This is a genomic window from Agrobacterium sp. LY4, assembly GCF_001526585.1.
GTDB classification, from domain to species: Bacteria; Pseudomonadota; Alphaproteobacteria; order Rhizobiales; family Rhizobiaceae; genus Agrobacterium; species Agrobacterium leguminum.
The window spans coordinates 1-56,027 of record NZ_ASYA01000015.1 but is presented as its reverse complement, the minus strand read 5'-3'; the positions used below and the strand labels follow the sequence as shown (position 1 = coordinate 56,027).

Sequence of the window (56,027 nt, the reverse complement as noted above, 5' to 3'; positions counted from 1 at the left end):
GCCCTGCCATTCGCTGGCACCGCCGCTTTCCCCGGCAATAGCCCGGATTTTAGGCAGAAGCGCCTCGGCCAGCGGCCCGATATAAAGCAGCGTCGCAAAAGCGACCTGACCGGCCAGCACCGCCGGTTTCGCGGTCAGTTCCGCCACCTCGCCTTGCAGCAGAAGCTCTTCGGCATGCACCAGCTTACCCCCGTGGCGAATGCGCCAGCGGTCGCGGAAAAGACCATGAGCCATCGCCTCGCCCATGGCCTGGCGGCCGAGCAGCACGGCTTCGACGGCGATGAATTCGGAAGATTGGTCGAGATCGGCTTCCAGCCGGCGGGTCAGCGAGGCCCGGTCGAAAAGGATGGTTTCCTGCGGCAGCCAGTGCAATCTGGCGCCCGGCCCGGCGGAAACCCGGGCGGTAACGGTGGCGGTTCCGGAAGATGCCTTGTAGACCTTCTCGCAGGCCTGCGTGGTCACCACCAGCGAGGTGCCGGCGCCGGCCACCGCCTGCCATTCGAGTTCGTCTCCGCCGGTCAGGCCGCCGGAGGAATTGATGAGAATGGCTTCGGCTTCGTTCGAAAAGGTTTCCGGCAGGCGGATTTTGGCGCAGCCTTCCTGGAACAGTTCCTCCAGCCGGCTGCGCCCTTCAACCGCTTTGGTTACAATGCGTCCTCTGCCACGGGCGCGCTGCTGCCGGACAGGTTGAGCGTCTTGGCGACCGGAAGGGCCGATGGCTTGCTGTTGTTGCTGCACGCGGTCTCCGAAGCGGTTGCGGAAGCGGATGAGGCCTTTGCGCCGCAATCCTTCTTGACGACGGCATCCACGACCAGCTGCCCTTCCGTATTGCGGAAGAAATCCCACATTCTTTCCGCCGCATCAACCGTGCGCGTCACTTCGCCTGTGGGCATCTTGCGCTCCACGGCCGGTTCCGCCTTCGGCGTCTGTTCGCCGCCCGGCTTGCGGGTGACGACGGCGCTCGCGGCCAGCACTTCCGCCTTCATGGTGGCGCGCGGCCAAGCGTGGTCCCAGTCGTTGATGACATAGGACTGAATGCGTGCGCCCGCCTTGCAGACATCATAGGAATTGACCGTGAAACTTTCGCCCACCTTGCTTTTGGCGGCGCCCTTGCAGCCGTCCATCTCGGCCCAGCGCTTCAGCGCCGTCTCGCCGCCATATTGCCAGTAGGATTTGCCGCCGCCCTGATAGGGGTTGGCGGGATCCTTCAGCCCGGCAAAGGCGATGATCGACATCGGCCGCGCCGGCGTGCAGCTTGCCGCATCCGGTGCCCATTTGCCCTCGGTCTCCAACGGATAACCCGCGCGCAGCGAGGCGACGAAACCGGCAGCGGTGAAATCCGCGCTGCCATTGCAGATGAATTGCGACAGCATGCGCCCGCCGCCGGAATAACCGGAACCGTAAAAACGCTCCTCATCGACGCAGAACTTGCCCTTCACCATGGTGATGGCATCGCGAATGAAGCCGACCTCGTCCAGCCCGCCCGGACGCTTGGTGACGCCGGGAACATTCCAGGCATGGGTGCCGGGCAATTCGCCATTCAGGCTGCCGGCCAGCGCCACGACCACCAGACCGTCACGTTCCGCCAGCTTGTCCCAGCCGCTGCGGTTCAGCTGGCCATGCGGATTGCTGTTGGAGCCATGGAAATCGAACACGACAGGCAGCGGCTTTTTTCCGTCATAGGCGGAGGGAACAAAATAGACGCCGTCGCGTTTTTCACCGTTGGAGAGAATGGAAAAATCATGCCTGCCCGGTTCCATGCCGGGTCCGGGTAACTGACCGCAGGTCGATGCCGACGCTGCGACACCGGCGCTCGCGCACATCGCAAGACCCAGAAACAGGGTGCGGGCGGAGCGGAACAGCCGGGCGGCCCGGCCAATGGCAAAGTCTTGATTCATTGACACGCCTTTATTGGGCACGGTTTCCCCGACGATACGTCGGACGTGCGTGGAATGTAAGGGATCAACTGTCGCGGCGTGCGAATAGACTTTTCCTGTGTCTCGCATGCAGCATTTTCGCTGCCAATATCACAGGCAATTATTCAATGAAATGCTAAAATTACGCATGAAAGCCATGTCGAGACGCATAGGCTTTCAAAATATTAATCGGCCGTTTGCACGCCGTGATCGGCGCACAAAGGTTTTAGTCTCGATCTATACTGTCAGGTGACGCCGCGCTTCCGGCGTATCCAGCGTTTCGGCCAGCCCCTGATGCACGATTTCGCCGCGGTCCATGATGTAAACGTAATCGGCAAGCTCGCGGCAGAAATCCAGATATTGCTCGACCAGCAGGATCGCCATGCCGGTAGAATCGCGTAGATATTTGATCGCCCGGCCGATATCCTTGATGATCGACGGCTGAATGCCCTCGGTGGGCTCGTCGAGAACGAGGATCTTCGGCCGCGTCACCAAAGCCCGGCCGATGGCAAGCTGCTGCTGCTGGCCGCCGGAGAGATCGCCGCCGCGCCTTCCCAGCATGGATTGCAGCACCGGAAACAGGCTGAAAATATCGTCCGGGATGAAGCGTTCCTTACGCGGCAGCGGCGCATAGCCGCTTTCGAGATTCTCCTGCACGCTGAGCAGCGGAAAAATCTCCCGCCCCTGCGGCACGTAACCGACACCGCGCTTGGCCCGGTGGTAAGGCGCCAGCCCATCCAGCGCCGCCCCTTCAAAGCTGATCGTCCCGGCACTGATGGCGTGCTGGCCGGTAACGGCCCGCAGCAGCGAGCTTTTGCCCACCCCGTTGCGGCCGAGGACACAGGTGATCTTGCCCATCTCCGCCGTCAGCGAAACGCCACGCAGGGCCTGCGCCGCGCCGTAATGGAGGTTGATGTTGTCGACGTTCAGCATGGTGAGACTCCATTGACGCATTGGCGGGAGGCGTTACCCCCCTCTGCCCTGCCGGGCATCTCCCCCTCAAGGGGGGAGATCAGATGCCGCACCCGCCCGTTCCATGGGCAGAGTTTTCGCCGCTTGCCGATCTCCCCCCTTGAGGGGGAGATGCCCGGCAGGGCAGAGGGGGGTAACGCCGCAAACACCACCATCACCGCCCCAGATAATTCTCAATCACCTTAGGATCGTTCGACACGAAATCGATCGATCCCTCCGCCAGCACCGAGCCTTCGGCAAGGCACGTCACCTTCACCCCCAGCTCGCGGATAAAACCCATGTCGTGCTCCACCACCACAACCGAACGGGTTTTGGCGATTTCCTTCAAAAGCACGGCGGTTTCGGCGGTTTCCGCATCCGTCATGCCCGCCACCGGCTCGTCCACCAGCAAGAGCTTCGGCTCCTGCGCCAGCAGCATGCCGATTTCCAGCCATTGTTTCTGGCCGTGCGAGAGGTTGGCGGCGAGATCGCCGCGGCGGTGGCCGAGGCGCACGGTGGCGAGGATTTCCTCGATGCGGGCCTTGTCTTCCTCCGTCAGCCGGTAAAACAGCGTCGCGAAAACGCCGCGCTTGCGGTTGAGCGCCAGTTCCAGATTGTCCCAGACGGTATGGCTTTCGAACACCGTCGGTTTCTGGAACTTCCGCCCTATGCCGAGCTGGGCAATATCCGCCTCGTCCTTCTTGGTGAGGTCGATGCTGTCTTCAAACAGCACCGTGCCCGTATCCGGCCTTGTCTTGCCGGTGATGATGTCCATCATCGTCGTCTTGCCAGCACCGTTCGGGCCGATAATGGCGCGAAGCTCACCCGGTTCCACCACGAAGGAGAGGGAATTGAGCGCCCTGAAACCATCGAAGGACACCGAGACGCCGTCGAGATAAAGCAGGCTTTTCGTTCTGTTTTCGGAAATCGTGTTCATATCCGCCTCACTCCGCCGCCTGTTGCGCCACTGTCGAGCCGCTGTCATTGCCCGGCTGGACGTCGCCTGCCGCGAGCGTGACCCGCTTTTCGCGCCGCCGGGCCAGATAGTGTTGCAGCGTGCCGACAATGCCCTTGGGGAAGAACAGCGTCACCGCGATGAACAGCCCACCCAGCGCAAACAGCCAGAATTCCGGGAAAGCGCCAGTGAAATAGCTCTTGCCGCCATTGACCAGGACAGCGCCGATAATCGGCCCGATCAGCGTGCCGCGCCCGCCCACCGCCGTCCACACCACCACTTCGATGGAGTTGGCGGGAGAGAATTCACCGGGATTGATGATGCCCACCTGCGGCACGAACAGCGCACCGGCAATACCCGCCATCATGGCCGAAACGACGAAGGTGAAAAGCTTGATGTTTTCCACCCGGAAACCGAGGAAGCGCACCCGGCTTTCGGCATCGCGCACGCCCACCAGCACCTTGCCGAATTTGGAATTGACGATGCCGGAGGCGATCAGCAGTGAAAGCGCCAGCATCACCGCCGTCATGGCAAACAGCACGGCGCGCGTACCATCCGCCTGTACGGAAAAGCCGAGAATATCCTTGAAATCGGTCAGCCCATTATTGCCGCCGAAACCCATGTCGTTGCGGAAGAAGGCGAGCAGCAGCGCATAGGTCATGGCCTGGGTGATGATGGAGAGATAAACACCGTTGACACGCGAGCGGAAGGCGAACCAGCCGAACACGAAGGCGAGCAGCCCCGGCACGACAAGCACCATCAGCGCCGCAAACCAGAACATGTCAAAACCCTGCCAGAACCACGGCAGTTCCTTCCAGTTGAGGAACACCATGAAGTCAGGCAGCACCGGATGACCATAAACCCCGCGCGTGCCGATCTGTCGCATCAGATACATGCCCATGGCATAACCGCCGAGCGCGAAGAAGGCGGCGTGGCCGAGCGAGAGAATGCCGCAATAACCCCAGACGAGATCGAGCGCCAGTGCGAGCAGCGCATAGGCCAGATATTTGCCCAGCATCGACATGATATAGGTCGGAATGCGGAATGCGCTATCGGCCGGCAAAAGCAGGTTGGAGGCCGGCACCAGCACGGCGATGGCCAGAATGATGCCGATGGCGATGGAGATGCGGCGGTCGAGCGCGCGCAGGAGGAAGCCGGTAATCATGCTTCGATCGCCCTTCCCTTGAGTGCGAAGAGACCGCGCGGCCGCTTCTGGATGAACAGGATGATGAGAACGAGCACGAGGATCTTGCCGAGCACGGCGCCGACCGTCGGCTCAAGGAACTTGTTGAGCACGCCGAGAGACAGGGCGCCGACCAGCGTTCCCCAGAGATTGCCGACGCCGCCGAACACCACCACCATGAAACTGTCGATGATGTAGCTCTGGCCGAGATTGGGCGAGACATTGTCGATCTGCGACAGCGCCACGCCGGCGAGACCGGCAACGCCCGAACCGAGCGCGAAGGTGAAGGCATCCACCCACGGCGTGCGGATGCCCATGGAAGAGGCCATGCGGCGGTTCTGGGTCACGGCGCGCATCTGCAGCCCGAAGGCCGAGCGCTTCAGGAGAACCAGCAGCGCGAAGAACACCGAAAGCGAGAAACAGACGATCCACACCCGGTTCCAGGTGAAATTGAGATAACCGACGCTGAAGGAGCCGGACATCCAGCTCGGGCTGCCGACTTCCCGGTTGGTGGGGCCGAAGATGGAGCGCACGCCCTGTTGCAGGATGAGCGAGATGCCCCAGGTAGCGAGAAGCGTTTCCAGCGGCCGCCCGTAAAGAAAGCGGATGACACCGCGCTCCATCACGAGGCCGACAAAGGCCGTCACCAGAAAGGCGGCGGGCAGAGCGATGGCGAGCGACCAGTCGAACAGGCCGGGGAAATGCGTGCGGATCACCTCCTGCACCATGAAGGTGGAATAGGCGCCGATCATCACCATCTCGCCATGCGCCATGTTGATGATGCCCATCACGCCGAAGGTGATGGCAAGGCCGATGGCGGCGAGCAAAAGCACGGAACCGAGCGACAGGCCGTACCAGATATTCTGCGCATAGTCCCAGAAGGCAAGGGAGCTTTCGATGCTCGATATGGCGCTGTCGATATCCGGCTTCAGGCTCTGATCCACCGACGAGGAAGCCGCCATCAGAATGCCGATGGCATCGCGCCCGCCGAGGCTCTTGATGGTGGCGATTGCCTCTTTCTTCTGTTCGAGCGACCGTTCGGAGGAGAGCAGCGAGACAGCCCGCGCCTCCTCCATCCGGGTCCGCACCTCAGTATCGGCCTCCTTGGCGATGGCCGCTTCCAGCAATTCGAGATTTTCCGCGCTCGGCGCTTTCAGAACGGCGTCCGCCGCGGAAAGCCGCACGGATTTTTCCGGGCTCAGCAGGGTCAGGCCACCGAGTGCGGCGCGGATGACGCGGCGCAGATTATTGTTGACCTTGATCTTGCTGACAGCCGCCTTCGGCGCTTCACCCGCACTTTCGCCCGTCAGCGGGTCGATCAGCGTAAAATTGGAACCTGCCGGTTTCGTCATGAAAACCAGATTGTCGGCCTTGCGCACGTAAAGATCGCCCGCCGCAAAAGCCTCGAGCGCCGGCACGACACGCGCATCGCCCGTGGCGGCGATCTGCCCGATCAGCACTTCGGCCTGCTTGAAATCCGCCGTGCCGAGCTGGTCGACCAGCGCCTTCGGCTCGCTTTGCGCGAAGGATTGGGCTGCGATCCCCAGGGTGAGCCAGAGGAAGATGGCTCCGAGAAAAGATCGGATCGTCATGTCGGGTTCCTTGGGCGTTTTACGACAGGGCGTTTGTGGGTAACGCCACTTGAGTATGCCGCTCACCCCCCTCTGCCCTGCCGGGCATCTCCCCCACAAGGAGGGAGATCGGCAAGGTGCGCTCGCATCGCTCTATCTCGACCGAAGAGAAATGCGGGGCCTAGCCACGAGTCGATCTCCCCACCTGTGGGGGAGATGCCCGGCAGGGCAGAGGGGGGCACGCTTGTTCAGTTTTCAACTATTGAAGCACCGCCCCCAACGAAGAGGGAGCGGCACCATCCCCCGGGGCTAATCAGCTACCCTTGCCGCCGCACTTCCCACTGGCCACATTGAAATTGCCGCAAGACATCGGCTTCCTCCAGTCCGAGATCAGATCCTTCGAGTCCGGCAGATAATCCGACCACTCGTCACCCACCACCTGCGGCGTCTGCTGCACGATCTCAAACTGGCCATCGGCCTGGATTTCGCCGATCAGCACCGGCTTGGTAATGTGGTGGTTCGGCATGACGGTGGAGTAACCGCCCGAAAGGTTCGGCACGGAAACGCCGATAATCGAGTCGAGAACCTTGTCCGTATCCGTCGTGCCGGCGGATTCGACGGCCTTTACCCAGGCGTTGAAGCCGATATAGGCGGCTTCCATCGGGTCGTTGGTCACGCGCTTGTCGTTCTTGGTGAAGGCATGCCAGGTCTTGATGAATTCGGCATTGACCGGCGCATCGACGGACTGGAAGTAGTTCCAGGCGGCAAGGTGGCCGACCAGCGGTGCGGTATCGAGACCGGCAAGTTCTTCTTCGCCGACCGAGAAGGCGACGACGGGAATGTCTTCAGCCTTGATGCCCTGGTTCGCCAGTTCCTTGTAGAAAGGCACGTTGGCGTCGCCGTTGATGGTAGAGACCACGGCGGTCTTCTTGCCGGCCGAGCCGAACTTCTTGATGTCGGACACGATGGTCTGCCAGTCGGAATGACCGAACGGCGTGTAGTTGATCATGATGTCCTCTTCCTTGACGCCCTTCGACATCAGGTAGGCCTTCAGGATCTTGTTGGTGGTCTGCGGATAGACATAGTCCGTGCCAGCCAGAACCCAGCGCTCGACGCCTTCGGTATTGGCGAGGTAGTCTACGGCCGGAATGGCCTGCTGGTTCGGCGCCGCACCCGTGTAGAAGATGTTGCGCGAGGATTCTTCACCCTCGTACTGAACCGGGTAGAACAGGATGGAATTCAGTTCCTCGAAGACCGGCAGAACCGACTTGCGCGAGGAGGACGTCCAGCAGCCGAAAACGGCGGCGACCTTGTCCTGCGAAATCAACTGGCGGGCCTTTTCGGCAAAGAGCGGCCAGTCGGAAGCCGGATCGACCACCACGGCTTCGAGTTTCTTGCCGAGCACGCCACCCTTCTTGTTCTGCTCGTCGATGAGCATCAGCATGGCGTCCTTCAGCGTCGTTTCTGAAATCGCCATTGTACCGGACAGCGAATGCAGCACGCCAACCTTGATGGTGTCGTCAGCGGCAAAAGCGCCGTGGAAGGCGGTGGTGGACAGGATCGCGCCAAGCAGCGCGGCACTAAGCGTCTTGCGGAATGTCATCGGAAGAACCCCTCTCCTTGTTTGGCCTCTCGTGGAGGCTCAGCGGCATCTGCGGCCGCTGCTGGAGGGACTATCGATCTCGTGAGAGCGAAACCGTATACGTCAATTGACGTAGGCGGGGTGGCGAAAGATGCATGAGGGGGAATAAGCTGAACCTGAAGGCGCTTGTCTGTGAAGCAGGAGGCCTCAGCTTGTTTCTTCTCCCCGCCGGGGAGAAGTCCGCGGCAGCGGGATGAGGGGGCGAGCGCCGCGATATACGGAGGGGTTGCCCCCTCATCCGACCCTTCGGGCCACCTTCTCCCCGGCGGGGAGAAGAAATGCGCGGCACGGTCTCACATCAGGAATGCGGCCATCAGGAATGCGGCTTGTCGTTCCGCTCTTCGTCGCGGATCGCATCGTCGTGATACCACGAACCGAAATCGATATGCGGCTCCTGCGCCTGACGCTCGAGGTCGCTGAGGCTGCTGTTGCGGAACTTCGAAAGACCCGCGCGCCCGCCGACCGGGAATTGATAGATCGTTGCCGTCTCGCGATGAATGCCAGTTGCCATTTCGATCATCTCACTTTGTTTGCATCGAAGCACTTTATGTCTGGAGCTAACCCGCAAAGGCCAGATTCGCTCCGTTTGATTAAAAAAAAATCACCTTGCGAAAAATATAGGCATTAATCGTCTCATCTACAAGAAAAACCATTCCGAAAGCGCCGGTTTTTGGGGCAAATGCCAATCCCTCGCGCGCAACCGAAATCATTGCACCGCAGCAGGGCATTCCGCCGGGAGACGCCGGCTATCTATCAGGATTCAATGATGAAACATGAGGGGTGAATTTGCCTACCGCAATGCAGCAGAACCAGCCACGCGCGATATGCAGGCTCCTGCGCGACCGGGGGCCTGAAAGATTTTTCGAAAAAATCGCCTGATATTGCCAATCTGGCACGCGGCATGCATCTAAGGGGTCAGCCCTTGAACGCGAATGCACTTCGGTGGCCAAAGCCACGGGAGGCCTCAAGGCTTCGCATTGTTACCTATGAGAGGTTCGTAATGACTAAGTTCAAACTCGAGTACATCTGGCTGGACGGATACAAGCCGGTCCCCAACCTGCGCGGCAAGACCCAGATCAAGGAATTCGACGAATTCCCCACACTCGAGCAGCTGCCGCTTTGGGGCTTTGATGGCTCGTCCACGCAGCAGGCCGAAGGCCACTCGTCGGATTGCGTGCTGAAGCCCGTCGCGATCTATCCCGACCCGGCCCGCTCCAACGGTGCACTCGTCATGTGCGAAGTCATGATGCCCGATGGCGTCACCCCGCATGCTTCGAACAGCCGCGCAACCATCCTCGACGACGAGGACGCATGGTTCGGCTTCGAACAGGAATATTTCTTCTACCAGGACGGCCGCCCGCTCGGCTTCCCGGAACAGGGTTACCCGGCTCCGCAGGGTCCTTATTACACCGGCGTCGGCTTCAAGAATGTCGGTTCGGTTGCCCGCGAAATCGTTGAAGAGCACCTCGACCTCTGCCTCGAAGCCGGCATCAACCACGAAGGCATCAACGCCGAAGTCGCCAAGGGCCAGTGGGAATTCCAGGTATTCGGCAAGGGCTCCAAGCGCGCCGCCGACCAGATCTGGATCGCCCGTTACCTGCTCCTTCGTCTTTGCGAACAGTACGGCATCGACGTCGAATTCCATTGCAAGCCGCTCGGCGATACCGACTGGAACGGTTCGGGCATGCATTGCAACTTCTCCACCAAGTTCATGCGCGAAGTTGGCGGCAAGGAATATTTCGAAGCCCTCATGGCCGCTTTCGCCAAGAACTGGAAAGAGCACATCGACGTTTACGGTCCGGACAACCACCTGCGCCTGACCGGCAAGCACGAAACCGCTCCGTGGAACAAGTTCTCCTACGGCGTTGCCGACCGTGGCGCCTCGATCCGCGTTCCGCATTCCTTCGTCAACAACGGTTACAAGGGTTACCTCGAAGACCGTCGTCCGAACTCGCAGGGCTGCCCTTACCAGATCGCTTCCGTCGTTCTGAAGACGATCGCAGAAGTGCCGCTCGCAAAGTCGGCTGCTGCCTGATAAGCCAAGACATGGCGTCGCCCGCAACCGGGCGACGCCATTTTTCTGTCCACCGAACGGCCGGGCCGGTCAGGCGACCTTTCGCCGAGCGCCGCACACGGCATAGTCTTCCCATACGCAAGCTCAAACAAGCGGCGTGGCTTTGACCAACAGCCTCGGACTTTCCGGAAACCGCACCGTCGTTTTCGGTCCGACGCTCTAAAGCAAGAAGGTGAGCGATGGGCATTCTCCAGAAATTCTCTCTCGAAAACCGCACGGCCATCATCACCGGCAGCGGCCGCGGCCTCGGTTTTGAAATTGCCAGCGCCTTTGCCGAAGCGGGCGCGCATGTGTGGCTGACCGGCCGCAATGCCGAAACGCTGGAACAGGCGGTCGACACGTTGCGCAAGGCTGGCGGCAAGGCCGATTACGCTGCCTTCGATATTGCCGATACCGCAGCCGGCAGCGCCCTCGTCCGCCGTATCATGGACGAGTTCGGCCACCTCGATATCCTCGTCAACAATGTCGGCGCGCGCGACCGCCGCCCGCTTGCCGAATTCAGCGACGAGGACGTGCTGGAATTGATCCGCACCGATCTTACCTCCTCCATCTCGCTGTCGCGGGATGCGGCGGAGGCCATGAACGCCAATGGTTACGGCCGCATCATCACCATCACCTCCATTCTCGGCCACATCGTCCGGCCGGGGGACGCGATCTATCCCGTCGCCAAACAGGGGCTGACCGGGCTGATGCGCGCCATTGCCGTGGAATATGGCGCGCGCGGCATTACCAGCAACGCCATCGCACCCGGCATGTTCGCCACCGAAACCAATGCCGCCCTTGCCGAAAATCCTGAGATGGTGGCCTTCGCCAAGCTGCGGGTGCCGCTGGAGCGCTGGGGCCGGCCGGATGAAATCGCCGGTGCTGCCCTGTTTCTGGCCAGCGACGCGGCCTCCTTCGTCAACGGCCATGTGCTGACGGTGGATGGCGGCATGTCGGTGCGGCTGTGAGAGGCCCGTTGCGAAAAGGCGCTAGATAGGCATGGCCGCACGGCAACGCATCATCCCCGTCAGGCGCGAATATAACCGCTGGGTCGCCAACCAGACACTGGAAGATTATGCGCTGCGCTTCACCGCCAAGAGCGCCCGGCAATTTTCCTCCAACCGCATTTCCCACACCGCCATCGGCGCGATTTCCTTTCTGGCGCTGGAAGCCATCGGCGGCGCCATCACGCTCTCCTACGGCACCACCAACGCCTTTTACGCCATCCTCGTCGCCGCCATCGCCATGCTCGCCGTCGGCCTACCGATCAGCCGTTATGCCATCCGCCACGGCGTCGATATCGATCTTCTGACGCGCGGCGCAAGCTTCGGTTATATCGGCTCCACCATCACCTCGCTGATCTATGCCGCCTTCACCTTCATGCTCTTCGCCATCGAGGCGTCGATCATGTCCGGCGCGCTGGAACTGGCGCTCGGCATTCCCCTGTGGATCGGCTATATCATCTCCGCCGTCATGGTCATTCCGCTCGTCACCCATGGCGTGCGGCTCATCAGCCGTTTCCAGATCGTCACCCAGCCCTTCTGGATCGTGCTGAACATTTTGCCCTTCGTCTTCATCGCTTTGATGGACTGGGAGAAATACGATCTTTGGCGTGCCTTTGCCGGTATTCACCACGCCTCCGGCCCGCCGGGAACGGTCGCGGATTTCAATCTGGTGGAATTCGGTGCGGCCTCCGCCGTCATTCTGGCGCTGATGTCGCAGATCGGCGAACAGGTGGACTTCCTGCGCTTCCTGCCGGCCGAGGGGCAAAGCCGCCTGCGCCACCGCATTGCGGTTTTCCTGGCGGGCTCGGGCTGGGTCGTCGTCGGCGTGCCGAAGCTGCTCGCCGGCTCCTTCCTCGTGGTGCTCACCTTCAGTTCCGGCGTCTCGGTGGATCGCGCCGCCGATCCGGCGCAGATGTATCTCACCGCCTTCGGTTACATGATCCCCAACGAGACGGCCGCCATGCTTTTGATGGTCGCCTTCGTGGTCGTCTCGCAGCTGAAGATCAACGTCATGAATGCCTATGCGGGTTCGCTCGCCTGGTCGAACTTCTTCTCGCGCCTCACCCACAGCCACCCCGGCCGCGTCGTCTGGCTGGTCTTCAACGTGGCGATCGCGCTGCTTCTGATGGAGCTCGGCATTTACCGGCTGCTGGAAGAAACGCTCGGCATCTTCTCCATCATCGCCATGGCCTGGCTCTGCACCATTTCCGCCGATCTCTTCATCAACAAGCCGCTCGGCCTTGCCCCGCCCGGCATCGAATTCAAGCGCGCCCATCTTTACGACATCAACCCCGTCGGCGTCGGCTCCATGGCGCTTTCGGCCACCATCGCGCTGATGGCGCATTTCGGCGCCTTCGGCCCGCTCGCCGCATCGCTCGCGCCCTATCTGACGCTGATCGTCGCCTTCATCGCCTCGCCGCTGATTGCCTGGGGCACGAAGGGCAAATTTTATCTCGCCCGCAAACCGCGCCAGAAGTGGCGTGAGGAGAGCAGCATCACCTGCTCCATCTGCGAACACCCTTTCGAGCCGGAAGACATGGCCTGGTGCCCGGCCTATGCCGCGCCGATCTGTTCGCTCTGCTGCTCGCTGGACAGCCGCTGCCATGACATGTGCAAGCCGAAAGCCAAGCTGAACTATCAGGTCGCCACCGTCGCGAAATCCTTCCTGCCGGATCAGCTGGTGGCCAAACTCGCCACCCGGCTCGGACGCTACGGCATGGCGGCGGCGATTGCCGTCACCGCCATCGGCGGCATATTGGCGATGATCGCCCATCAGGTCGGCACCGCCTCGCCGGAAACGGCCGATGTGGTGAACCGCACCATCCTCATCGTGTTTTTTGTCTTCGCCGTCATTGCCGGCATCGTCTGCTGGTTCCTCGTGCTTGCCCATGACAGCCGGGTTGTGGCGGAAGAGGAATCCTCGCGCCAGAACACATTGCTGCTCAAGGAAATCGCCGCCCACAAGAAGACCGACGCCGCCCTTCAGGACGCCAAGGAAACGGCCGAGGCCGCCAACCGCGCCAAGAGCCGTTATGTCGTCGGCCTCAGCCATGAATTGCGCACGCCGCTCAACGCCGTTCTGGGTTATGCCCAGATTCTCGAGCGCGACGACACCATCCCCCCGCCACGGCAATCGGCAATCAAGGTCATCCGCCGCTCGGCCGATCACCTGTCCGGCCTGATCGATGGGCTTCTCGATATTTCCAAGATCGAGGCCGGGCGGCTTCAGGTCTATTCCAACGAGATCAATATTCAGGATTTCCTCGACCAGATCGTCGACATGTTTCGCCCGCAGGCGCAGGCCAAGGGGCTGGAGTTCCGCCATGACCGGTCGCGGGCCCTGCCGCAATATGTCCGCACCGATGAAAAGCGGCTGCGCCAGATCCTCGTCAACCTCATCTCCAACGCCATCAAATTCACCGATGAGGGCGCCGTTACCTTCGATGTCGGTTATCGCAGCCAGGTGGCAAGCTTCACCGTTTCCGATACCGGCCGCGGCATTGCCGAAAAAGACCTCGCCCGCATCTACGAACCCTTCCAGCGCGGCGAGGCAGACAGCGTGCGCCCCATGCCGGGCCTCGGCCTCGGCCTGACCATCACAAGGCTCCTCACCAATACGCTCGGCGGCGAAATTTCCGTTTCCAGCGCAAAGGATGAAGGTTCCACCTTCCGCGTGCGCCTCATGCTCTCTGCCGTGCACCGGCCAAGCACGGCGCCGGCGGCGGAAAAGACCATCCGCTCCTATTCCGGCCCGCGCCGCACCATCGTCGTGGTCGATGACAACGAGGATCATCGCGAATTGATGCGGCAGGTGCTGGTGCCGCTCGATTTCGTGGTGCTGACGGCGCAAAGCGGGCCGGAATGCCTGACGCTGATCGAAGGCGTGAAGCCCGACCTCTTCCTCATCGATATTTCCATGCCCGGCATGACCGGCTGGCAGCTTGTGACGAAACTGCGTGAAGCCGGCCAGACCGCCCCGCTCATCATGCTCTCGGCCAATATCGGCGACGGGACAGTGGCGGGCGCGGGAGAAGACAACCACAACGACGCCATCGCCAAGCCTGTCGATATCCGCCAGCTTTGCGACAGGCTTGCCGTGCATCTCGGCCTGAAATGGATCTACGAGGCGGATATGCCGCCCCCGCCATCGCCGCCGCCCGTGGCGCAGATCGTCCATCCCGGCGCAATTCACATTCAGGATTTGCAGCGGCTCGGCGAAATAGGCTACATACGCGGCATCGAGGCGAAACTCGCCGATCTTGCCCGCAACACGGAAAACCTGCCCTTCACGCAGGAGCTCGGCACCTATGTGCAGGCCTTCGATCTAGCCGGTTACGCGCATTTTCTCAAACGGTTTGCGGATAGTGACACGGGAGACGGCAAGGCATGAGCGGTCAGGCGGCAGCAGCCCCGAGAGACATCGTATTGCTGGTGGATGACAGCCCGGAAGCACTCGGGTTCCTCACCGATGCGCTGGAACAATCCGGCTTTTCCGCCCTCATCGCCACCTCCGGCCAGGCCGCGCTCAACATTGCCGAACGCATCACGCCCGATATCATCCTGCTCGACGCCGTCATGCCGGCCATGGACGGTTTCGAGACCTGCCGCCGCCTGAAGGCCAATGCGGCGGTGGCGCAGGTGCCCGTCATCTTCATGACCGGGCTGACCGAGACCGAACATGTGGTGCGGGCGCTCGAATCCGGCGGCGTCGATTATCTGACCAAGCCGATCAACATCGACGAGCTGCGCGCCCGCATCCGCGTCCATCTCTCCAATGCCCGCTCGGCACAGAGCGCCCGCGTCGCGCTCGACGCCGCCGGCCGCCACCTGCTCGCCGTGCGCGCCAATGGTGCCATCCACTGGTCGACACCGCAGGCGACGCGGCTCGTCAACGCCGCCACCGGCCGCGACGACGGCATGGAAATCGTCACCAGCCATATTGGCCGCTGGCTCGCAGAACGGGCGGCGGCGGAAACCGGCCGCGACGTGCCGCTGACGATCACCGAGGCCGGGCGGCCTGCCCTACAGCTGTCCTTCCTCGGCGCCATGGGGCCGGATGAATTCCTCTTCCGCCTCACCGCCGCCAATGAGAAATCCGGCGACCACCTGCTGCGCGAGCATTTTTCCCTCACCGCGCGGGAATCGGAAGTGCTGCTGTGGATCGCCAGGGGCAAGTCCAATCGCGATATTGGCGATATCCTCGGCCTTTCCGCGAGAACCGTGAACAAGCATCTGGAGCAGATCTATGTGAAGCTCGGGGTGGAAAACCGGGCATCGGCGGCTGTGAAGGCAGCACATATATTGCATCAGGGGTGACGACAGGGCTGAGTGTGGTAAGGTTCGGCCAGTATATATTTTCCGCTTGAGTGCAGCGTCCGCTCATTGGTCGAGCGGCGGCCCCTTGTTTCTTCTCCCCGAGGGGGAGAAGTCCGCGGCAGCGGGATGAGGGGGCAAGCTCTCCGAAATCCGGCAACGTTACCCCCTCATCCGACCCTTCGGGCCACCTTCTCCCCCTCGGGGAGAAGAAACAAGTGGCAACCCCCACCCAAAAATCACCGTCCGAACCATCTGAACCCTGTCACAGGATAGAAATCCAATGGACCGTTTCATCATCCTTTCAGGCTGCTCCGGCGGCGGAAAATCCACGCTTCTCGCCGAGCTTGCCCGGCGCGGTTTCGCCACCGTGGAAGAGCCCGGCCGCCGCATCGTCATCGAAGAAACCCGCAAGGGCGGCACGGCCCTTCCGTGGATCGACATCGAAGCCTTCGCCCGCCGCGCCATCGCCATGGCGCTGGAAGACCGGCAAAAGGCCCCGCCGGAAGGCCCGGTCTTCTTCGATCGCGGCCTGATCGACGCCGCCTCGGCGCTTCGCCATGTAAGCGGCGATGCCTTCATCGAGACGCTGGTGGCTGCACACCGCTATAATCGTCTGGTCTTCCTCACCCCGCCATGGCCGGAAATCTACAGGGGCGACAGCGAGCGCAGGCATGGCTTCGATGCGGCGATCGAGGAATATGAGCGTTTGCTCCGCGACTATGACGAGCTTGGCTACGATATTTCCGTGCTTCCGAAATCCGGCATAGGGGAACGTGCGGACTTTATTCTGACCCGGATCGACTGAGGCGCTATCGCAAGAGAATGGGCGTCAGCGGTTTTCGAGCAATTGCGAGACGGTGACAAACTCAAACCCGCGTTGACGCAGACCGTCGATGATCAAGGGCAAAGCCTGCCTGGATATCTCGCGGCTTCGATACATGACGTGCATGATGATAATGGAGCCGTTTCCGGTCTGCTCGATGACGTGCCTGGCGAAGGCGGCTGCATCCTCGGCGACATCGGGAAAGGATTCCGGCTCGACATCCCACATGATGGTTTTCCGGTCATGCCGGGAAAGATACCAGGGCAAGGTGAGCAGCTTCTTGCCATAGGGCGGGCGGAACATGATCTCGCCTTCATAACCCGCAGCCCGAATGGCCGCATCGGTGCGCTCGATCTCTTGCCCGATCCGCGCCGGCCCCATCAGCATCATGTTGGAATGCGTGTAACTATGGTTGCCGACCTGATGCCCGTCGCTGACGATCATGCGCGCCTGCGGCAGATTTTCTTCGGTCTCCTGACCGGTCAAAAAGAAAGTCGCTTTTACCCCGCGCTCCCTCAGAAGAGTCAAAACATCAGGCGTGAAACGCACCGACGGCCCGTCGTCGAAAGTCAGCGCCACCATCGGCCTCGCTGTTTCAACCCTTGCGATGATGCCGCCGAATAATTGCGTCGTCCGGGATTTGCTGAAGAAATGCAGGCCGACGAGCGCCGTCGCCAGCACGGCGAAAACAAGGAAGAGCGACACGGCTCGTTTTGTCGTCATTGCCATCCCTCATTGCAGTTCCCGAGAGGATTAGTTTCCTGCCTTGTTGTCCCTAGTATGGCCGAGACCGCAAACAAAAAGCCCGGCATCGCTGCCGGGCTTCGATAGGGTATCGCAGAAGGGCTTAGCTGCCCTGCTGGATGTAGGTGAACTTGCCGTCCGGACCCTTCTTCCATTCGTACATGACGTAGCCGGGAAGCTTCGGGTCGCCCTTCTCGTCGAAGGAGATCTCGCCGAGCGCGGTCGGGAAGGTGCCGGACTTCAGGGCCTCGGCAACCTTTTCCGGCTCCACGGAACCGGCGGCCTTCGCCGCACCGGCAATCGCCTGCATCGCGGCATAGGAGTAGAGCGTGTAGGCTTCCGGGTTGAAGCCGGCGGCCTTGAACTTCTCTACCAGTTCCTTGTTTTCCGGGCGCAGCGTCGGATCGGGGCCGAAGGTGTTGAGCGTGCCTTCGACGGCGTCGCCGGCGATGGAAGCAAGTTCGTTCGAGACGATACCGTCGCCCGAAACGAGCTTGGCCTTCAGGCCCTGATCGGCCGCCTGACGGATGATGAGGCCGGCTTCGGTGTGCAGGCCGCCCCAGTAGATGATGGAAACGCCGGCTTCCTTCATCTTGGAGATCAGCGCGGAGAAGTCCTTGTCGCCGACGTTGACGCCTTCATACATGACTTCCGTCACGCCAGCGGCATTGGCAGCCTTCTTGGTTTCATCGGCAAGGCCCTGACCGTAAGGCGTCTTGTCGTGAATGATGGCGACCTTGGCGTCCTTGAAATGATCGGCCAGGTACTTGCCGGCAATGCCGCCCTGCTGGTCGTCACGGCCGCAGGTACGGAACGTGTTCCACAGGCCGCGCTCGGTGAAGACCGGGTTGGTTGCGGCGGGTGTGATTTCGAGAATGCCGTTTTCGGCGTAAACTTCAGAAGCCGGAATGGAAACGCCGGAGTTGAAGTGACCGACAACGAATTTCACGCCGTCAGCGACGAATTTGTTGGCAACCGAAATACCCTGCTTGGGGTCGGATACGTCGTCGCCCAGCACGATCTTGATCTGCTCGCCATTGATGCCGCCGGCGGCATTGATGTCTTTCGCGGCCTGTTCGGCACCCTTCTGGATCTGAGCGCCGAAAGCAGCGTTCGGGCCGGTCAGCGGTGCGCCGACAGCGATCACGACATCGGCCCAGGCCGAACCGCCAAACGCGACCATGGCGGTCAGCGCAACAGCGGAAAGAAGAGACTTCTTCATTACTTTACTCCCAGTTCCTTTGGATGGGTTGATTGCAAGGACCTGTTCAGTACCCACCTTCACTGAACAGGAAACTGTTCCACTCTGACGAGCATTGTGCAGCCGGAAAAATCCGCCTGTCAATCTTTCTTCTTGTAGGAAAATGCCGATGTCCGGTCGTAAAGCCAATAGTAGTTATTGACCATCTGGCTCGTCCGGCGCGTGCGGAAACCGACGCTGGAAAAAACCAGAAGAAGAACGACGTCAAACACGTAATAGAAGCCGTTGATGAACGGCCCGTTGAACAGCGCGTGATGCAGAAACCGCATCACCACACCCAGAGCGAGCGTATAGATAACCACCCGCGTATAACCGCCCCAGCCATCGGCCACGGACTTGCCCGTGCGCCATGCCGTCCAGAAACCCAGAAGAACAACCAGCGCGCGCAGAACATACCGCACGCCGTTATCCGTTTCGAAAAAAAGGCCCTGCATCTCTTTCCCCATCAGTGCCGGGCTGAAACGCCCTGACCCTGCCTTGTCTGTCGTCCCGTCGTTTTCCCGCCGGGCATTTTATTGTTTGCACCCCGCCATGGATCCTTAAGGTTTTGCCGAAAGGACGACAGGCCGCCGTTTGCAGTCTTGCGCCGCAAAATTTCCGGCGCAAGTAAAATCTTTCAGTGCCGTCCGCCTTCGAGATAGGCGGCGCGCACCTGCGGATCGGCGAGCAGTTCCCTGCCCGAACCGCTCATCGTCACCTTGCCGTTGACCATCACATAGGCGCGGTCGGAAAGCTTGAGCGCGGCAAAGGCGTTCTGCTCCACGAGGAAGACGGTCAGCCCCTCTTCCTGGTTGAGTTTCTTGATCGCCTCGAAAATGCCCTTGACGATCAAGGGTGCAAGACCGAGCGACGGCTCGTCCAGCAGCAGGAGCTTCGGCCGTGCCATCAGCGCGCGACCGATGGAGAGCATCTGCTGCTCGCCGCCGGAAAGCGTGCCGCCGCGCTGGCTCTGGCGCTCCTTCAGGCGCGGGAACATCACGAAGATCTTCTCGACGTCTTCCTTGAAATATTTCAGGTTATCGAGATTGGCGCCCATCTGCAGGTTTTCCAGCACCGTCATGCGCGGGAAAATTCGGCGGCCTTCGGGCGACTGGGCAATGCGCTTGCGGGCGATCAGATGGGTCGGCAGATGGGTAATATCCTCGCCGTCGAAGATCACCTGGCCGGCACGCGCCTGCGGGCTGCCGCAGATGGTCATCATCAGCGTCGACTTGCCGGCGCCGTTGGCGCCGATCAGGCTGACGATCTCACCCTTTTTGACCTCGACATCGACACCGGCCAGAGCCCGGATATTGCCGTAATAGGTTTCGACACCCTGGACTTTCAGAAGCGGTTCACCGGACATCAGGCCGCTCCTCCGTCGAGTTCTTCCGCAATCACGTCTTCCACTTCATCATCCTCGACACCCAGATAGGCGGCGATGACCTTCGGGTCGTTCTTCACATGGTCCGGCGTGCCGTCGGAAATTTTCTGGCCATATTCCAGAACCACCACATGGTCGGAAATCTGCATCACCACGGACATGTCGTGCTCGATGAGGAGCAGCGACGTGCCCTCGTCGCGAATGCCGCGCAGAAGCGCGTTGAGCGCCAGCGATTCCTTCGGGTTGAGGCCGGCGGCCGGCTCGTCGAGGCACAAAAGCTCCGGCCCCGTGCACATGGCGCGGGCGATTTCCAGACGGCGCTGCGCACCATAGGGCAAATCGCCGGCCGGATCGTCGGCGCGGTCGATCAGATCGGCCTTTTCAAGCCAGTATTTGGCCTTTTCGATAGAGGCATCCACCGCCCGCCGGTAAGCGGGCAGGCCGAGAAGACCGAGGATCGTGTAACCCGAGGCCTTCATCAGCGCATTGTGCTGCGCCACCAGCAGGTTTTCCAGAACCGTCAACCCCGAAAACAGGCGGATGTTCTGGAAGGTGCGCGCCACCTTCGCCTTCTTGGTGATTTCGAAATCCGGCAGGCGCTCGAGAAGATGCGCCTCGCCGCTTTGCTGGCGCATGGTGATCATGCCCATGGTCGGCTTGTAAAAGCCGGTGATGCAGTTGAAGACCGTGGTCTTGCCAGCACCGTTGGGGCCGATCAACGCCGTGATCTCGCCGCGCTTCGCCTCGAAGGAGAAGTCGTTGATGGCCATCAGGCCGCCGAAGCGCATCGAAAGATGTTCGACCTTGAGGATCGTATCGCCAGTCGTATTGGGTGTCATTGTTGCCGTTCCGGAAGCCATCAACCGTGACCTTCCTTGGTAAAGCTGCCGGAGACGGCCTTGCGTTCCTTAAGGAAGGCCGTGGGTTCACGCGAGCCGACGAAGCCGCGCGGCTTGAACAGCATGACGATGACCATGCCGAGACCGAAGAGCAGCATGCGGTAGAGTTCCGGTGTGAAATCAGGCCCGAAGACATGCTTCAGGAACTCCATTTCACGTAGCGCCTCGGTGCCGCCGACCATGACCAGCGCCGCAATGGCGATACCCGTGAGCGAACCCATGCCACCGAGCACGACGATGGCGAGAATGACGGCGGATTCCACAAACGTAAAGCTTTCCGGCGATACGAAACCCTGGCGGGCGGCAAAGAACGAACCGGCAAATCCGCCGAGCATGGCCCCCGTCGCAAAGGCACTGAGCTTGGTGATGACGGTGTCGATACCGAGCGAACGGCAAGCGATTTCGTCCTCGCGTAATGCCTCCCAAGCCCGACCGATCGGCATGCGGCGCAGCCTAATTGTAACATAGGCCGTCAGCATGCAAAGCAGCAGGATCACGTAGAACAGGAAGATTTTGTAGTAGGCGGAAGACGGCGGAAGACTGAAGGCCTTGATGAAGTAATTGGATGCGCGGGCATCGAAAGACCAGATGCCGAAGACAGATGCCTTGGCGATGCTTGAGATGCCGAAAGTGCCCTTGGTCACTTCCGTCCAGTTCACAATAACAAGACGGATGATTTCACCGAAGGCAAGCGTCACGATCGCCAGATAGTCGCCGCGAAGACGAAGCACCGGGAAACCGAGGATGATGCCCCAGAAGCCCGCGAGAATGCCGGCGACCGGCAGGAGCACCCAGAAAGACAGGCCGAAATAGCTGGAGAGCAGCGCATAGGAATAGGCGCCCACCGCATAAAAGGCCACGTAACCGAGATCGAGCAGGCCGGCAAGGCCGACAACAATGTTGAGGCCCCAGGCCAGCATCACATAGATCAGGATCTGAACGCCGAAATTATCGACCATTTTCAGCGAACCCTGAAAGCCGAACAATTGCACGGCGATAACCGGATAAAGCAGAAGAAGAATGAGCGCCAGCTTCAGAAAGTGCTTATGAAAAAAGCCTTTCTCTTCGGAAATCTCCAGCACGCCGCTTTTGGCCTTGGCAAGCTTGCGACGATCGAGCGACGGCTTGATGAAACCAACCACGAGGAAGCGGCCAACGGCGGCAACGGCGACGAAAATTGCGAGAAGGCCCCAACGGGTGCCCCAGATCAGCTGGTTGTTGATATCTTGATAGGTGACGATGCCGACATAAAGAACGAACATGCCGAACGAGATGAGGCCCGCAATCAGGCCCTCCTTCACAGCCGTCGCCATCAAGCTCGGGCCGGAAGAGGTGTTTTCGGAAACGATGTTTGCCATGATGTCACACCTTCTCGACTTCCGGGCGACCGAGAATACCGGTCGGCTTGAAGATCAGCACGAATGCCAGGATGCCGAACGCCGCGACGTCCTTATAAGCAATGGAGAAATAGGCGGACCAGAGGGACTCGATGAGACCGATGAGCAAGCCACCCAGCACAGCGCCCGGCAGCGAGCCGATGCCACCCAGAACGGCGGCGGTGAAGGCCTTGACCCCCGGAATGAAGCCATCGTTGAACGTGGTAACGCCATAGTACATCAAGTACATCGTACCTGCGACGGAAGCGAGCGCCGCACCCATGATGAAGGTGATGGAGATCGTCTTGTCGACATCGACGCCGAGCAGTGCCGCCATCTTGCGGTCCTGTTCGGTGGCGCGCTGCGCCCGGCCGAGCGGGGTCTTGTTGACGATATACCAGAAGGCGAAGAGCAGCACCGAGGTGACGACCATAATGATGAGCTGCTTCAGCGAAACGGTGATGGTGCCGAAATGGTAGCTTTCCGTCACCAGCGACGGGATCGGCTTGTTGCGCGGACCCTGGGTGACCTGAATGAAGTTGGACAGCACTATCGACATGCCGATGGCCGTGATCAGCGGTGCAAGACGGAAGGAGCCTCTGAGCGGGCGATAGGCGACGCGTTCGATCACCCAGTTCCACAGGCCGGTCATCAGCATGGCGACGACCATCATCAGAAGCAGAAGAAGCGCCACCGGAATGCCGGCGACAAAGGATGTCACGATCAGGAAAACGATCAGCGCGGCGAAGCCGCCGAGCATGAAAATATCGCCATGGGCGAAGTTGATCATGCCGATGATGCCGTAAACCATCGTATAGCCGATAGCGATGAGGCCGTAGATCGATCCAAGAGTCAGCCCGTTGATGAGCTGCTGGATAAAATACTCCATGTCTTTCCCCCGGGCACGACCTCGAATGGGCCACGCCTCGTTATGTTAATTATAGGGGCGCCCTTGCAGGCAGACCCCCACCCTCAAAATGCATATCGTGTTCGTTAAAAATGTGAAGTCAAAAACGGGCTATCCTGCACAAAATTTGGAATTTCCACATGGACTGCCGCTTTCCCGGTCAAAAGAGCCATGATTTTGGCAGGAAGTGCTGAAAAAATGACGGCCGGATGCTTATTTCAGCATTGTCCGACGCCATTATTTGACGGGCAGCGGGCAAAGGAGTAGCGAAGATCGGAACGGCGATATCCCGCAGACGGGTCAATTGGCAAAGAGATGATCGACATATTGACGAAAGCGGCGCTGGACGCCGGGCAGGCCATCATGGCGGTCCACCGTGCCGGCCCGCATGTGTCGTATAAGGACGACTGTTCGCCGGTGACCGAGGCCGACCAGCGCGCCGAGGCGATCATTCTTGCGGCGCTGGCCGCCCATTTTCCCGATATCCCCGTGGTTGCCGAAGAGGCGGTATCGAGCGGCATCCTGCCGGAAACCGGCGCGGAATTCTTCCTCGTCGACCCGCTGGATGGCACCAAGGAATTCATTTCGGGCAAGGACGATTTCACCGTCAACATCGCGCTCATCCGCAACGGCGTTCCGGTGGCCGGCGTGGTTTACGCCCCCTGCCGCGGGCAGGCATGGACGGGCAAGGACAACGCCGCCGAAAAGCTCGCCATTTCCGGCGAAGGCGCCATCCTGTCGCGCCACCCCATCCGCGCGCGCCAGCGCGGCGCTTCCCCCGTGGCGCTGATCAGCCGCTCGCATTGCACGGCGAAAACGGAAGCCTTCGTGGCCGAACACGGGCTGAAGGACTGCATTTCCGTCGGCTCCTCGCTGAAATTCTGCATGCTGGCCGAGGGCGCCGCCGATATTTACCCCCGCTTCAGCCGCACCATGATGTGGGACACGGCCGCCGGCGACGCCGTGCTGCGCGCTGCGGGCGGCAGGACGCTCGATTGCGAGGGCAGGCCGCTTGCATATGCGGTGAGGGGTGATGGCGAGGACGCGCTGGCCAATCCGGATTTCATTGCCGAAGGGGCGATGGCGGTGGAACACGCGGGGTAACGGCCGCTCGGCGCTTGCTGCGGCCATTGGTGAGCTTCGGCGTATGCCGCTTCACCCCCCTCTGCCCTGCCGGGCATCTCCCCCTCAAGGGGGGAGATCGATCTGTGGCGAGGTCTCACCCATCTCAACGTTTGCGAATGAAGTGGCGGTAGCGCTTCCTGCCGATCTCCCCCCTTGAGGGGGAGATGTCCGGCAGGACAGAGGGGGGTAAACCGCATACACCAAGGCCCCAAAAAATAATCCATCCCCGCTCATCCCCACCCTACGCCCCCGCCCCACAATGCCCCGCAACGAAACACCGCAGCGCGGAAGGCACATCATGACGGAACAGACGGCGAGACTTCGGCTTCCCTATATCCTCCCCTCGCAGGCACAGAAACACGTCACCCATAACGAAGCCCTGCAAAGGCTGGATGCGATCGTGCAACTGGTCATCAAGGCCATCATCACCACACCGCCCGATAACGCTGAGGAAGGGGATTGTTTCCTCCTCTCCGCCGATGCCGCGGGTGACTGGGCCGGCAAGGGCGGCAGGCTCGCTTTCCGGCAGGATGGCGCCTGGCTCTTGATCGCGCCGCAGCCGGGCTGGACGGCGTGGTTTGCGGCCGAGAGCAGATATCGCATCCTGCGCGACGGCAACTGGCGCGACATGCCGCTGCCGGCCGCCGGTCGGCTGGAAAGGCTGGGCATCGGCACGGAGGCCGACGCCACCAATCGGCTGGCGCTCACCTCCCCCGCCAGCCTCTTCACCCACACCGAAGAAGGTGGCAGCCACCGCATGACGATCAACAAGGCGGGCAAGGGCGATACCGCCTCGCTGCTGTTCCAGTCCGGCTGGAGCGGCCGGGCGGAAATGGGCCTTGCCGGCACTGACGGGTTTTCGATCAAGACCAGCAAGGATGGCGCCTCATGGCACACCGCACTTCTGTGCAGCGGCGATGGCCGGGTCTCGATGCCGAACCGCCCGCTCGCCGTTGCCGGCCTGCCGGCGGGCACGACGAAACCCGCCAATGGCGCGGCGGCAGGTTTTTCCGTGCTCTCCATCGCCGAGGGCGGCTTTGCGCTCGGCGATGCGGTGAGCGGCGGCGGACGTGAACTCGTGGTTCCGGCAAAGGGCCCTTATCTGGCGGCCCTGACGCTCGCCGTGGTCTCCTCTTCCGGCCATCGGGTGACGCTTTTCATCAATGGCGCGGCGGCCAGCTTCGGTATCGCCGGCAATGCATCGACATCAGGCACATCGCAGTCGGCAACCTCCATCCTTTCCCTCGATGCCGGCGACCGCCTGCGGCTGCAGCATGAGGGAACGGCGGAATTTACCCAGGGCAGCGGGAAAACGTGCCTTTCGCTTGCGGCACTCTGACGGAAACAACCGATGAGAGAGAAAAATTGCGATTTTTGGAAAAATTTTTTCCCGGCAAAATAAGGCGACTCGAACAAATCAGGCGAAACCGTTCAAATTCTTAATAAATTGTCACGAGCTGCTTAGGCAATTTTTAAAGGTACCGGGATAGAGTTCCCGTCATATGGTCTTGAGTTTGTATAGAGTGTCCAATGACCGAAATGATACGCCCACGAGTTAAATATGTCATCGGCCCCGATGGCAGCCCTCTGACGATCGCGGATCTTCCGCCTGCCAATACCCGTCGCTGGGTCATTCGCAGAAAGGCGGAGGTGGTTGCAGCGGTACGCGGTGGACTGTTGAGCCTCGAGGAAGCCTGCGAGCGTTATACGCTCACCGTCGAAGAATTCCTGTCCTGGCAGTCCTCGATTGCCGATCATGGCCTTGCCGGCCTGCGCACCACGCGCATTCAGCAATATCGCCACTAAAACAGTGCGCCGGCGCGACAACGCGCCCAGACCGAGTTTCCAGAACGCCCCGCCGGATTATCGACGGGGTTTTCGGTTTGATTTCGGATCCTCCCTGAGAACTGCCCCACAAAACCGGCGATTGTCGCCGGTTTGTGTCCGCTGCGTTCGCTATCCCGCTGTTTCAATTCGGATGCAAGCCGTTACAGTGGCGACAACCAGCAGCAATGCGGAAGGCGCTCATCATGGACATCAAGACAACCGAAACCGGATCGCACGGCGAATATTCGGCGACCATCGACGGCCACAAGGCGGAGATGACCTATTCGCGCACCTCCCCTTCCCTCATCATCATCGATCATACCGGCGTGCCCGATGCGCTGCGCGGCAAAGGCGTCGGCCAGGCGCTCGCCGCCCATGCGATCGATGAAGCCCGCAAGGGCGGCTGGAAAATCATTCCGCTCTGCCCGTTCTTCAAGGCCCAGACATTACGCCATGCCGAATGGGCGGATGTAATTCAGGGGTAAGGGCGCTTTATCTTCTGTCTGAGGGCAGAATAATCGCAAGCGTCGCGGCATGTTTCTTCTCCCCGCCGGGGAGAAGAAACATGCAACCGTTCCAAATCGTAAAACAGGTCAATCCGGTTTTTCACGCCACCTTCAATGGCGGCGTCCCGGCATGCATGCTCCGGCGGACTTCTTCACGGAATTCGAGCGTATCCTTTGCGCCGTGCACAGCCACGGCGTGTTGCACGGCCGCTTCCATAAGCTCCTCCGGAGAATCGGCGGAGATGGCGACGGTGCATCTGCTGTCACTGGGGAATTCGCGGCAATCGATATATTGGCGGGCCATTTTTTCCTCCCTGCAAGTGCCGCCCGCACCCGCACGGGGCGCGTGCGCGTAAAAGCCTCCGGCTCACGGTCGGAACCCCCGTAAAATACGCCTTTCCCCACCTCCGGACAATCGAAATCAGGCCTGACCATCCCGGCGGGAAACACCGGCGACGCGGCAAAACAAAAGGCCGCCCTTAAGGAGCGGCCTTTCGAAAAATGCATGGCGTCCCGTCATTGAAAGCCGCCTCCTGATCCACCGGCAGCCGTCAATGAGGACGATCTTCGTAATTTCCTGCGCCTATAGATCAGGCGCGGGCGCGGATGGCTCCGTCGCGGTTTTCCAGTGCGGCGGCCTTTTCATATTCGGCCTGCACTTCTTCCAGCGAAGCTTCGGCCGCTTCCTGCTGGGCCTTCAGCTCACGGATCGAGACCTGAAGATTATCCGCCCGCTGGCGCGCGGCCTTGGCGAAGGTCGGATAGGCGAAATGCGTCGGATCGGTAATGCCCGACTTGCTTTCTTCCAGAGATATCTGATGCACCAGTTCCTTTGCCATCCGCTCGAACTCGGACATCATCTGCTGCAGCTGGTTAAGCTGCCGGCGTTTTTCATTGACCTGAAATTCCTTCAGGCGAACCAGGCTGTCACGCGACTTCATACGCAATACTCCATGGATAGCGAGACCCGGATCAAAAAGGCACTATGCCACCCTGATCGGCCCGTTTAACCCGCCCGTTTTTCCGTAAGGGTTACCCCCTGTCCCGGAATGATTCCCAAAAGTTACCCGACGTTAATAAAAAACCGCCGTCGTTAACCTTTCGTTTACGGGCATCGTTAATGATAACGACGATCATTTAAGGGTCGGTAAATGCCAGGTCCAAAAAAATGGACCCGACGATGTAAGAGTCGATTGAATCACTTAACGGGATTTCCTCACGTTAAGCTTCAATTTTGGCGATGGTGGATTCACGTGCAAAAACAGCGAAATGCCTACTTTGCTTAATAAATTCGATACACCTTGCCAAAGGCAATTAGAATTTGTTAACCATTTGGTGGCAGCCTGCAAATCAGGCAACGTCTGGATCCGCATCGCGCGAGGCAATGATTTACCGGTTCGCGGGCGGCAAAGGGGATAATTATGCGGGTTCTACTTATTGAAGACGACAGCGCGACAGCGCAGAGCATTGAACTGATGCTCAAGTCGGAGAGCTTTAACGTCTACACGACCGACCTCGGTGAGGAAGGCGTGGACCTCGGCAAGCTCTATGATTACGACATTATTCTTCTCGACCTCAACCTGCCCGACATGTCGGGTTACGAGGTTCTGAGAACGCTTCGCCTCTCCAAGGTCAAGACGCCGATCCTCATCCTGTCCGGCATGGCCGGCATTGAGGACAAGGTTCGCGGCCTCGGCTTCGGCGCAGACGATTACATGACGAAGCCGTTCCACAAGGACGAGCTTGTTGCCCGCATTCACGCCATCGTTCGCCGTTCCAAGGGCCATGCACAGTCGGTCATCGCCACCGGCGAGCTTATCGTCAATCTCGATGCCAAGACGGTTGAAGTGGGCGGCCAGCGCGTTCACCTGACCGGCAAGGAATATCAGATGCTCGAGCTGCTTTCGCTGCGCAAGGGCACGACGCTGACCAAGGAAATGTTCCTGAACCACCTCTATGGCGGCATGGACGAGCCGGAACTGAAGATCATCGACGTCTTCATCTGCAAGCTGCGCAAGAAGCTCGCAAACGCCGCCGGCGGCGCAAACTACATCGAAACCGTCTGGGGCCGCGGCTATGTTCTGCGCGAGCCGGATGGCGCGACGGAATTCCTCGAAACCGCCTGATCCATTCCGGAACAGGACAGTTTTTAAAAGACCCGCTGGAAACGGCGGGTTTTTTGTTGCGATTTCAAGGTCGCAGGTAACGGTGTCATTGGCATATCACGACACACGATCATATTCCGGCGCATGGATACTCCCTCATTCCTGTGCTTGTCACAGGAATCCAGCCGATGCGCGTCTGCGCAGCGAGAGACTCTTTTCAGCCCAAGGACTTGGGCTGGCTAGATTCCTGTGACAAGCACAGGAATGAGGGAAGAAGAGCTTGGCTACGCGCCGCAAAAGGATGATGGCACATGAACCACCCTATCCCTACCCTCAAGACCGAACGCCTGACGCTGCGCCCGCTGATGATCGCAGACTTTCCCGCCTATCGGGACTTCATGGCGTCGCCACGCTCCGTCGGTGTCGGCGGACCCTACGATCTCTGGAAAACATGGGGCGTGTTCTGCCACGATCAGGCCAACTGGTACTTTTTCGGCCATGGCGCGCTGATGATCGAGCTTGGCGAAACGGGGCAATGTGTCGGCCAGGTCGGCATCAATCACGGTCCGCTGTTTCCGGAAAAGGAACTGGGCTGGCTGCTTTACGAAGGCCACGAAGGGCGCGGCTATGCGGCGGAAGCCGCCTCGGCGCTGCGCGACTGGGCCTTCAAGACCCTCAACCTGCCAACGCTTGTCAGCTACGTCTCACCGCAGAACCGCAAATCCGCGGCCGTCGCCGAACGAATCGGCGGCAGGCTCGACCCGGCGGCACCCCGTTCCGATCCCGAAGATCTCGTTTATCGGCACCATCCGGCAAACGCCGTTTGAAAAAGGGACGCCTCAGGACCATCCGGCCACGAGGCGTACGGAAAACCCGACCTAGCGCATTTCCGCTTTCAGAAAGCTGAGGATCGCCTCCGCGATCTGCGCATGGATGGCCGCGCGGTCCCTGCCGCCGCCATCCCGGCAGACGAAACCTTCGCCCGGTGAAAACTCCTCCACGATCTTTTCGCCGTTCGGCCTGCAAATCTGCATGAAGCTGAAATGGCTGGCATCCGGTATGTCTCGATAAACGGTCGTCGCCTTTGGCAGATGCCGGGCGATATAGTCGGAATCGGCCTTGATGGCGGCGATCTCCGGTGTTTCCACACCCGCGGCCAGAACCAGAACCGGGACGCCGACGGCTTGCAGCGTCTCCGGCAGGAAACCGGCGGCCGGCCCGAGATCCAGCGCGATGGCGGCGCGGATGCGGGTATCCTTCAAATCCATCGAAAGACGCGGATCGGCCCTACCGTCACCGACAACCCCGACTTTGGCGAGCAGCCGCGGAGCCTTGCATTGCGGCGGGCGCTTCTCCCCGCTGCAATCCTTCAGGGCAAGATCGGCGCTGTATCGCGCGCCAACCAGCTCCATTGCGGTCCAGCCGCCGAGGGAATGGCCGATTACGGCGATGCGCGTCGCGTCGATCCTGCCGGCGAATCGGTCATCGCCGAGCAATGCGGTCAGCGTTCTGCTGATGTCGCGCGGCCGTTCCCACAATGGAACGATCTCGGTCGCATTTTCTTCGGTGAACGATTCGCCGCCGTGATCCGGGGCGGCCACGACATAACCTTCCCGAACAAGCTCGCCGGCAATCCAGTTCAGATTGCGCCAGCTTCCGCCGAAACCGTGCGACAGCAATATGAGAGGACGGGAACCGTCAAGAAGGGAAGCGCCCGGTTGAACCTCAAGGCCGTAAAAGGCGGCATTTTCGCCGACGATCTCGCTTTTGCCCGACGGCGCGGCCGGGTACCACAATGAAACGGCTAGCGTTCTCGAACCCGCCTCATCCGGCAATTCGATCTGTTTAAAACCGATGCCGCTTTCCGCCGCTGCGGACTGGACAGTGGAAAAAATGACGATGGCCGCCAGAAGAAGATAGCGCATGGGATGCTCCGGAGTTGATGTGGACCAACTCCTGGTTCAATCCGCCGCCCGCCGAGACCTCAAACAGGTTTCAGGTCGTCCTGAAACGCGATCGGAGACAGCAACACCGGGTGCTTGAGAACGCCGCGCCGCACTCTTACTGGAAATGCCTAGATGTCCGCGATCCGCTCGAAAAGCCGGACGGGGCTGTCGCGGAACGTCGTATCGCGAAATGGCCGGAAGCCGAATCGGGCGGCGATCGCCAGCGACGGGCTGTTCAGCGGATTGATCATGCAGACGGTTCGCTGCGAAATGCCGCTATCGTCGAACCAACGGATGGCCGCCTCCACCGCCTCGGTCGCGACACCCTTGCCCGCCAGCGCCCCGTCGATTTTCCACATCGCCTCGGGCACGCCGTCGAAATCCTCACCGTTGCCACGGCGCATATGGGCAAAGCCCACCTCGCCCACGATGCGCCCCGTGGCAAGCTCTTCCACCACAAAGGGGCCGAAGCCGAACGCGGACCAATGGCCCAGAAAACGCAAAAGCCGGGCGAAGGCGAGTTCCGGGTCCAGCGGCGCAATCGATACGACCCCTTCGATCTGCGGAACATCCGCGCCCCAGAAGGCGCGATAAAGCGCTTCATCCGCGATGGCATGCGGCCGCAGGACAAGGCGAGCGGTTGTCAGACGTGTCATGAACATGCTCCCCAAACGAAAAAGGCCGGCGCGTCGGCAGACGCGGTCCCGGCCCTTTCACAAATTCAGATCGGCGATTGAACGGTCACTCGGCAACCGTCTTGGCGGTAAACACGATGCGGTCGTCATGCACCTTGTATTCCACCGCCATATTGGCCTCCTCGGCCAGAAGCAGCGTGTAATAGGGCTGAACGGAATGGGCGTCGACCGCCTCTTCCAGCCTGCCCTCGTAAATTTCCACGAACTTGGCCGGCACGCGCATCATCCGGCCCTTGACGGTGATTTCGAACCTGGCGTCGCCGTCGGGGCTTTCCAGCAGCACATCCACATTGCCGCCGCGCGGAATGGCGCCATAAGCCACGAGGAAGAGATTGAGCAGAAGTTTGACACGATTCTTCGCAACGATGGCGCGCGGGCCGTTCCAGCTCACCTCCGCCTTCTTTTCGGCGGCGGCGAAATCCTGGGCGGCTTTTTCGGCCTCACCGGTGTCGATGGACGCGCCGGCGGAGCCGGAAGCACCGAAGGCAAGGCGGGCGAACTTCAGCCGCACGGATGCGTTAAGGGCTGACGTGCGGATGAGATCGAGCGCATCGTCATCCGTACCGCCCTCATCCAGAAGTTCGAGGCCGTTATTGATGGCGCCGACAGGAGAAATCACATCATGGCACACACGGCTGCACAGAAGAGCCGCCAGATCGGGACCGGACAGCGTGATATTGAGTTTGCTGGTCATAAAATTCTCTCCTGCGCAAGGGAGGCGCGGACGGTGTGGAAATTGTTAAGCCATAATGACACCATATTTGGTAAACCGATTGTTAATAGGATGGTTTCAAAATGCCAAATGCCTTAACAGGCCACACTGGAGCCCCGTGTATCCGCAAGGATGCGCGAAACATGCTGTAGAACTTTGACTCTGCGCATCGGCCCTTTCGAAAACCGATTCGGATTTTCGAACCGATGCGCTAACGAAACAGACGGACGGACATGACGATGCGCCTTACGAAAACCCGCACCATTGCACGCCTCGGACTGGGAAAAATTGTCGCGCTCCTTGCGAGCCTCCTGATATGGGTCGCACCGGCCGCGGCCCAGAACAGCGATCAATATTCTTTCCAGGAAGTCGTGGATGCAGGCCACGGATTCTTCGGTGAAACCACCGGCGGCCTTGCCAAGGTGGTGGAGCGCGCCTTCCAGCAATACGGTCTTCCAAACGGTTACATTCTAGGCCAGGAAGGCTCCGGCGCCTTCGTCGCGGGCCTCACCTATGGCGAAGGCACGCTTTACACCAAGAATGCCGGCCAGCACCCCGTCTTCTGGCAGGGCCCCTCCCTCGGCCTCGATTATGGCGGCCAGGGCACCCGCGCCATGATGCTGGTCTACAACCTGCCCTCCGTCGATGCGCTTTACCGCCGTTACGGTGGTGTGAGCGGCTCCGCCTTCATCGTCGCCGGCGTCGGCATGACCTATCTGAAGAGCAGCGACGTGACCCTTGCCCCCATCCGCACCGGTATCGGCGCGCGCCTTGGCATCAATGTCGGTTACCTGAAGCTCACCCAGCAGCCGACCTGGAACCCCTTCTGATTATGCGAGGTGCCACGTCTTTCTTCTCCCCGCCGGGGAGAAGGTGGCCCAAAGGGTCGGATGAGGGGGCACCGTTGCCGTATCTCACCACCCTTGCCCCCTCATCCCGCTGCCGCGGACTTCTCCCCCTCGGGGAGAAGAAACAAGTGGCGCCGGCACCGCCTGTGCAATTGCCGGGAGCCCCCTCCCCACGGTTGCAATAATAGCGTAACGTGCTTTCGCGCCCCTCTTTCCGAATGCGCGCGTATCTGAGTTTCGGAGACTGTCCCGCGTGATCGAATATGCCATTCTCTTCGGATTGGGTTTTCTCACCGCAACCCTGCTGGCCCTGTTGATCGCACCCGCGATCCACCGCCGCATCGTCGCCTATACGGAAAACCGCATACGCGCGACAATGCCCATCAGCCCGCAGGAAGTGCGCGCCCAGAAGGACATGGCGCGTGCGCTCTACGCCGCCGAAAACGCCAAAGTCCGCCAGGAACTGGATACGGAACGGGAAAAGAACACCTCGCTGCGTCTCGCCAACGAGGCCGCCTCCAGCGATGCCTATCGGCTGGGCGAGCAGAACCGCAGCTTCTCCCTGAAAATCGAGGAGCTGACGCTGGAAATCGGCGAATTGCGCGCGGCCCTCGATGCCGCCGAAGAACACGCCGGCGCCGTACAGGCGAACCTCGCACAACAGGAGCAGGCCGCCAACGAGCGCGCCGGCCAGATGTCCGATCTCACCGCGCGCCTCACCAATCTGACGCGCGAGCTGGATGATTCGAAAATCCTCGCCGCCACCCGCGATCTGGAAGCCGAGCAGGCCAAGCAGAGCGCCACGCGTTTCCGCAAGGAAGGCGAGACCGCGACCCGCGAATTGCAGGATGTGGCGGCCCGCAACAAGGAAGCGATGACGGCGGTTGCGCGCGAAAGCCGCAAGGTCACCCGGCTCGAGGAACAGGTCGCGACCGTCATGGCGAAAAACGCCGATCTCGACACGATGCTGACGCTGCGCAACCAGGAAGTCGCCCGCCTTAAGGAACAGCTTGCCGCAACCGGCGGCCGCGCCAACGACATGATCATCCGCCTGCCGAACCCGGCCGTGCCGGTCGAGAAAACGGTTGGCCCATCGCAACCGGTGCCCCCTGCTCCAGCCGCCGCGCTTGAAACCGCACCCGCCGCCGAAGAAGAGGCGGCACCGGCGGTGGCACCGGAGGAAACAGCCCCCCCGGTATTGACGGAGCCAGCGGCGTCGCAAGGTCTGGAGCAGGAAATCGAGGATATCCGCAATCAGGGCACCGCGCTCACCGAACGCCTGCTGAACGTGCGCGGCACCGGCAATGACGAACCCATCCGCCGCGAAATCGCAAGGATCGCCGCCGAGATGATCGCGCTCACCGCCGCGCAGGAGGGCGAAAAATCGCCCATTCCGGCGCTGCTCGCCAAGGCCTCCGGCTCATCGGGGCGGGAGAGCCTTGCGAAGCGGGCGAAAGTGGTGATGGAGAAGCGGGAACATTAGGTCCTCGGTGGGTGTGGTTGTACCCCGCGTTGAGTGTGCGGCTTACCCCCCTCTGCCCTGCCAGGCATCTCCCCCTCAAGGGGGGAGATCAGCTGGAAGCTAACGCTCGTTCATTCGCAACGTTAGAGATGGGCTGAAGAGTGCCGCATATCGATCTCCCCCCTTGAGGGGGAGATGTCCGGCAGGACAGAGGGGGGTAAGCCACATATGCCGAAGCGATAAAGTGGCACTGATCTAAACCCGCCCCATAACCCCCGCCATCTGATAAAGCGCCAGCCCCGAAGCCGTCCCCGCGTTCAAACTGTCGAGCTGCGGCGATTGCGCAATCCGTGCGGTATGAAACCGCGAGAGCACCGATTGCGGCAGCCCCTCGCCTTCCGTGCCGATCACCAGCGCCATGCGCTCGGACCGGGGAATATCGCGAATCTCGGTTTCGCCACCCGGCGAAAGGCTCCAGATAGCAAAACCGGCCTCGGAAAGCCACTCCAGCATCTCCACCGCCCCGCCGCCGCGATGCCAGGGAACCGAAAGCACCGAGCCGACGGAAACGCGCAGCGCCTTGCGATAAAGCGGATCGCATGAGGTCTCGTCCAGCAACACCGCATCGGCATAAAACGCCGCCGCATTGCGGAACATCGCCCCCAGATTATCGTGATTGGAAATGCCGCAGCCCACAAGCACCAGCGACGAGGCGGGAAGTGCCGCCGTCATCTCTTCCAGTCCCCGATCCTGAACCCGCCGCCCAAGCGCCAGAATGCCGCGATGCAGGTGGAACCCGACGATGCCATCCAGCACCGGCGCTTCCGCCACATAAACCGGCACATCCGGCGGGAAATCGGCAAGGATATCCGCGACGCCGGAAAGCCGGTTTCTGAGGATGAGGATGCTCTCGGCCGCAAAGGCGCCGCCCGCTTTATGCGCGGCGGCCAGCATGCGCAGCACCACCGTTCCTTCGGCAATGAAACGGCCCTGACGCCCAGTCAGGTCACGCTCGCGAATATCGCGAAAGGCGGCGATGCGCGGATCGGCCGGGTCCTCGACCGGTATCAGCGCCCGCCCATCCAGCAGCTTATTGGCCTCACTGGCCATCGACCGTCACATCGGCGAGGAACCGGCCGGCCGCGACGTTGAAGACCAGCGCCTTGCGGGTGCCGTTGGCGAGCCGCCCGTAAAACAGCATGTCGCCGCCGGAATAGCTGACATTGTCGATCGTGAAGCCCTGCGGCAGGCTGGCGGTGACGGCAAGCGGCCCGTTGCCGGTTGGAACGGCGAGGTTCGGCGCTTCGCTCTGCGTCTGAACGGCCTTCGACGGCCCCATCGCCTTGTAGACAACCGCACCGAAGACGGCCATAAGGCTGATAAACATCACGGAGCCCGACACGATCTGCAAACGGATCATCTTGCGGCGAACTTTTTCCATGGCCGGATCAAGCGGCTTGTCTTCCTGTTCGTCTTGCTCGATCTGCGTCATCGGGTTCCCTGAAATGCTGATGGATCGGAAAAATAAGAATGAACGACCCCTTTAAACAAGGCGGAGACGCAAGGAAAGTCCTGATTGCCGGGGAAAACGCCGAAGGTCGCCTCGATTCCTGGCTGGCAGGCGAAGTGGGCGGCGACTTCTCCCGCAGCCGGCTGAAAGCGCTGATCGAGCAGGGCGCGGTCTCCATCAACGGCCAGCCGGTGACGGAGCCGAAAAAGAAGGTGCATCCGAAGGATCGCATCGAAATCGTCATGCCCGAGCCGGAAGACCCGGAACCCAAGGGCGAGGACATTCCGCTCGACGTGGAATATGAGGATGAAGACCTGATCGTGCTCATCAAGCCCGCCGGTCTCGTCGTGCATCCGGGCGCCGGCAACTGGACCGGCACGCTGGTCAACGCCCTCATCCACCATTGCGGCGACAGCCTCTCCGGCATTGGCGGCGTCAGGCGACCGGGCATCGTGCACCGGTTGGACAAGGAAACCTCCGGCGTCATGGTCGTGGCGAAGAACGACAATGCCCACCGCCATCTCGCCGCGCAATTTGCCGACCATGGCCGCACCGGGCCGCTGGAGCGCGCCTACAAGGCCGTTGTCTGGGGCCGCCCGCGCACCCTGCGCGGCACCATCGACGCAGCACTCGGCCGCAGCGCCGACCGCACCAAACGCGCCGTCAAGCACGAGGATTCGGACGATGCCCGCGAGGCAATCACCCATTACGAGGTGATGGAACGTTACCATGAGCGGCCGGACGCCACCTGCCTCGCCTCCATGGTGGAATGCCGCCTGGAAACCGGCCGCACCCACCAGATCCGCGTTCACATGGCCCATATCGGCCATCCGCTGATCGGCGATCCCGAATATGGCGCGGCCTTCCGCACCAAGGCGAACCTTCTCGAAGAACCGGCAAAGAGCACCGTCCGCGGCTTTCCGCGCCAGGCCCTGCATGCCTATCTGCTCGCTTTCGAACATCCGCGCACGGGCGAGGTGATGGAATTCGAAACCGACCTGCCGGATGACATGGAAGCGCTGACCGCCGCATTGCGTGGCTGAAAACCTGCATGGCGCGGTCAAAAAAACTGCGCCATGCATTTCGCCGGAAGCCCCGGATAATAAAAAAAGATTAGCGGATAGCGATATTCCGCAGTCGGTCCTTTTTATAGACCGCCCCAATTTCGCTTCAATCGTCACACCTCCTCGGCCCCGCAAAGCCTGAAATCGCCGCTATCGAACCGTGGCGATTGCAAGCCTGCCAAATAAAGCCGCAGGGACGCCATTCGTTCGATCCGCCCCCCGAACGGAACCGGCATGATGACGGGATCTATCGCATGAATATCGAAGACCGCCGGTTTATCTTTCAGGAGTTGCGCAGCGTCGAAGGCTATATCGACCCGCCCGATGCGCTCGTCTTCAAGGCGCTGTTGCAGGCCCAGACGAAAAGCGGCCTCCATGGCGGCATGGCGGAAATCGGCGTTTATTACGGCCGCTCCTATTTCCTGCTGCGTAAATTCGCCGGGAGGCAGGAAAAGGTGCTGGGCGTCGATCTCTTCGATCTCGATCCGCCCGAAGATGGCAGCCTCGACCAATATGAACGCCTGATGGAAAACGGCCGCCGGCTGGGTTTCGCCATGGATGAAGACCTGATCATCAGGGGCGACAGCACGCAGCTGGCGCCCGCCGAGATTACCTCCCGCATCGGCCCCGCCCGCTTCTTCAGCATCGATGGCGGCCACAACCTGCACCACGTGCTGGCCGATGCGAAACTGGCGATGGAGGTGATCGCGCCGCATGGCGTCATCGTCTTCGACGACACTTTCAATCCTGCCTGGCCGGAAGTGACGGTGGGCGTCGCCGATTTCCTGCGCACCCATGGCCACAGCCTCGTCTGCTTCGGCATGACGAAATACAAAACCTATGTCTGCCGCCGGGAATTTCACGCGACCTATGCGGGCGCGATTGCCGCCGATCCGGATCTGCAGGCGCTTGCCCATGTGGAGACGCAGTTCCTCGGCTCGAAGGTGGTGCGCCTGCACAATCCCATGCGCCGGCGGGTGATGTATGAGCTGATGGTCCGCTCCGGCCTTGGCGGTTTTTCGGAACGAATCTACCGTTCGAAAGTTAAACAGGTCAAAGAAGGTGTCACTGGAACATAACGCATGTGTGAACGCAGCGTTCGCTTGAAACGCGGCGGGCGCGTACATATCTGTCACATGGGTTCGTGCGGGGTCGGTAACGACCCGCAGCTTACGGTGTGCCTCCGGCGGGTCAGTCGCCGATCAAAGAGGGTGCCGTTCCAGACCATAGATAAGGGGGTGCTTTATGGCCCGCAATAGTTTGCCTACGATTACAGCCGGCGAAGCCGGTCTCAATAGATATCTCGACGAAATCCGTAAATTTCCGATGCTGGAGCCGCAGGAAGAATACATGCTTGGCAAGCGTTATGCCGAGCATGGCGACCGCGACGCCGCGCATAAACTCGTCACCAGCCACCTGCGTCTCGTCGCCAAGATCGCCATGGGTTACCGCGGTTACGGCCTGCCCATCGGCGAAGTCGTCTCCGAAGGCAATGTCGGCCTGATGCAGGCGGTGAAGAAGTTCGATCCGGAGCGCGGTTTCCGCCTGGCCACCTATGCCATGTGGTGGATCAAGGCCTCGATCCAGGAATATATCCTGCGCTCGTGGTCTTTGGTGAAGATGGGCACGACCGCCAACCAGAAGCGCCTGTTCTTCAACCTGCGCCGGCTGAAAGGCCGCATCCAGGCAATCGACGATGGCGATCTGAAGCCGGAGCATGTCAAGGAAATCGCGACGAAGCTTCAGGTGTCGGAAGAAGAAGTCATCTCGATGAACCGCCGCCTGCATGGCGACGCCTCGCTGAATGCGCCGATCAAGGCGTCCGAAGGCGAGTCCGGCCAATGGCAGGACTGGCTGGTGGATGACCATGACAGCCAGGAAGACGTGCTGATCGAACAGGACGAGCTGGAAACCCGCCGCCGCATGCTCGCGAAAGCCATGGGCGTGCTGAACGACCGCGAGCGCCGCATCTTCGAAGCCCGCCGGCTTGCCGAAGACCCGGTGACGCTGGAGGAACTTTCCTCCGAGTTCGACATCAGCCGCGAACGCGTGCGCCAGATCGAGGTTCGCGCCTTCGAGAAGGTGCAGGAAGCGGTGCAGAAGGAGGCCCTTGAAGCCGCCCGTGCGCTGCGTGTGGTGGATGCGTAAGGCGACACGCGCCTGACGCCAATGCGTTGACCATGAATCATCCTCGGCCTTCGGCCGGGGATTTTTTGTTTGTAAAAGGCGGGCGATGGCAAATGGTCTGTCTCTGAGACCCATGATTGTGCTGGAGGAGAAGCGGTAGGGAAAATATCCGCATTTCGGAGTATGCCGCTTACCCCCCTCTGCCCTGCCGGGCATCTCCCCCACAAAGAGGGAGATCGGCAAGACGAGCTGCGTTGCGTTATCTCCGACCGTCAAGAAAAGCGAAACCTCGCCGCGAGTCGATCTCCCCACCTGTGGGGGAGATGCCCGGCAGGGCAGAGGGGGGTGAGCCGCACCCACCCACATCACCAAAACCCATCACCCGACAAAGCAAAGACAACGCCGCAGCCATTCCACAAGCACGTCGCCCTTTGCCATATAACAAAAAGGGCGGCCTGAGCCGCCCTTAAACCATCACTGCCCGGTCGCCGGCGTTGCCGCCGCCCATTCGCTGAGCGCCTTGTCGAAGGCGGCGATGCCGTCATTGCCCTTTTGCAGGGTCAGCAGCGCACGCCGGCCGTTGCGGTAGGAAACCGGGATATCGATCCAGTTGCGGCTCTTCAGAAGCTCCAGATTGGTCTTCATCGCATCCGGGAAGTCGTTGAGCGCGATCATGTGGAAATCGTCGGTGATCTTGGCCGGAACCGCGATCAGCGCGTTGCCGCGATCCTGCTCGGTGCTCTTCATCGCGATGCGCTGGACGCTGTCGATAGCGCCGCCTTCGAAGCCGGGCGAAACCGAGAAGACGATCTCGATCAGATGGCTGGCCGGCAGCGACGGATCGGTATTGCGCTTGAAGGTGATAAGCGCGCTGAGGCCACGGCCGGGAACGGTGATCTGGCCCTGCACGGTCGGAGAGGGTTTGCCCTCACCGTCGTTTTCCTGCTGCAGCGACCAGGAAACGCTGCCCTGAATGGCGGTCGGCACCGTCTGGCCCAGCACTTCCTCATAAAGGAACATGCGGTCGCCGGCAGCGGCCGCAGGCTGCTGCGCCGGCGGCGTGCCGGCAGGTGTTCCGGCGGGCGCACCGGCATTGTTGGCCGGAGCCTCGCCCGCAGGCGGCGGCGCGACATTCTGCTCATAGACCGACTGGCCTTCGGCGGTGACCGGCTGGCCGTTCGCACCGGCGGCAGGTCCCTCGTCACGCTCGGTGCCGTCGGCCAGAAGCCGCTGGGTGAACTTGGTGCCGGTGACGGAGCCGTCATCGCCATGGGTCGGGGTCTGATGGTTGGTCGGGGTTGTCGGCTGCTGCCCCGTCGCAGGCGGCTGCTGGGTCGCCGGCGGTGTCGAAGTCTGCGCCTCACCCGTGCCGTTCGAAGCCGTCTGGCTGGTGCCGCCGTTCTGTGCGGAACTGACCAGCCCGCCGACCATATCGTTCAGCGCATCGCGGTTCATCCACACGGCATAACCGCCGCCGGCAAGCAGCGCCACGCCGACAAGGGCCAGCACCAGCGACGCATAATTGCGGCGCGGCTTCTTCTTGACCATATAGGCGGGCGTTGCGGCGGCAGCGCCCACGCCATTCGTTTCGCCCGAAGCCTGACGGGTGGAGGACGATGCGCCGTCATAACCGATCAGCTCGTCCAGATCGTCCCAGGGCGTGCGTTCCTTGTTGTCCTTTGCCACTGCTGCCTGATCGCCGAAGAGATCGTTATCCGCGCGCGGCAGCGCCGGCGCGTCCTTGGCGGGAATGGCAATATCCGCATCCTGGAAATAGGACGAGAAATCCTCGACCACGGCCGCCTTTTTCGGAGCCTGCTCTTGCGGCTGGCGATGGTCGTCAAAATCGTGCCGGCCACCAAACGCCGGAGCATGCTCCACGGCGGCGGGGCCGAAATGGTCGTCCGCCTCGCGCCGCTCATCCTTTTCGTAAGGGGCGGGCTCGAAACTTACTTCCGGCTCCTGGTAATGCTGCGCGGCATAACCGGCAACGAGCGGACGTTCGTCGGTCTCGTTGCGAACCTCTTCATATTCCTCGGCGGCGGGACGCACATCGTCGTCCTGCGCTTCGTCGAGCTTGCGCCAGTCATCCTCATCCACCGGCTGCGCCCAATGGGAGGGAACGGAATCATCGGCAGCGCCAAGCGCCGTTTCAGGCTCCGGCTGGTGAGCCGGCTCTTCATCCGCCCGTGTGAAATAGGTGCCGACGGCTTCGTCGGAAGCGTGCGCCGGGGCGGGAGCGGCATGAACCGTTTCCGGCGCATCATAAAGCTCTTCCGGCTCGCGGTCGCCGTGATGCTGCTCCTCATCGGCAGCGGTGTCAGCGTGTCGGGGCTCTTCCTCTTCGGCCGCGTCTTCGTAAGCCGGCTCCGATTGCGCGGGTTCAGCGGATGCGGGCTCTTCGTAGGCCGGCTCGTGCCGCGCCTCTTCCCGGTCGGCATCCTCTGCCGGCTCGGCGGCGCGGGCCTCGTCTTCGTCGGCAGCATCCTGCTGGTAATAGGATGCCGCCGTCTCTTCCGCAGCGGGAGAGACAGCGTCATCTTCCTCCAGCGCCGGAAGCGCCTCGGCATATTCGCTGTCCACCTCGGCTATGGCGGCGTCCAGCTTGGCGATCTGCCGGCGCAACAATTCTTCCGGCGGACGTGGCTTCATATTCTCGAGTTGGCGCACAACCGCACTGCGCGCCTTGTCGTAAACCTTCGCCCGGTTTTCGGGAGTATTGTTCGCCAAGCCATCCACGGCCTTGCGAATGACTGCTACAAAATCCGCCATAAGCACTTTCTCGTCGTGACCGGCGACGTACCGGCCCGATATGGTTTATGAATCTAGATCGCCGAGGACATTAATCCTCAAACGGATCAGTCACAAGTATGGTGTCGTCACGCTCCGGACTTGTCGACAGAAGTGCGACAGGCGCCCCGATCAATTCCTCGACCTGACGGACATATTTGATTGCCTGAGCAGGCAAATCCGCCCATTTTCGGGCACCGACGGTAGATTCCTTCCAGCCTTCCAGCGTGACGTAGATCGGCTCGACGCGCGCCTGCGCGCCCTGGCTGGCCGGAAGATGGTCGATTTCCTGCCCGTCCAGCTTGTAACCGACGCAGATTTTCAGCTCGTCGAGACCGTCAAGCACGTCAAGCTTGGTGAGCGCGATGCCGGTAATACCATTGGTGGCGACCGACTGGCGCACCAGTGCGGCGTCGAACCAGCCGCAGCGGCGCTTGCGGCCGGTGACGGTGCCGAATTCATGGCCCTTTTCGCCGAGGAACTGACCGATCTCATCGTTCAGCTCGGTCGGGAACGGACCTTCGCCGACGCGGGTGGTGTAAGCCTTGGTGATGCCGAGAATATAACCCAGCGAACCCGGACCCATGCCCGAACCGGCGGCGGCCTGGCCGGCAACCGTGTTGGAAGAGGTCACATAGGGGTATGTGCCGTGGTCGATATCGAGCAGCGAGCCCTGCGCGCCTTCGAACAGGATGCGCGCACCGGCGCGGCGCTTCTTGTCGAGCAGCAGCCAGACGGTTTCGCTGAACGGCAGGATGCGCTCGGCAATCGAGCCCAGCTCTTCCATGATCGTCTCGTGCGAGACTTCGGTTGCACCGAAACCGCGGCGAAGCGCATTGTGATGCGTCAGGATGCGATCGACCTTGGCGGAAAGCGCCTCCATGTCGGCGAGATCCATGACGCGGATGGCGCGGCGGCCAACCTTGTCCTCATAGGCCGGGCCGATGCCGCGGCGGGTGGTGCCGATCTTCGTGCCGCTGTTCGAGGCCGCGTCTTCGCGCATGCCGTCCAGCTCGCGGTGCAGCGAAAGAATGAGGGTGGCATTGTCGGCGATACGCAGGTTTTCCGGGGTAACCTTCACGCCCTGCGCTTCCAGACGGCCGATTTCGGCGATCAGCGCATGCGGATCGACCACGACGCCATTGCCGATGACGGCGAGCTTGCCGGGACGCACGACGCCGGACGGCAGAAGCGAAAGCTTGTAGCTGATGCCATCGATGACAAGCGTATGGCCGGCATTGTGGCCGCCCTGATACCGCACGACGACATCTGCCCGCTCGGACAGCCAGTCGACAATCTTGCCTTTGCCTTCGTCGCCCCACTGCGAGCCGACCACCACAACATTCGTCATTTCTTGCTTTCCTGCTCATGGCGCTTGCGCGCCCGATAACCCGATGGGAAACCCAAACCCGCGAATGTATACTGTGTTGTTTTACGGAAAGCGACCCTGTTTCTTATGGAGAATTTTGCTTTTTCCGTGACAAGGCGCGGATTTCCCGCATTATCTCGCCCCGTGGGGGCCAGGCGCGGGCGCAAGACCGCCATTCACCCCTTAGCCGTTTTCCCGCCCCGTGAAGAAGCGAAACATCAGCGTGCCCTCCAAAGCCTATATCGCCCTCATCATCGCCACGCTCTGCTGGGGCGGCAACACCGTTGCCGGCAAGCTGGCCGTTGGCCACATCAGCCCCATGGCCTTCACCTTCCTGCGCTGGGTCTTCGCCGTCGCCATCATCTTCGCCATTTCCGTGCCGCAGCTCATCAAGGACTGGCCGGTGGTGAAAAAACGCCTGCCCTATTTCCTCGTGCTTGGCAGCGTCGGTTATACCGCCTTCAACGTGTTTCTCTACACGGCTCTGCAACACACCTCGGCCATCAACGCCGCCGTCATCCAGGCCGGCATTCCCATGGTCATCTTCGTGCTGAATTTCATGCTGTTCCGCACCCGCGTGCTGTTCGGCCAGATCGCCGGCTTCTGCCTCACCATCGCCGGCGTGGCGCTTCTCGCCTCGCATGGCGATCCGGTCTCGCTGCTGCAACTGGAAATGAATGTCGGCGACGCGATCATGCTGCTCGCCGTGCTGGTCTATGCCATCTACACCGTCATCCTGCGCTGGAAACCCGCCGTCGACTGGCGCACGCTGATGGCCATCCCCGCCTTCTTTGCCCTCGTTACCTCGGTGCCGCTGATCTTCTGGGAAATCTCACGCGAGAGCGTCGTCTGGCCGGATCAGAAGGGCTGGGTGCTGGTGGTCTATGCCGCCATTTTTGCCTCTCTCGTCGCGCAGATCCTGTACATCAAGGGCGTTGAACAGATCGGCGCCAACCGCGCCGGCCTCTTCATCAACCTCGTACCCGTCTTCGGCACCCTGCTATCGGTTATCGTGCTCAGCGAGACGCTGCACACCTATCAGATCGTCGCTCTTATCATGGCGCTGGCGGGCATTGCCGTCGCGGAACGAAAAAAATCGCCGGCTTCCTGAACCAACAGGGTCAGGAAAACCGGCGCAGTCTGGCAGGCATGAAAGAATGGAGCATCGGACCGAAAATCTTTCCGATGCTCGAACGAAAGGTCAGAGCGCGGTTTCGCGCTCGGCCGGAGAAAAGACGGCGTTGCCAAGGACGATCTCGCCCTTGTCGGTGGTGACGATCAGCACTTTTTCGAGCGATCCGTCATTGTTCAGCGAAAAGGCAAGGCGCAGCGCGCTGGAGGACCAGCCGGCGCCGGCAAGGGCCGTGCGCTTGATGGCGGCGCAGTCACCGCAATCGCCAAGGCTCAACGGCGGCGTTGCCGGAACATCGGTTGCAAAACCGGAGAAATAATCGTCGAGCGCGCCCATGGTGGCGTTCACATCGCGGTTGACGCGCAGCAGTTCCTCGCGGCGCTCACCGGTCAGCGGCGCGGCGATGGTGGAGACGCATTGGCCGGCGGAAAGAACGCAGCCGTCGAAACCGCCCGGTGCCGAAACACCGATCTGCGTCACCGCAGACTTCTCGACGGCGGCAAAACCGCGGGCAAAACCGGCAGCGCCAGCCGCGTCGGCATGATTGGACATGGAAGCAACGGCAATTCCGCAGATGGCGGCAGCAATAATCTTCTTCAGCATTTCATACCCCGTTTTGCGATCCGCCGGCTTGTGCCGGTCTCGATTTCTGTTTTGTGGAGCGCCTCTTGAAGGGCCGCTCCCCGTCTGTGATCCCACAATGGCACAGCACTGTTTTCAGCCGCTTTAAGCCGATTGCTACAATTTTATCGGTTTTCATTTTTGTACAGCGGACGCTTTTTTTCGAATATGCGCCGATACCGTCACCGCGAATTCCGCGGCAACGTTGGGAAGCGATATAGGGGCCGCATCGCTGCGGGGGGTATCAAAGGGTATTGCAGGGTTTGCAGACGATGCGGCCCCGGCTTGAAACATATGACCCGTCCGCCAAACCGGTTCCTGTTTGGAGGATGGGCATATGCCGGCCGCCTCAACCGTGACATCGGGAAACTCCCCGGTTTCGGCCGCCTGCCCCGCCCACCTTGCGCCGCGCGCACGCCTGATGACCGGGATGGGCAAAGTATAGCCGGGCCGGCGGGACCGTGGACGTGCGGGGATGAACGCTTCTTGAAAGAAGGCGCCGGGGAGGCGGCCTCGCCCCATCCCGGCCACAGGAATTTTCAGCGGGTTAACGGCCGGCCGATCGGCGGCATTTGAATTAACCTTGTCTTAAAACCCGACGTTAATGGTTAGCAATTTAAGAATAGCGGAACGAAAGGGTTCCGTTATGCGTGGCGTATTTGCCGTTGTTTTTCTGATGCTCGTTCTGGCCGGCTGCGCCACCGCACCGTCGCAGGTGACCAATGCCTGTGCGATTTTCGAGCAGCGGAACGGCATCTTCAACAACTGGCGGCGCGATGCGAAAGCGGCTGAGCGCGAATTCGGCGTGCCCGTGCCTGTCATGATGGCGACGATCTATACCGAATCCGCCTTCCGCCCCTATGCGCGGCCGCCGCGCACCAAGCTTCTCGGTTTCATTCCCTGGACACGCCAGTCGAGCGCGTATGGTTATGCACAGGCGCTGGACGGCACATGGAGCGTTTACCAGCGTGAAACCGGCCGCTGGTCGGCAAGCCGCACCGATTTCACCGATGCCATCCACTTCGTCGGCTGGTATCATGCCAAGAGCCGGCGCGAAAACGGCATTTCGCTGAACGACCCCTATAATCTCTACCTCGCCTATTACTCCGGCCATGCCGGTTATGCGAAGGGCAGCTGGCGCAACAATTCCGCGGTCCAGAAGGCCGCCCGCCGCTCCGCCAACATGGCGCTGCGTTACGAGGCGCAGTTGCAGCAATGCGGATATCGCTGAGGCGGCGGCACAGGCGAATGCCGGCTTAAAAGCCGGCATGGCGCAGACATCCAGTTAAGCATTATAAGCCGCCAGAAAACCCCTGACCGCATCGATCTCGCCGGAGCGGATTTCATGTCCGCCCGGATGCCACACGGTTTCCACCGTACCGCCCTGTGCCTTGAGGCTCTGTTCCAGCGCCTTCGTCAGCGGCACCGGGCAGATCGGATCGCGCTCGCCGGCCGTGATCAGCACCCGGCGCGAGGCCTTGGCAGGAGAAGTCTTCGGCTCGAACGGGATGAGCGGATGCATCAGCACCGCCGCATCGAAAAGCCCGGGTTCTTCGATCAGCACATTGGCGAGAATATTCGCGCCGTTGGAAAAGCCGAGGCCGACGATCGGACCGGCCTGATAATGCTCCCGGTTCGCCCTGATGAAGTCCGCCATCTTGACGGTCGCCCGTTGAAGGTCGGCCATGTCGTAGACGCCCTCTCCCGTGCGCCGGAAAAACCGCGCCGCGCCATGTTCGGAGACATCGCCAACGGGTGAGAGAATGGTCGCCTCAGGCAGCAGGCGCGAGCCGAAATCGAAGAACTGGTTTTCATCGCCGCCGGTGCCGTGCAGCAAAACGAAAAGCGGTGCACCGGCAACGCCGGCGCGGGATTTGTGGAAATAGCTGTCCCTGGTCATGGGAGGATCCTTTCTGAAAGGAAGAGGTTCAACGGCTTCCGCGCGGCTTCTCAGCCAGGCGCGGAAATCTCACGTGGAGCAAGGGGCTTCCGCTGGTTTCTTCTCCCCGAGGGGGAGAAGGTCGCGGCAGCGGGATGAGGGGGCAAGGGTAGAGATATGCGGCAACGTTGCCCCCTCATCCGACCCTTCGGGCCACCTTCTCCCCGATGGGGAGAAGAAACGGGACGCCACGTCCTGCCAAACTCAATGGCCAAGCCCCGGACGGTCAAACCGCCTTCTCGTCCCCCAGCGGCTCCAGATGCTCTTCCAGCACGGAGCGCAGATGCGCGTGCTGGGTCGGCAGCTTCAGCGCCTCACCGAGATGGGCGGTGTCCTCGTCGCGGTCGAAACCGGGCTCGTTGGTCGCCACTTCGAACAGCACGCCGCCCGGCGTGCGGAAATAGATCGCCCAGAAATAATCGCGATCGATCACCGGTGTCACCTGATAGCCGGTATCCATCAGCGCCTTGCGCACCTCCAGCTGCTTTTCGCGGTTTTCGACCGCAAAGGCGATGTGGTGCACGGACCCCGCACCCAGCCGCGCGCCAGAAATATTCGGCATGGTTTCGATGTCGATGAAATCGGCACCGTTGCCGCCGGGAATACCGAGGCGCAGAACGCCATCCTGACGATCCACTTCCTGATAGCCCATGAATTTCAAAAGCTCGGCGGTCGCACCTTCATCGCGAAGTCGCAGCGACGCACCCTGAAAACCATGGATCGCCTGATCCGCGCCGACGCCGTTGCCGATCCACTGCGCACGGTTGTCATCCCTGACCTCGACCAGCGCAAAGCCGTCGCCATCGGGACCTGCGAAATGCAGGCGCTTGTTACCGAAGGCTTCATCGGCCTTCAGGCCATCCACGCCGGCCTTGGAAAGGCGGTCCTGCCAGTAGCCGAGCGATCCTTCCGGAACGGAAAACAGCGTCGTGCCTACCTCACCGGTGCCGGGACGACCGCGGGCGATATGCGGGAACGGAAAATAGGTCATGACGGAGCCAGGCGTGCCGACTTCATCGCCATAATAGAGATGATAGACGTCAGGCGCGTCGAAATTGACCGTCTTTTTAACCCGGCGCAGGCCGAGCGTATCGGTGAAAAAACTGTTGTTCTGGCGCGCGCTCGCCGCCATGGACGTGACGTGGTGCAGGCCCTTGATCTGGTTGAGCATGATAAACCCCTTTTGCCTGGCGGGCCTCACGGTTGGGGCCTGCCCTGTTCATGGCGTAAAGATGGGGTAACAGCGCTCTCAGGCATAGAGAGGACAACGGGAACGGATTGTTCCCGAATGATGAACGATAAAACCGACTGTTCAACGAGCCCGATAGGGCAGCTCAATGATCGTCGGCGACGCCCAGGGTCCAGTAGCCGACAGCGCGCAGCGATGCTTTCGGGAAAGAAATCTCGTCGGTAAGGAAGGATTTTGCCGCCCTCGCCTCGGATTTTTCGCAGGCGACAAAGACATGCAGGCCGTCATGATCCGCGCTCCAGCCATGGTCGCGCAGCGCCTTTTCGATGAGGCCGGATGTGCCGGCGGGCTTGCCGCGGCGATAAAGCCATGTCCACTCGACATTTGCCGCGCAGACGATCTCCTGCCGCTCGGCTTCATCGTCGATTTCCGCATAGACGCTGAGCTTTTTGCCGGCCGGCATTTCGGCCGCCATGCGCAGCATCACCGGCAGCGCCGTCTCGTCACCGGCAAAGACATAACGCTCGGCTTCCGGGCAAACACCGCTCGGGCCGATGATGCCGAGAACATCGCCGGGCTTCGCCGTCGCGCCGAAGGTTGCGCCCGGCATGTGGTCGCCCTCATGCATGACGAAATCGATATCGACTTCACCGCGCGCGATATCGCCGGAACGGATGGTGTAGACACGCCGTGTGAGAAGATCGTCGCCCGCCGGCCAGACGATGGCCCCGGTGGGCGCAAGATAAGGCCAGACCGGCGCGCGGGCCTGATCCGGCACCAGAAGCAGGCGCACATGCATGCCGCCGGTCAGCAGCCTTTCGATGCCGCTTTCGACGGAAACCACCAGCCGGCGCATATGCGGCGTCAGATTATAGGCGCGGGCGACCTTGCCGACGAAGAGATTGGGCAGCTCACGCTGTTGCGCGCCATGGCCGCTCCAGCGGAAATCCAGCCCCGTCTCGCCGGAGAATTCGACGATATGCTCGGCCACCATGGCCTTTACCGACATCAATATATGTTCGGAAATGCAGCTCACCCTTGCGGCGAAACGGCCGCCCTCGGCGCTGAAGCTGCCATGGCCGTATTCCGTCCTGAACCGCACTGTCGCGCCTTCGCGTTCCATCTCCATATGCTCGGAAAAATGATCCTCGAAAGCATCGACGATCGACAGCGGATCGGGCAGCGAGACGGAGGTTTCGGCAGACAGGAGAGACACGGGCATAATCCTTCACTTTGCAGTCCGGTTATCTTTAATCCCGACAACCGCGAAGCGTAAAGGTATTTTATGAGTGTCTAGAGAAGGTTTTTGTCGCTTCCCACCGTTTCCGGCAATTGCCAGTCGATCGGCTGGCGGCCATGGGAGGCGAGAAAGGCGTTTGCCTTGGAAAAATGGCCATTGCCGAAAAAGCCGTTATGGGCCGAAAGCGGGGACGGATGCGGCGAGCGCAGCACGAGATGCTTGCGCTGGTCCACGAAGGCCGCCTTTTTCTGGGCATAGGAACCCCAAAGCAGGAAGACGACATGGTCGCATTCGTCGTTGACGGCGCGAATGACGGCGTCGGTGAATTTTTCCCAGCCCTGCCCCTGATGCGAGGCGGCGCGGGATTCTTCCACCGTCAGCACGCTGTTGAGCAGAAGCACGCCCTGTTTCGCCCAGCTTTCCAGAAAGCCGTGACCCACCGGGCGAATGCCGAGATCGCTCTGCAATTCCTTGTAGATATTGACGAGCGAAGGCGGAATGCGCACGCCGGGCTGGACGGAAAAGCACAGCCCATGCGCCTGACCGAGCCCGTGATAAGGGTCCTGGCCTAGAATGACGACCTTGACCTCATCGAGAGGCGTGAGATCCAGCGCCCGGAAATAATCCGCACCCCTGGGGAAAATGCGCTTGCCGGCGGTCTTTTCGGCAAGCAGGAACTCCTTCAGCTTGAGCATATAGGGGCTGGCGAATTCGCCGGAAAGAACGCGTTTCCAGCTATCCTCGAGTTTGACGCCTGCCTCTGCCATGCCCGCCTCTCCCATAATCGCGCTTATTTGAACCGGTTGCCGCGTTGCAGCACTTCGATCTTGTAACCATCCGGATCGCAGATGAAAAAGTATTTCGCGAAAGGCTGGCCCTTATAATCGGCTTCGATGATTTTTCCGGGGGAAAGGCCGATCTCGGTGAAGCGCTGGTGCTCGCCATCCACATCGGCCACACTGACCGCAAGGTGACCATAGCCGTCGCCCAGCGCATAGGGCACTTCGCGACCCCGGTTAACGGTCAGTTCCAGCTCGAAATCGCCCTCGGCATTGCTGAGATAGATCAGCGTGAAGTTTTCGAACTCGGCGCGTTCCGCAACCTCAAGCCCGAAAGCCTGTTTGTAAAATTCCACCGAACGCTTTTCGTCCAGCACCCGGACCATCGAGTGGATCAGCTTGGCCATGGTGTTTTCCTTCTTCTTCTCAACCTTTGACGGCCCGGTTATGCTCCGGGCATCGCGGCCCAAGGGGATAAAGACTGCGTGCTTCGCTTTCAACCCTAAAGGCGCTTTTAGACCGACGGGCCAAACGCCGATCACGATAAATGTGATGGAGAAAACCTCTGCTTCGCCCCGTGCGGTAAGGCTCTGCGACAACGACCTGCGGCAACAGGGATGACAGATTCAATGCCGCCGCTCTATCATGAGTAGAGAACTCATGATACCGGCTTATGCATGCGCCTTCTTTATCTCTGTCTTGGCTGGCTTATGGTCGCGACCGGCATTGTCGGCGCGTTTCTTCCCGTTTTGCCCACCACGCCGTTCCTGCTTCTGGCGCTCTGGTGTTTTTCCCGCTCCTCGCCAAGACTCGAGGCATGGCTGCTGGCCCACCCCAGATTCGGCCCTTCGCTGCGGCGATGGCGCGAACGCGGCGCAATCGCCCGCAACGCCAAGGTCGCAGCACTTTCTGCCATGTCTGTCAGTTACGCCGCTTTCTGGTTTCTGAGCGAGCCGCCGCCGCTGCGGGCCGCCATCGTCGCCGCCGTCATGCTCGGCTCCGCGCTCTTCATCGCCACCCGGCCGGAAAGCTGAGGCGAAGGACGGTCCTTAACGGTGGCGCGACTGCGGCAGCACGTAAGGAATATGCCGCGCCGGCAGCCGGCCGACGACACCGCCAATGCCATAGACCCTTGCAATCGTCTCGTCGCTGATCGTTTCCAGCGAGGGGCCGCTCGCCGTCACCCGGCCGCCATGCATGACGATAAGTTGATCGGCAAATTCCGCCGCAAGGTTGAGGTCGTGCAGGATGGCAAGCACCAGCCCGCCGCCGCCTGCAAAGTCGCGCGCCGTTTCCAGCACCGCGATCTGGTGGCCGATATCGAGACTCGCGGTGGGCTCGTCGAGGAAGAGCGCCCGCGCCTCGCCATTTTCCATCGGGTTCGGCACCTGCGCCAGCGCCCGGGCAAACTGCACCCGCTGCTGCTCACCGCCGGAGAGCATGTTGTAGGACCGCTGCTCGAAACCGCGCAGCCCGGCCTTGGCGAGCGCGCGGCGTGCCTGCTCTTCCGGCGCGCGAGACCCCTGTGCGACAGCCCCCATCCGCACGATTTCGAGCGCGGTGAAGGGGAAAGCAAGCTGGGTGCTCTGCGGCAGCACGGCCCTGAGACGGGCGAGCTGGACCGGCGTGAAGGCCGGCAGGTCGATGTCGTTATAGGTCACCGAACCGCCCTCGGCGCGCATTTCGCCCGAGAGAACCTTCATCAGCGTGGATTTGCCCGCACCGTTGGGGCCGATGATGACATTGACCTTGCCGGGCTTCAGATCGACGCTGACCGCATCGAGAAGCCGGCGGCCGGAGCGGATGAGAGTGAGGTTTTCGGCCCGGATCATGACATGTTCCGCATGGAAAAACCGCCGCGTCCCAATAGCAGGAACAGGAAGACCGGCGCGCCGATGAGCGCCGTGACGACGCCGATGGGCAGTTCCGCCGGTGACGCGACGGTGCGGGCGAAACTATCGGCCAGAAGCAGAAGTGCTGCCCCGCCAAGTGCGGAGGCCGGCAGCAGGAAGCGGTGCGACGGGCCGATGGCGAGCCGCAGAAGATGCGGCACGACGATGCCGACGAAACCGATCGAGCCGGCCGCCGCCACGCTTGCCCCGCAGGCGGCGGCAACGGCCAGAATGACGATCCGCTTCAGCCGCTGCACCGGAATGCCCATGTGAAAGGCGGCGGCATCGCCCAGAATGAGCGCATCCAGCCCGCGCGCGACGAAGGGAATGATGGCCAGCACGATGACGATGAAGGGCAAGGTGGCGAGCACCTTGGCGGGCGTGGCCCCGCCGAGCGAACCGAGCGACCAGAAGGTAATGTCGCGCAGCGCCCGGTCATCGGCCATGAAAATCATCAGCCCCGTCAAAGCACCGCTGATCGCCGCCACCGCGATGCCGGCCAGAATGAGCGTGGTGGTGGAGGTGGCGCCATCCTTCGTCGCGATCAGGTAAAGTACCCAGGTGTTCAGCAACCCGCCGAAAAACGCCATCAGCGGCAGAAAATGCGGGCCGAAAAACACGGCGACGGTGGCAAGCGCGCCTTCCCCGAGAGAAATGGCCGCGACCGCGAAGAGCGCTGCACCCGAGGTGACGCCGACAATGCCGGGATCGGCCAGCGGATTGCGAAACAGGCCCTGCATCATCGCCCCCGAAACGGCAAGCCCCGCGCCGATCAATATGCCAAGCGCCGTGCGAGGCAGACGAACCGCCTCGAGAATGACCCTGTCGCGCGCATCGAGCTGATCCGCGCCGCCGGTGAAATAAGCCCAGAGTTCGGACATGCCGACGCCCGTGGGTCCGCTGACCAGCGACACGCCACAGGCAAACAGCAGGATGCCGACGAGCACGGCGAGGGTGACGACCCCCTGACGGGATCTGTCGCCCGCAACCCTGCCTTCAGCGGAACTCAAGGCTGCAAGGCTCACGGCTTCACCACCTCAGGATAGAGCTTGGCTGCCAGCTCGCGGCCCGCAGCGGGCGTGCGCGGGCCAAAACCGATGAGATAAAGCCCATCCATGCTGATGAGCGCCTTGCTGGCAGCGGCAGGCGTGGACTGGAAGGCCGGCAGCGCGAAAGTCTCATCCGCCTTGGCGGCGTGGTCGCCGCGCGCCATGGTCAGCACCACGTCGGGTGCCGCGGCAATGACCGCCTCATCCGTCAGCGGCTTGTAACCCGTGATCTCCTGAGCCGCATTGATGCCACCTGCCATTTCGATGATCGCGGCGGCTTCTGTATCCTTGCCCGCCGCCATGATGCGGCCACCGGCGGTGGAAAGCACGAAGAGAACCCGCTTCCTGCCCTTTTCCGGCACGGCGGCGACATCTTTGGCGAGCGCATCGAGCCCGGCCTTGGTCTCGGCAGCCAGCGCCTTCGCCTTGTCAGAAAGACCGACTGCCGCGCCGACATCCTCGATCTTTTTGGGGATGGCGTCGCCGCTCGGCGGCGTATCGACGGTGACGAACGGCACCGCACTTGCCTTCAGGATGGCGATGACATCCGCCGGGCCGGACCCGTCTTCGGAGAGGATGAGATCGGGCTTTTGCGACAGGATGCCTTCCGACGAGAGCGCCCGCATGTAACCGATATCCGGCTTGGCAAATGCATCGGCCGGATAGCTGCTGGTGCTGTCACGCGCAACGACGCGGTCTCCTGCGCCCAGCGCATAAAGGATTTCGGTGACCGTGCCGCCCACCGCGACGATGCGTTTCGCTTCCGGATTGCCCTTGTCCGAAGCCATGGCGGCAGGTGCGGCAAAGGCGATTGCGGCGGGCACGAGAGCGGCGAAAACGAAGGAACGAAGGCGGGAATTCAACATGGCGCTATCCTGAAACACGACCCGGCGCGGCTTTCCCTGCGCCAATTAATCTTGAGTTCTTTACACATGTTTATGGGCGGCGCAATCGATAAGTGGAGTAAATTTGTTCGCTTTGTCGTGAACCCCTTTCCAACCTCCCCGCGGCTGGATATCCTGACTCAAACTGGAAACTTAAAGGGAGAATTTCATGTTTATCGCAATGAACCGTTTTCGTGTCGTGCCGGGTTATGAAGAAACCTTCGAATCCATCTGGCGCGAGCGCAAATCGCATCTGAGCGAATTGCCGGGCTACATCGAATTTCACATGCTGAAAGGCCCGAAGGCAGATGACCACACGCTTTATGCCTCGCACACCGTCTGGGCCACCAAGGACGATTTCCTCGCCTGGACGAAATCCGAACAGTTCCGCGCCGCCCACGCCAAGGCCGGCGAAAATCGCGGTAAGGTGGAATATCTCTCCGGCCCGCATTTCGAAGGCTTCGACGTCATCATCCATGAAGACAAGAATGGCGAACGCCGTTCGATTGCCGCCTGAGGCCGCCCGATGAGCATTGCAGCCCAAAAGACCGACGACGACAGGCAGGCCCGCGCCGCCGCTGCGCTCGCCGAAAAGCCTGATGGTATCGTGGAGGCCATCGCCGCCAAGGCCGAGGTGACGCCGGCCGAAATCCTGGCGATCCTGCCGGAAGGTGCCGCCGTTTCCGCTGCCGCCGACCGCTTCGACGCCATCTGGAACGAGATGCGCGGGTGGGGCGAAGTCCTGATGATCGTGCAGACCGGCGATATCGTGTTCGAAGTGCCGGGCCACCTGCCGGAAGGCAGCGAAAGCCACGGCTGGTTCAACATCCACGGCGACAGCCCCATCGGCGGTCACATCAAGAAGGACAATTGCGCCGGCATCACCTTCGTCGACCGCGGCTTCCACGGCCGCCGCTCCTGTTCCGTCTGGTTCATGAACGCCGCCGGCAGCGCCATGTTCAAGATTTTCGTCCGCCGCGACGAGAACAAGGAACTGCTGGCCGGGCAACTGGCGAAGTTCGAAGCGCTGCGGGACGGTTTCCGCGGCTGAGACCCGTGGGGAGGCTGCCAGCAGCCTCCCCACTGCTTTCATAATCGCACGCACGCGTCATCATTCGCCTGGGACCTCACCGGCTCACGCGTGAGAAAACAACCACCGGTTCATCGCCCGTTCAGTGCCGTTTTTTATCATCCGCTGAAATTTGATCGGCACCAGCACGGAGCAAGCACCATGACCGACCGCCAACCTCTTCTTTCGCGCCGCAGTTTCGCCGGGCTTGTTGCGCTTGCGCCGCTTTTTGCAGCGGGCGGCGCGGCTGCCGCACCGGCAAGCCTGCGCGGCAGCGTTTCCTATCGCGAGCGCATCGCCCTGCCGCCGGGCGCGACCGTTACCGTGCGGCTGATCGACGTTTCGCTGGCGGATGCGCGGTCGCAGACGATTGCCGAGACCACCATCCGCCCGCGTGGGCAGGTGCCGGTGCCCTTCGTGCTGCGTTATGATGACCGCGACATCCGTGGCCGCCGCTCCTATGCGCTGAGCGCCGAAATCCGCGACCGCGACCGGCTGCTCTTCACCACCACCCGCCGTTATTCGGTGCTGACCGGCGGTCGCGACGATACCGACCTCGTGCTTGAGCGCGTCGGTGCCGGCCCGGGCCGGCCGGAGCCGGAAGCCGGTATCGATGGGCGCTGGCTGGTACAGGACATCCTTGGCGAGCGGGTTCGCGGCCGCCGTCAGGCGACGCTGGAAATTACCCGCGAGGGCCGCGTTTCCGGCAATGCCGGTTGCAACGGCATCGGCGGCGAGGTGAAGATCAGCCGCAACCGCGTCGATTTCGGCCGGATGATTTCCACCCAGATGGCCTGCGTGCCTGACATCATGCGCCAGGAACGGCAGTTCATCGAAGCGCTGGAGGGCGCCCGCTCCTTCAGGCTGGAGCCGCGCCGCGGCACGCTCGAACTGCTCGACGGTCGCGGCCGCACGGCGATGCGCCTGCGCCGCGCCTGAGGCCGGCAACCTGCCGAAACACCCTGCGTCGCCGTGCTGGCCCAAATGGTGCTGGCCATGGAACATTCCATGTCGCTTCCGGCACGGCGCGCTGCCCTTTCCCGCCCTATGACTTTGGCTGCGTTCGTCTTGACGCTTTGCTCCGCCGCAGAGCTGCGCTATGGAACGCGCCGAACTGCGCTGGCTGATGCCGGCGCGACGTCTTTGAGGGAAAACGAATGACATCCTATGTTCTGACCG

General features: G+C 61.3%; 55 protein-coding genes (1 of these 55 running past the window's edge). 22 read left to right on the top strand and 33 right to left on the bottom strand.

Annotated elements, in window-relative coordinates:
* The 8 genes from L904_RS15120 to L904_RS15085 form a co-directional block, all read right to left on the bottom strand.
* A protein-coding gene (locus L904_RS15120) for an urease accessory protein UreD (protein WP_020808764.1) crosses the window boundary here: on the bottom strand, positions 1-738 show its 5' portion. It extends 114 nt beyond the left edge of the window; only the first 738 of its 852 coding nucleotides appear in the window; the start codon lies at positions 736-738; the stop codon falls past the left edge of the window.
* Positions 645-1,898: a PHB depolymerase family esterase gene (locus L904_RS15115; protein WP_035261344.1), complete on the bottom strand. Its 1,254-nt coding sequence runs from the start codon at positions 1,896-1,898 to the stop codon at positions 645-647. The genes L904_RS15120 and L904_RS15115 overlap by 94 nt, the downstream gene beginning before the upstream one ends.
* 255 nt (positions 1,899-2,153) lie before the next feature.
* Positions 2,154-2,849: an urea ABC transporter ATP-binding subunit UrtE gene (gene urtE, locus L904_RS15110; protein ID WP_031233384.1), complete on the bottom strand. Its 696-nt coding sequence runs from the start codon at positions 2,847-2,849 to the stop codon at positions 2,154-2,156.
* Positions 2,850-3,042: 193 nt separating this feature from the next.
* Complete coding sequence (gene urtD / locus L904_RS15105) at positions 3,043-3,804, bottom strand: urea ABC transporter ATP-binding protein UrtD (protein ID WP_020808761.1); 762 nt, start codon at positions 3,802-3,804, stop codon at positions 3,043-3,045.
* Positions 3,805-3,811: 7 nt separating this feature from the next.
* Positions 3,812-4,987 (bottom strand): urea ABC transporter permease subunit UrtC, encoded by a 1,176-nt coding sequence (gene urtC / locus L904_RS15100; protein ID WP_020808760.1) that lies wholly within the window; start codon positions 4,985-4,987, stop codon positions 3,812-3,814.
* Entirely contained in the window at positions 4,984-6,597 is a 1,614-nt protein-coding gene (gene urtB, locus L904_RS15095) for an urea ABC transporter permease subunit UrtB (protein WP_020808759.1), read from the bottom strand. Before urtB ends, urtC begins: the two co-directional genes overlap by 4 nt.
* A 292-nt stretch (positions 6,598-6,889) precedes the next feature.
* Positions 6,890-8,179, bottom strand: coding sequence for an urea ABC transporter substrate-binding protein (gene urtA, locus L904_RS15090; protein ID WP_020808758.1), 1,290 nt, complete (start codon positions 8,177-8,179; stop codon positions 6,890-6,892).
* A 352-nt stretch (positions 8,180-8,531) separates the two neighbouring features.
* A complete protein-coding gene (locus L904_RS15085; protein ID WP_003520619.1) occupies positions 8,532-8,738 on the bottom strand; it encodes a DUF2735 domain-containing protein in 207 nt (68 codons plus the stop codon).
* 480 nt (positions 8,739-9,218) lie between these two features.
* Between L904_RS15085 and L904_RS15080 the strand changes: the two genes are divergently transcribed.
* The 5 genes from L904_RS15080 to L904_RS15060 all read left to right on the top strand — a co-directional run bounded on the left by L904_RS15080 (position 9,219) and on the right by L904_RS15060 (position 16,400).
* Positions 9,219-10,253, top strand: a complete 1,035-nt coding sequence (locus L904_RS15080) for a glutamine synthetase beta-grasp domain-containing protein (protein WP_035260390.1) — start codon at positions 9,219-9,221, stop codon at positions 10,251-10,253.
* 218 nt (positions 10,254-10,471) lie between these two features.
* Positions 10,472-11,242 carry an SDR family oxidoreductase gene (locus L904_RS15075; protein ID WP_035260389.1) on the top strand — a complete coding sequence of 257 codons (771 nt, stop codon included), beginning with the start codon at positions 10,472-10,474 and terminating at the stop codon, positions 11,240-11,242.
* Positions 11,243-11,273: 31 nt separating this feature from the next.
* Positions 11,274-14,669 (top strand): ATP-binding protein, encoded by a 3,396-nt coding sequence (locus tag L904_RS15070; RefSeq protein WP_035260387.1) that lies wholly within the window; start codon positions 11,274-11,276, stop codon positions 14,667-14,669.
* Positions 14,666-15,595, top strand: coding sequence for a response regulator (locus L904_RS15065; RefSeq protein WP_035260385.1), 930 nt, complete (start codon positions 14,666-14,668; stop codon positions 15,593-15,595). Before L904_RS15070 ends, L904_RS15065 begins: the two co-directional genes overlap by 4 nt.
* A gap of 280 nt (positions 15,596-15,875) precedes the next feature.
* Complete coding sequence (locus L904_RS15060; RefSeq protein WP_035260652.1) at positions 15,876-16,400, top strand: AAA family ATPase; 525 nt, start codon at positions 15,876-15,878, stop codon at positions 16,398-16,400.
* 24 nt (positions 16,401-16,424) lie between these two features.
* On the opposite strand, the gene L904_RS15055 is transcribed toward L904_RS15060, so the two are convergent.
* The 7 genes from L904_RS15055 to L904_RS15025 form a co-directional block, all read right to left on the bottom strand.
* Positions 16,425-17,141, bottom strand: a complete 717-nt coding sequence (locus L904_RS15055) for a polysaccharide deacetylase family protein (protein ID WP_035260654.1) — start codon at positions 17,139-17,141, stop codon at positions 16,425-16,427.
* A 124-nt stretch (positions 17,142-17,265) separates the two neighbouring features.
* The gene (locus tag L904_RS15050; protein ID WP_003522916.1) at positions 17,266-18,384 is read right to left on the bottom strand and encodes a branched-chain amino acid ABC transporter substrate-binding protein; all 1,119 of its coding nucleotides are present in this window, start codon (positions 18,382-18,384) and stop codon (positions 17,266-17,268) included.
* A 119-nt stretch (positions 18,385-18,503) separates the two neighbouring features.
* Positions 18,504-18,857 carry a DUF6867 family protein gene (locus tag L904_RS15045; RefSeq protein WP_003522917.1) on the bottom strand — a complete coding sequence of 118 codons (354 nt, stop codon included), beginning with the start codon at positions 18,855-18,857 and terminating at the stop codon, positions 18,504-18,506.
* Between the two features lie 182 nt (positions 18,858-19,039).
* Positions 19,040-19,768 (bottom strand): ABC transporter ATP-binding protein, encoded by a 729-nt coding sequence (locus tag L904_RS15040; RefSeq protein WP_003522918.1) that lies wholly within the window; start codon positions 19,766-19,768, stop codon positions 19,040-19,042.
* Positions 19,768-20,646: an ABC transporter ATP-binding protein gene (locus L904_RS15035; RefSeq protein WP_003522919.1), complete on the bottom strand. Its 879-nt coding sequence runs from the start codon at positions 20,644-20,646 to the stop codon at positions 19,768-19,770. The genes L904_RS15040 and L904_RS15035 overlap by 1 nt, the downstream gene beginning before the upstream one ends.
* Positions 20,646-21,998: a high-affinity branched-chain amino acid ABC transporter permease LivM gene (livM, locus tag L904_RS15030; protein WP_371259435.1), complete on the bottom strand. Its 1,353-nt coding sequence runs from the start codon at positions 21,996-21,998 to the stop codon at positions 20,646-20,648. Before livM ends, L904_RS15035 begins: the two co-directional genes overlap by 1 nt.
* Positions 21,999-22,047: 49 nt before the next feature.
* On the bottom strand, positions 22,048-22,950 hold the full coding sequence (locus L904_RS15025) for a branched-chain amino acid ABC transporter permease (RefSeq protein ID WP_035260650.1): 903 nt from the start codon (positions 22,948-22,950) through the stop codon (positions 22,048-22,050).
* 333 nt (positions 22,951-23,283) lie between these two features.
* Between L904_RS15025 and cysQ the strand changes: the two genes are divergently transcribed.
* The 4 genes from cysQ to L904_RS15005 all read left to right on the top strand — a co-directional run bounded on the left by cysQ (position 23,284) and on the right by L904_RS15005 (position 26,405).
* A complete protein-coding gene (cysQ, locus tag L904_RS15020) occupies positions 23,284-24,072 on the top strand; it encodes a 3'(2'),5'-bisphosphate nucleotidase CysQ (protein WP_035260648.1) in 789 nt (262 codons plus the stop codon).
* A gap of 319 nt (positions 24,073-24,391) precedes the next feature.
* Positions 24,392-25,432 carry a DUF2793 domain-containing protein gene (locus L904_RS15015; protein WP_035260661.1) on the top strand — a complete coding sequence of 347 codons (1,041 nt, stop codon included), beginning with the start codon at positions 24,392-24,394 and terminating at the stop codon, positions 25,430-25,432.
* 191 nt (positions 25,433-25,623) lie between these two features.
* The gene (locus tag L904_RS15010) at positions 25,624-25,899 is read left to right on the top strand and encodes a DUF1153 domain-containing protein (RefSeq protein WP_003491799.1); all 276 of its coding nucleotides are present in this window, start codon (positions 25,624-25,626) and stop codon (positions 25,897-25,899) included.
* 224 nt (positions 25,900-26,123) lie between these two features.
* Positions 26,124-26,405 (top strand): GNAT family N-acetyltransferase, encoded by a 282-nt coding sequence (locus L904_RS15005; RefSeq protein ID WP_003522924.1) that lies wholly within the window; start codon positions 26,124-26,126, stop codon positions 26,403-26,405.
* Between the two features lie 121 nt (positions 26,406-26,526).
* Here the strand turns inward: L904_RS15005 and L904_RS15000 are convergent, their stop codons facing one another.
* Together L904_RS15000 and L904_RS14995 are read right to left on the bottom strand one after the other, a co-directional pair.
* Positions 26,527-26,730 (bottom strand): DUF1059 domain-containing protein, encoded by a 204-nt coding sequence (locus tag L904_RS15000; protein ID WP_003522925.1) that lies wholly within the window; start codon positions 26,728-26,730, stop codon positions 26,527-26,529.
* Positions 26,731-27,016: 286 nt separating this feature from the next.
* Positions 27,017-27,367 (bottom strand): flagellar export protein FliJ, encoded by a 351-nt coding sequence (locus L904_RS14995; RefSeq protein WP_003491821.1) that lies wholly within the window; start codon positions 27,365-27,367, stop codon positions 27,017-27,019.
* 480 nt (positions 27,368-27,847) lie between these two features.
* Between L904_RS14995 and ctrA the strand changes: the two genes are divergently transcribed.
* Complete coding sequence (gene ctrA, locus L904_RS14990) at positions 27,848-28,552, top strand: response regulator transcription factor CtrA (RefSeq protein ID WP_003522926.1); 705 nt, start codon at positions 27,848-27,850, stop codon at positions 28,550-28,552.
* A 290-nt stretch (positions 28,553-28,842) separates the two neighbouring features.
* Positions 28,843-29,358: a GNAT family N-acetyltransferase gene (locus L904_RS14985; RefSeq protein WP_035260664.1), complete on the top strand. Its 516-nt coding sequence runs from the start codon at positions 28,843-28,845 to the stop codon at positions 29,356-29,358.
* Between the two features lie 51 nt (positions 29,359-29,409).
* Here the strand turns inward: L904_RS14985 and L904_RS14980 are convergent, their stop codons facing one another.
* The 3 genes from L904_RS14980 to chpT form a co-directional block, all read right to left on the bottom strand.
* Positions 29,410-30,456, bottom strand: a complete 1,047-nt coding sequence (locus tag L904_RS14980) for an alpha/beta fold hydrolase (RefSeq protein ID WP_035260666.1) — start codon at positions 30,454-30,456, stop codon at positions 29,410-29,412.
* Between the two features lie 149 nt (positions 30,457-30,605).
* Positions 30,606-31,133, bottom strand: a complete 528-nt coding sequence (locus L904_RS14975) for a GNAT family N-acetyltransferase (RefSeq protein WP_035260669.1) — start codon at positions 31,131-31,133, stop codon at positions 30,606-30,608.
* Between the two features lie 85 nt (positions 31,134-31,218).
* On the bottom strand, positions 31,219-31,866 hold the full coding sequence (gene chpT, locus L904_RS14970) for a histidine phosphotransferase ChpT (RefSeq protein WP_003522930.1): 648 nt from the start codon (positions 31,864-31,866) through the stop codon (positions 31,219-31,221).
* Positions 31,867-32,117: 251 nt separating this feature from the next.
* Between chpT and L904_RS14965 the strand changes: the two genes are divergently transcribed.
* Positions 32,118-32,714 carry a DUF1134 domain-containing protein gene (locus tag L904_RS14965; RefSeq protein WP_003522931.1) on the top strand — a complete coding sequence of 199 codons (597 nt, stop codon included), beginning with the start codon at positions 32,118-32,120 and terminating at the stop codon, positions 32,712-32,714.
* Between the two features lie 271 nt (positions 32,715-32,985).
* A complete protein-coding gene (locus tag L904_RS14960; RefSeq protein ID WP_059762581.1) occupies positions 32,986-34,215 on the top strand; it encodes a hypothetical protein in 1,230 nt (409 codons plus the stop codon).
* Between the two features lie 234 nt (positions 34,216-34,449).
* On the opposite strand, the gene L904_RS14955 is transcribed toward L904_RS14960, so the two are convergent.
* Both L904_RS14955 and L904_RS14950 read right to left on the bottom strand, forming a co-directional pair.
* Positions 34,450-35,304 (bottom strand): RNA methyltransferase, encoded by an 855-nt coding sequence (locus L904_RS14955; RefSeq protein WP_035259708.1) that lies wholly within the window; start codon positions 35,302-35,304, stop codon positions 34,450-34,452.
* Positions 35,294-35,686, bottom strand: coding sequence for a hypothetical protein (locus tag L904_RS14950; protein ID WP_035228055.1), 393 nt, complete (start codon positions 35,684-35,686; stop codon positions 35,294-35,296). Before L904_RS14950 ends, L904_RS14955 begins: the two co-directional genes overlap by 11 nt.
* 38 nt (positions 35,687-35,724) lie before the next feature.
* Here L904_RS14950 and L904_RS14945 point away from each other — a divergent pair, with 38 nt between their 5' ends.
* The 3 genes from L904_RS14945 to rpoH all read left to right on the top strand — a co-directional run bounded on the left by L904_RS14945 (position 35,725) and on the right by rpoH (position 38,916).
* Positions 35,725-36,747 (top strand): RluA family pseudouridine synthase, encoded by a 1,023-nt coding sequence (locus L904_RS14945; protein WP_035259711.1) that lies wholly within the window; start codon positions 35,725-35,727, stop codon positions 36,745-36,747.
* 275 nt (positions 36,748-37,022) lie between these two features.
* Positions 37,023-37,847 (top strand): class I SAM-dependent methyltransferase, encoded by an 825-nt coding sequence (locus tag L904_RS14940; protein WP_059762583.1) that lies wholly within the window; start codon positions 37,023-37,025, stop codon positions 37,845-37,847.
* Positions 37,848-38,013: 166 nt separating this feature from the next.
* Positions 38,014-38,916: an RNA polymerase sigma factor RpoH gene (gene rpoH, locus L904_RS14935; protein WP_003522581.1), complete on the top strand. Its 903-nt coding sequence runs from the start codon at positions 38,014-38,016 to the stop codon at positions 38,914-38,916.
* Positions 38,917-39,369: 453 nt separating this feature from the next.
* On the opposite strand, the gene L904_RS14930 is transcribed toward rpoH, so the two are convergent.
* Positions 39,370-41,667 carry a hypothetical protein gene (locus L904_RS14930; RefSeq protein ID WP_059762585.1) on the bottom strand — a complete coding sequence of 766 codons (2,298 nt, stop codon included), beginning with the start codon at positions 41,665-41,667 and terminating at the stop codon, positions 39,370-39,372.
* Positions 41,668-41,737: 70 nt separating this feature from the next.
* Positions 41,738-43,036, bottom strand: coding sequence for an adenylosuccinate synthase (locus L904_RS14925; RefSeq protein ID WP_003522583.1), 1,299 nt, complete (start codon positions 43,034-43,036; stop codon positions 41,738-41,740).
* 241 nt (positions 43,037-43,277) lie between these two features.
* Here L904_RS14925 and L904_RS14920 point away from each other — a divergent pair, with 241 nt between their 5' ends.
* Complete coding sequence (locus L904_RS14920; RefSeq protein ID WP_003522584.1) at positions 43,278-44,165, top strand: DMT family transporter; 888 nt, start codon at positions 43,278-43,280, stop codon at positions 44,163-44,165.
* A gap of 90 nt (positions 44,166-44,255) precedes the next feature.
* Here L904_RS14920 and L904_RS14915 read toward each other — a convergent pair whose 3' ends face one another.
* Positions 44,256-44,789, bottom strand: a complete 534-nt coding sequence (locus L904_RS14915) for a transglutaminase-like cysteine peptidase (RefSeq protein ID WP_020809727.1) — start codon at positions 44,787-44,789, stop codon at positions 44,256-44,258.
* 664 nt (positions 44,790-45,453) lie between these two features.
* On the opposite strand from L904_RS14915, the gene L904_RS14905 reads away from it, so the two are divergent.
* Positions 45,454-46,038, top strand: coding sequence for a transglycosylase SLT domain-containing protein (locus tag L904_RS14905; protein ID WP_003522586.1), 585 nt, complete (start codon positions 45,454-45,456; stop codon positions 46,036-46,038).
* A 54-nt stretch (positions 46,039-46,092) separates the two neighbouring features.
* On the opposite strand, the gene L904_RS14900 is transcribed toward L904_RS14905, so the two are convergent.
* The 5 genes from L904_RS14900 to L904_RS14880 form a co-directional block, all read right to left on the bottom strand.
* On the bottom strand, positions 46,093-46,707 hold the full coding sequence (locus L904_RS14900) for an alpha/beta hydrolase (RefSeq protein WP_020809729.1): 615 nt from the start codon (positions 46,705-46,707) through the stop codon (positions 46,093-46,095).
* 265 nt (positions 46,708-46,972) lie between these two features.
* Positions 46,973-47,917 carry a VOC family protein gene (locus L904_RS14895; protein WP_020809730.1) on the bottom strand — a complete coding sequence of 315 codons (945 nt, stop codon included), beginning with the start codon at positions 47,915-47,917 and terminating at the stop codon, positions 46,973-46,975.
* Between the two features lie 163 nt (positions 47,918-48,080).
* The gene (locus L904_RS14890) at positions 48,081-49,157 is read right to left on the bottom strand and encodes a siderophore-interacting protein (RefSeq protein ID WP_020809731.1); all 1,077 of its coding nucleotides are present in this window, start codon (positions 49,155-49,157) and stop codon (positions 48,081-48,083) included.
* 71 nt (positions 49,158-49,228) lie between these two features.
* Complete coding sequence (gene ung, locus L904_RS14885) at positions 49,229-49,942, bottom strand: uracil-DNA glycosylase (protein WP_035259732.1); 714 nt, start codon at positions 49,940-49,942, stop codon at positions 49,229-49,231.
* 23 nt (positions 49,943-49,965) lie between these two features.
* Positions 49,966-50,361, bottom strand: coding sequence for a VOC family protein (locus tag L904_RS14880; RefSeq protein WP_003522591.1), 396 nt, complete (start codon positions 50,359-50,361; stop codon positions 49,966-49,968).
* A 270-nt stretch (positions 50,362-50,631) separates the two neighbouring features.
* On the opposite strand from L904_RS14880, the gene L904_RS14875 reads away from it, so the two are divergent.
* Positions 50,632-50,988, top strand: a complete 357-nt coding sequence (locus L904_RS14875; RefSeq protein WP_020809733.1) for a YbaN family protein — start codon at positions 50,632-50,634, stop codon at positions 50,986-50,988.
* Between the two features lie 15 nt (positions 50,989-51,003).
* Here L904_RS14875 and L904_RS14870 read toward each other — a convergent pair whose 3' ends face one another.
* The 3 genes from L904_RS14870 to L904_RS14860 are packed head-to-tail and all read right to left on the bottom strand — an operon-like array spanning position 51,004 to position 53,761.
* The gene (locus L904_RS14870) at positions 51,004-51,786 is read right to left on the bottom strand and encodes a heme ABC transporter ATP-binding protein (protein WP_020809734.1); all 783 of its coding nucleotides are present in this window, start codon (positions 51,784-51,786) and stop codon (positions 51,004-51,006) included.
* Positions 51,783-52,871 (bottom strand): iron ABC transporter permease, encoded by a 1,089-nt coding sequence (locus L904_RS14865; RefSeq protein ID WP_020809735.1) that lies wholly within the window; start codon positions 52,869-52,871, stop codon positions 51,783-51,785. The genes L904_RS14870 and L904_RS14865 overlap by 4 nt, the downstream gene beginning before the upstream one ends.
* On the bottom strand, positions 52,868-53,761 hold the full coding sequence (locus L904_RS14860) for a hemin ABC transporter substrate-binding protein (RefSeq protein WP_031233725.1): 894 nt from the start codon (positions 53,759-53,761) through the stop codon (positions 52,868-52,870). The genes L904_RS14865 and L904_RS14860 overlap by 4 nt, the downstream gene beginning before the upstream one ends.
* A 187-nt stretch (positions 53,762-53,948) precedes the next feature.
* Between L904_RS14860 and L904_RS14855 the strand changes: the two genes are divergently transcribed.
* The 3 genes from L904_RS14855 (at position 53,949) to L904_RS14845 (ending at position 55,787) form a co-directional block, all read left to right on the top strand.
* Entirely contained in the window at positions 53,949-54,296 is a 348-nt protein-coding gene (locus tag L904_RS14855) for an antibiotic biosynthesis monooxygenase (protein WP_003522597.1), read from the top strand.
* A gap of 9 nt (positions 54,297-54,305) precedes the next feature.
* Entirely contained in the window at positions 54,306-54,830 is a 525-nt protein-coding gene (gene hutX / locus L904_RS14850; protein WP_020809737.1) for a heme utilization cystosolic carrier protein HutX, read from the top strand.
* Between the two features lie 180 nt (positions 54,831-55,010).
* The gene (locus L904_RS14845; RefSeq protein WP_020809738.1) at positions 55,011-55,787 is read left to right on the top strand and encodes a YbaY family lipoprotein; all 777 of its coding nucleotides are present in this window, start codon (positions 55,011-55,013) and stop codon (positions 55,785-55,787) included.
* Positions 55,788-56,027 lie beyond the last annotated feature (240 nt).

Excerpts from the sequence above, each read along its gene's own strand:
- L904_RS14930 (WP_059762585.1), bottom strand. The coding sequence starts at position 41,667 with ATGGCGGATTTTGTAGCAGTCATTCGCAAGGCCGTGGATGGCTTGGCG.
- L904_RS14980 (WP_035260666.1), bottom strand. The coding sequence starts at position 30,456 with ATGCGCTATCTTCTTCTGGCGGCCATCGTCATTTTTTCCACTGTCCAG.
- urtE (WP_031233384.1), bottom strand. The coding sequence starts at position 2,849 with ATGCTGAACGTCGACAACATCAACCTCCATTACGGCGCGGCGCAGGCC.
- chpT (WP_003522930.1), bottom strand. The coding sequence starts at position 31,866 with ATGACCAGCAAACTCAATATCACGCTGTCCGGTCCCGATCTGGCGGCT.
- L904_RS15075 (WP_035260389.1), top strand. The coding sequence starts at position 10,472 with ATGGGCATTCTCCAGAAATTCTCTCTCGAAAACCGCACGGCCATCATC.
- L904_RS14890 (WP_020809731.1), bottom strand. The coding sequence starts at position 49,157 with ATGCCCGTGTCTCTCCTGTCTGCCGAAACCTCCGTCTCGCTGCCCGAT.
- L904_RS14870 (WP_020809734.1), bottom strand. The coding sequence starts at position 51,786 with ATGATCCGGGCCGAAAACCTCACTCTCATCCGCTCCGGCCGCCGGCTT.
- L904_RS15035 (WP_003522919.1), bottom strand. The coding sequence starts at position 20,646 with ATGGCTTCCGGAACGGCAACAATGACACCCAATACGACTGGCGATACG.
- L904_RS15080 (WP_035260390.1), top strand. The coding sequence starts at position 9,219 with ATGACTAAGTTCAAACTCGAGTACATCTGGCTGGACGGATACAAGCCG.
- L904_RS15010 (WP_003491799.1), top strand. The coding sequence starts at position 25,624 with ATGACCGAAATGATACGCCCACGAGTTAAATATGTCATCGGCCCCGAT.
- cysQ (WP_035260648.1), top strand. The coding sequence starts at position 23,284 with ATGATCGACATATTGACGAAAGCGGCGCTGGACGCCGGGCAGGCCATC.
- L904_RS14860 (WP_031233725.1), bottom strand. The coding sequence starts at position 53,761 with ATGTTGAATTCCCGCCTTCGTTCCTTCGTTTTCGCCGCTCTCGTGCCC.
- urtA (WP_020808758.1), bottom strand. The coding sequence starts at position 8,179 with ATGACATTCCGCAAGACGCTTAGTGCCGCGCTGCTTGGCGCGATCCTG.
- L904_RS15115 (WP_035261344.1), bottom strand. The coding sequence starts at position 1,898 with ATGAATCAAGACTTTGCCATTGGCCGGGCCGCCCGGCTGTTCCGCTCC.
- L904_RS14985 (WP_035260664.1), top strand. The coding sequence starts at position 28,843 with ATGAACCACCCTATCCCTACCCTCAAGACCGAACGCCTGACGCTGCGC.
- urtB (WP_020808759.1), bottom strand. The coding sequence starts at position 6,597 with ATGACGATCCGATCTTTTCTCGGAGCCATCTTCCTCTGGCTCACCCTG.
- L904_RS14855 (WP_003522597.1), top strand. The coding sequence starts at position 53,949 with ATGTTTATCGCAATGAACCGTTTTCGTGTCGTGCCGGGTTATGAAGAA.
- L904_RS15045 (WP_003522917.1), bottom strand. The coding sequence starts at position 18,857 with ATGCAGGGCCTTTTTTTCGAAACGGATAACGGCGTGCGGTATGTTCTG.
- urtD (WP_020808761.1), bottom strand. The coding sequence starts at position 3,804 with ATGAACACGATTTCCGAAAACAGAACGAAAAGCCTGCTTTATCTCGAC.
- L904_RS14975 (WP_035260669.1), bottom strand. The coding sequence starts at position 31,133 with ATGACACGTCTGACAACCGCTCGCCTTGTCCTGCGGCCGCATGCCATC.
- L904_RS15055 (WP_035260654.1), bottom strand. The coding sequence starts at position 17,141 with ATGACGACAAAACGAGCCGTGTCGCTCTTCCTTGTTTTCGCCGTGCTG.
- L904_RS15000 (WP_003522925.1), bottom strand. The coding sequence starts at position 26,730 with ATGGCCCGCCAATATATCGATTGCCGCGAATTCCCCAGTGACAGCAGA.
- L904_RS14915 (WP_020809727.1), bottom strand. The coding sequence starts at position 44,789 with ATGCTGAAGAAGATTATTGCTGCCGCCATCTGCGGAATTGCCGTTGCT.
- ctrA (WP_003522926.1), top strand. The coding sequence starts at position 27,848 with ATGCGGGTTCTACTTATTGAAGACGACAGCGCGACAGCGCAGAGCATT.
- L904_RS14995 (WP_003491821.1), bottom strand. The coding sequence starts at position 27,367 with ATGAAGTCGCGTGACAGCCTGGTTCGCCTGAAGGAATTTCAGGTCAAT.
- L904_RS14900 (WP_020809729.1), bottom strand. The coding sequence starts at position 46,707 with ATGACCAGGGACAGCTATTTCCACAAATCCCGCGCCGGCGTTGCCGGT.
- L904_RS14965 (WP_003522931.1), top strand. The coding sequence starts at position 32,118 with ATGACGATGCGCCTTACGAAAACCCGCACCATTGCACGCCTCGGACTG.
- L904_RS15065 (WP_035260385.1), top strand. The coding sequence starts at position 14,666 with ATGAGCGGTCAGGCGGCAGCAGCCCCGAGAGACATCGTATTGCTGGTG.
- rpoH (WP_003522581.1), top strand. The coding sequence starts at position 38,014 with ATGGCCCGCAATAGTTTGCCTACGATTACAGCCGGCGAAGCCGGTCTC.
- L904_RS15005 (WP_003522924.1), top strand. The coding sequence starts at position 26,124 with ATGGACATCAAGACAACCGAAACCGGATCGCACGGCGAATATTCGGCG.
- L904_RS15085 (WP_003520619.1), bottom strand. The coding sequence starts at position 8,738 with ATGATCGAAATGGCAACTGGCATTCATCGCGAGACGGCAACGATCTAT.
- L904_RS15025 (WP_035260650.1), bottom strand. The coding sequence starts at position 22,950 with ATGGAGTATTTTATCCAGCAGCTCATCAACGGGCTGACTCTTGGATCG.
- L904_RS14875 (WP_020809733.1), top strand. The coding sequence starts at position 50,632 with ATGCGCCTTCTTTATCTCTGTCTTGGCTGGCTTATGGTCGCGACCGGC.
- livM (WP_371259435.1), bottom strand. The coding sequence starts at position 21,998 with ATGGCGACGGCTGTGAAGGAGGGCCTGATTGCGGGCCTCATCTCGTTC.
- L904_RS15070 (WP_035260387.1), top strand. The coding sequence starts at position 11,274 with ATGGCCGCACGGCAACGCATCATCCCCGTCAGGCGCGAATATAACCGC.
- L904_RS15015 (WP_035260661.1), top strand. The coding sequence starts at position 24,392 with ATGACGGAACAGACGGCGAGACTTCGGCTTCCCTATATCCTCCCCTCG.
- ung (WP_035259732.1), bottom strand. The coding sequence starts at position 49,942 with ATGGCAGAGGCAGGCGTCAAACTCGAGGATAGCTGGAAACGCGTTCTT.
- L904_RS15050 (WP_003522916.1), bottom strand. The coding sequence starts at position 18,384 with ATGAAGAAGTCTCTTCTTTCCGCTGTTGCGCTGACCGCCATGGTCGCG.
- L904_RS14905 (WP_003522586.1), top strand. The coding sequence starts at position 45,454 with ATGCGTGGCGTATTTGCCGTTGTTTTTCTGATGCTCGTTCTGGCCGGC.
- L904_RS15060 (WP_035260652.1), top strand. The coding sequence starts at position 15,876 with ATGGACCGTTTCATCATCCTTTCAGGCTGCTCCGGCGGCGGAAAATCC.
- hutX (WP_020809737.1), top strand. The coding sequence starts at position 54,306 with ATGAGCATTGCAGCCCAAAAGACCGACGACGACAGGCAGGCCCGCGCC.
- L904_RS14845 (WP_020809738.1), top strand. The coding sequence starts at position 55,011 with ATGACCGACCGCCAACCTCTTCTTTCGCGCCGCAGTTTCGCCGGGCTT.
- L904_RS14895 (WP_020809730.1), bottom strand. The coding sequence starts at position 47,917 with ATGCTCAACCAGATCAAGGGCCTGCACCACGTCACGTCCATGGCGGCG.
- L904_RS15040 (WP_003522918.1), bottom strand. The coding sequence starts at position 19,768 with ATGTCCGGTGAACCGCTTCTGAAAGTCCAGGGTGTCGAAACCTATTAC.
- L904_RS14925 (WP_003522583.1), bottom strand. The coding sequence starts at position 43,036 with ATGACGAATGTTGTGGTGGTCGGCTCGCAGTGGGGCGACGAAGGCAAA.
- L904_RS14880 (WP_003522591.1), bottom strand. The coding sequence starts at position 50,361 with ATGGCCAAGCTGATCCACTCGATGGTCCGGGTGCTGGACGAAAAGCGT.
- L904_RS14950 (WP_035228055.1), bottom strand. The coding sequence starts at position 35,686 with ATGACGCAGATCGAGCAAGACGAACAGGAAGACAAGCCGCTTGATCCG.
- urtC (WP_020808760.1), bottom strand. The coding sequence starts at position 4,987 with ATGATTACCGGCTTCCTCCTGCGCGCGCTCGACCGCCGCATCTCCATC.
- L904_RS14940 (WP_059762583.1), top strand. The coding sequence starts at position 37,023 with ATGAATATCGAAGACCGCCGGTTTATCTTTCAGGAGTTGCGCAGCGTC.
- L904_RS14955 (WP_035259708.1), bottom strand. The coding sequence starts at position 35,304 with ATGGCCAGTGAGGCCAATAAGCTGCTGGATGGGCGGGCGCTGATACCG.
- L904_RS14945 (WP_035259711.1), top strand. The coding sequence starts at position 35,725 with ATGAACGACCCCTTTAAACAAGGCGGAGACGCAAGGAAAGTCCTGATT.